Raw genomic sequence first — 57671 nt, 5'->3', positions numbered from 1 at the left:
AAGCTGCGTCTGCAATCCCTGACCGAAGAGGTGGAGACCCTCAAGGCCCAGCTGCAGGATCAGACGGCGCTGCAAAAAGAGATTGCCGAGCTCAAGGCGCAACCGGTCCCGCCGGTGGCAGCCGAGCCTGAGCCTGAGAAAAACTGGTTGATGGATCTGCTCTCCTCACCGCTCAACCTCGCCATGATCATCCTGCTGCCGGTGCTGCTGGTATTGGCGCTGGTGACCCTGTGGCTGCGTGCCCGGGCCCGCCGCGAACTGGAAGAGCAGGAGAAGAGCCTCTCCGAATCCACCGCCATGATGATGGATCAGGAGCAGAGCGAGTTTGATGATCTGCTGAGCGTCGATGTGACCGACAACGAGCCGGTGCGCCCTGTGCCGGATCTCAACACCCCGGATGGCTTTATGCCGATGGAGCCTGACGAGCCGGCCGCCAAGCCGGATGTCGATCTGGTGTTCAGCGACGAGGGCGAGATGGAGCTACAGGGCTTTGAGCCCGAGCGGATGGCGGCCCAGCCAGCCAGTCGTGACCCGGATCTGGTGCCGGATCTCGATCTCTCGCTGGATGAGCCCATTGCGCTGGCCAACGAGCCCGCCATGGATCTGGCCAGCGAGTTCAATCCCAAGCCCAAGGCCGCTGACGAGATCATGAGCGAAGAGGAGCTGCAGGCAGCCCTGTTTGCCGAGCTGGATGCGGATCTCTCCGCCGACCTCGAGCCCGATTTGAGCTCCATCGACAAAGTCGGTGCCGCTGACGACGATCTGGCCAGCTTCGATCTCGGCGATTTCGACAATGCCCTCGACGAGCCTGCTGCTGGCAAAGATGATAACGCTATTGATCTCAGTGCCGCAGAGGACGCTGACGAGAGTGCGGATGCCATGCTGGCCGAGCTCGGTCTTGAGCCTGTCAAGGCGAAGGAAGCCGAGCTGGATCTGGAATGGGATCCCAACGAGCTGGCGCTCTCTGATTTTGAAGATGCGTTCGCCGAGGTGGAATCACATCCGGCAGATGTTCAACCCCGTGAGCAGGCACAGGAGAGCGGCTACGTCGAGATCGACAAGCTGCTGGCCGAAGCGGATGCCACCGCGCCGGAGCAGGAGCCGTATCAGGGCTTCTCGCTGGATGTGGGGCTCGATGGCTTCCCCGAGGTGCTGCCGGAATCCACCGGGTTTGATGTGGATGCCGACGACGGCGGTGTGGGTGCCAAGCTGGATCTGGCCCGTGCCTACCTCGAGATTGACGACAAGGATAGCGCCCGCGAGCTGCTGCAAGAGGCAGCGGAGCAGGGCAGCGATCACCAGCGTGCCGAAGCCGAGAAGTTACTCAAGCGGTTGGGCTAAAGCATCTCCCATCACGGGATCAGCAAAACGGGGGCAGCCAGCAGGCTGCCCTCTTCTTTTGGCGATTTGCGATGGGGGATCATGGCCGCGCAGGCTGACCATCCAGGCCAATTGCGCGCGTGGTGGGACTTTTCGGGCTGAGCGCGTATAATCCGCCCCGTTTCTTTCACTGCGTTTTCACAACAAGACAAGTTTATCCATGCGAATTGCCCTAGGTATTGAATATGACGGCAGCCGGTATTTCGGCTGGCAGCGTCAGCGTGAAGTGATCAGCGTGCAGGCTGAACTGGAGACGGCGCTGAGCCGGATTGCCAACCACCCTGTCTCCATCCAGTGTGCCGGGCGCACCGATGCCGGTGTCCATGCGACCGGTCAGGTGATCCACTTCGATACCGAGGCGAACCGTGCCGAAGGGGCCTGGACCCTGGGGCTCAATTCCAACCTGCCGCCGGATATCGCCGTGCGCTGGGTCAAACAGGTGGACGAGAGCTTCCACGCCCGCTTCAGCGCCACCGCCCGTCGCTACCGCTATGTCATCTACAACCACAACTACCGGCCGGCGATCCTCGGCAGTGGCGTCAGCCACTACCACGAGACCATCGATGCCGAGTTGATGCACCAGGCGGGCCAGAGCCTGCTGGGGGAGCACGACTTCAGCACCTTCCGTGCCGTCGCCTGCCAATCCAACACCCCGTGGCGCAATGTGACCCATCTGTGTGTCAGCCGCTCCGGCCCCTACATCGTGCTCGACATCAAGGCCAACGCCTTCCTGCACCATATGGTGCGCAACATCACCGGCTCCCTGCTGCTGGTGGGGCAGGGGCTCAAACCGGTGGAGTGGATTGCCGAGGTGCTGGCTGCCAAGGATCGCAATCTGGCCGGGCCGACCGCTAAGGCCGGTGGCCTTTATTTGGTCGACGTGGATTACCCGGCCGAGTTTGCTCTACCGCAGTTGCCGCTCGGCCCGCTGTGGCTGCCGGACTCGGCACCGGGTACGACCAGTTTTTAGTAACTGCGCCCGAAAAATTGTGGTTTAATGACCCGTCATTTGTTGCCATCGAGCTATTAAGTCATTGAACAATCTAGGCTCGATGCGTTTTGTCAGGCACAAAAGCATTAAGGAATTCCATGAGCTGGCTTGAGAAGATTCTTCCCAAGAGCAAGATCACTGCGCCTCGTCGTCACAACATTCCGGAAGGGGTGTGGACCAAGTGCAGTGCTTGTGAACAGGTGCTCTACCGGGCAGAGTTGGAGCGCAACCTCGAAGTGTGCCCCAAGTGTGATCATCATATGCGCATCAGCGCCCGCGCCCGTCTCGAGAGCTTCCTCGACGAGCAGGGTCGTACCGAGATCGGTGCCGAGCTGGAGCCGCAGGATGTACTGAAATTCAAGGATTCCAAGCGCTACAAGGATCGTTTGTCTGCCGCTCAGAAAGAGACGGCGGAGAAAGATGCGCTGGTGGTGATGAAAGGGACCCTCAAAGGGGTACCGGTTGTCGCCTGTTCGTTCGAATTCTCCTTCATGGGTGGCTCCATGGCCTCCGTGGTCGGTGCCCGCTTTGTGCGCGCCGTCGAGGAGTGCATCAAGGAAGGCCGTGGTCTGGTTTGCTTCTCCGCCTCTGGTGGTGCCCGCATGCAGGAAGCCCTCTTCTCCCTGATGCAGATGGCCAAGACCAGTGCAGCGCTGGACCGACTCACCAAGGCGGGCCTGCCCTATATCTCCGTGCTGACCGACCCCACCATGGGTGGCGTCTCTGCCAGTCTGGCGATGCTGGGTGACATCAACGTGGGCGAGCCCAAGGCGCTGATCGGCTTTGCCGGCCCGCGCGTTATCGAGCAGACCGTGCGCGAGAAACTGCCGGAAGGCTTCCAGCGCTCCGAGTTCCTGCTGGAAAAGGGTGCCATCGATATCATCATCGATCGCCGTGAAATGCGTAACCGTCTGGCCAGCCTGCTCGCCAAAATGCTGAATACTCACGTCATCGAAGAGTGAAGATGAGTTCAAACATGCAACAATCCCAAAGCCGGTCGCTTGTCGACTGGCTTTCTTATTTGGAGCAGATCCATCCGGTCAATATCGACATGGGGCTGGATCGGGTCGGTGCTGTCGCCCGGCGTATGGGGCTTACCCAGCTGCCGTTCAAGGTGATCACGGTGGCGGGCACCAACGGCAAGGGCTCCAGCTGTGCCATGGCGGCCAGCATTCTGATGGCCGCAGGCTACAAGGTCGGCGTCTACTCCTCGCCCCATCTGTTGCGCTTTACCGAGCGGGTGCGGGTCAACGGGCAAGAGCTGGCCGACAGCGATCACTGCGCCGCCTTTGCCGAGGTGGAAGCCGCTCGCGGCGAGATTGCCCTTACCTTCTTCGAGTTCGCCACTCTGGCTGGTTTGTGGCTCTTCTGCCGCGCCGCCCCCGATGTGCTGCTGCTGGAAGTGGGGCTGGGCGGTCGACTCGACGCCACCAACGTGGTGGAGTCCGATGTGGCCATGATCACCTCCATTGCCCTCGATCACTGCGACTGGCTGGGTGATACCCGCGAAGCAGTGGCGGTGGAGAAGGCGGGGGTCTATCGCGCTGGCAAGTCCGCCATCAGCGGTGAGCCCAATCCGCCTGCGACTATCGCGAGCGAAGCACAGCGTCTTGGTGCCAACCTGCGTCAGGTCGGTATCGATTTTCGTGGCGATGAGCACGAGAGCGGTTGGGATTATCACGGCCTCAACCAGTGGCGGGATCTGCCAAAACCGGCGCTGCCGCTGATGAACGCGGTGACCGTGCTGGCGGCGCTGGAATCCCTCGGCTTGCCGCTGCCAGAGTCCGCCATTCGTGACGGGCTTGCCAATGCCCGGCTGGCTGGCCGGATGCAGCAGTTGCAAAGTGCGCCGCTGGTGATCGTCGATGTGGCACACAATCCTCATTCGGCGGCCTATCTGGCCGCGCAATTGCGCAAGATGCCCTGCACGGGTGTGCGCCGCGCCGTGGTCGGCATGCTCAAAGACAAGGACATGGCGGGATCCCTTGCCGAACTCGATGGTCTGATCGGCGAGTGGTATCTGGCCAGCCTCACCGGCCCGCGCGCCGCCACCGCTGCGCAGCTGGCTGCGGCGCTGGGGGAGGGCAAGGGCCCTGCCAGGGAGTTTGATGATGTCAGCGCCGCTTATCAGGCAGCGTTGGCCGCATCGAGTCCGGACGATATGGTCATTGTGTTTGGTTCGTTTTACACTGTCGCCGACATTCTGGCGGGTGTCGCCGTCTAGGCCACACCCCGGCTCCCTGGCCCTCGGGCGGGGAGCCAAATCGCATATTGAGTTACGTAAAGGTAGGATTCAACTTGGCCTCGAAGTTTCAAAACCGTCTGGTGGGCACCGTCATCCTGGTGGCCCTGGTTGTTATTTTCCTGCCGGACTTGCTGGATGGTCACAAGCTGGCACAAAAGGAGGAGGCCTTTGCCAAGATCCCGCTGCGCCCTGAGCTGGAGCCTGCCAAGCCTGCGCTGCAGGTCTCGGCAGCCAGCAGCCTGCCAGCCGATCATCTGGCCAGCCAGCAACAGGCCTCTGCGGCCCAGCAGTGGCAAGTGGAAGAGGTGGCTGACCCCATGACCCTCGCCAGTCAGGGCAACGGGGCGCAGCCGGCGACAACCCCTGCCGCACCGGCACCGGTTCAGCCGCAACAGAATGCTCAACCCAAGCCACAGCCCAAGCCGGAAGTGGTGGCCAAAAAACCGGTCGAACCGCCAAAGCCAGCACCCAAGCCGATGCCAGCCAAACCGGTTGAAGTTGCCAAGGCACCCACACCGACCAAGCCGCAGGCGGGTCAGATCAAGTCCCTCGACGATCTGATTGAAAGCAAGATGACCCAGCCGACCACTCCCGCGCCTGCTGCGGCACCGGCGCAGGGCAGCTGGATCCTTCAGCTTGGCGCCTTCAAGAACGTCGACAGCGTCAACGCGCTGGTGAGCAAGCTGCGGGCGGCGGGCTACTCTGCCCACACCTCGCCGCGCACACCGGTTCAGGGTCAGCTCAACCGGGTCTTTATCGGACCGGATGTATCCAAGGCCAAACTGCAGGGCATGCAGGGGCGGATCTCCCAGATGACCGGCCTCAGTGGCTCGGTGGTCTCTTACAATCCGTGACGGCTTGCCGTTGGCAATGGCCTTTTGAAACAAACACCGCGCCCCGTGCGCGGTGTTTTTTTATCTGGCTGTCGTGATTTTTAAGGTCGACGTCGTACAGGCCACCACCCGGTTGGGATTTTCGGGCAGTTGGGGTAGTCTGAGCCCTTCTGCTACTCACAGGAGTTCAAGATGATCCTCTCGACGACCCCCACGCTGGAAGGCAAAACCATTCGTGAATACCGCGGCATCGTGGTTGGCGAAGCCATTCTCGGCGCCAACATTTTCAAGGATCTCTTCGCCGGGATCCGCGACATCATCGGCGGCCGCTCTGGCGCCTATGAAAAAGAGCTGGCCCGTGCCCGCGAGATCGCCTTCGATGAGCTCAAAGAGCGTGCCGCCGCCCTTGGCGCCAATGCGGTGGTCGGAATCGATATCGACTACGAGGTGGTGGGGCAAAATGGCAGCATGCTGATGGTCAGCATCAGTGGCACCGCCGTGGTGGTCTGATCGGGCCTCCGCCTCTGCATGGGCAATGAGCCGATAACCGGGTTATCGGCTTTTTTATTGCCTGTCTGATACGTGGCGGCTGGCAGGGTTATCACTCAACCCATTGATTTTAAATATTTATATTTATTAATAATTCCCCTATCCGGTTTTATTTTTTTTAACTGGGTAGCCCGAGAGGGTCAAGCTAGAGTGCCGCCATCATGAACAACACCGCTCACGGACGAGGTTCTCTTCTCTTGAAGGCGTATCACTATGAATCAAAAACCTGCTCTGCTGACCCTTGTCATGTTGGCCATGACCGCCCATGCCGGCAGTGCCCTCGCGGCGCTGCCCAATTTCAGCGCCACTTGTCCCACCGATATCCGGGTCAAGTCGCAAGGGGGCAACGTCTTTATCAATGGCAAGAAGGCGACCCTGAAAACGCTGGCGCCCGCCGCCTATTCGGCCACAAACGGCAAGGTGGTCATCGGTATCACCTTCGATCTGCCCGCCAGCGAACCCACCCTGGATTACGTCATCAAGCATGATCGCCGGGCCCACGGCTTTTGCACCGTGCACGCCTGGTCGGCGGGCAAGGCAGCCGCACTGCCGATGGCCAAGGGGGACTCGCCCTATCAGGGCAAGTGGATCGCCAAGAACCGCGAGACAGGCGCCACGGTGGCCAATATTCAGGTGGATGGCAAGGAGCAGGTGTGGGTCAACGGAGTCAAGGTGAAGGCGAAACGGGCCGATGGTGCGCTGCAGTTTCGTCAGGGCACCATCCTCTACACCTTGCAGGGGGATCCGCGCATTCGCGATGAGAGCGACTGGAATGACAGCGATGTTCAGAATACCGGCCCCATCACTCTGGAGTAACAGACGCGCCGTGCCACGGCTTGGTCATTGATGCAAAAAACAGAGAGCGGCATGGCCGCTCTCTGTTTTGTTGTCTCTATTGGTTGATCGCCGTGGCGGGGTTAGATGCCGTGGATGGCGTTGGCTTCCCCATACCAGTCCAGCTTGTCGGCCAGAGTGACCACCGAGCCGATGATGATGAGACTCGGGCTCTTCACCTGACGGGCCAGTTCGGCCAACTGCCGCAGCTCGCCGCGCACCACCCGCTGACTGAGCTGGGTGCCTTGCTCCACCAGCGCCACCGGGGTGTGGCCGGGCATGCCGTGGGTTTGCAGCGCATCCTGAATGCGGGCGGCGTGGGCCAGCCCCATGTAGAAGACCAGGGTCTGGCGTGGGGCGACCAGCGCCGACCACTCCTGGGCGATATTGCCCTCCTTGTCGTGGCCGGTGATGAACTGCACCCGCTGGGCATGATCGCGGTGGGTAAGGGGAATGCCGCTGTAGGCGGCGCAGCCTGAGGCTGCCGTAATGCCCGGTACTACCGAGAAGGGGATGCCCGCCTCGGCCAGGGTCTCCAGCTCCTCACCGCCACGGCCAAAGATAAAGGGATCGCCTCCTTTGAGCCGCACCACCTGTTTGCCGAGGCGGGCCTGCTCAAGCAACAGCTGGTTGATCGCCTGCTGGGGCACGCAGTGGCGGCCCGCCTCCTTGCCGACAAAGATCCGCTCGGCATCCCGGCGCACAAGTGCCAGCACCTCCTGCGAGACCAGCCGGTCATAGACCACCACATCCGCCTGTTGCAGCTGTTGCAGACCGCTCAGGGTGAGCAGCCCCGCATCGCCGGGGCCGGCGCCCACCAGGGTGACGCTTCCCTTGCTCTGCGGTTGCTCATCGAGCAGCTCGTTGATGCTCTGTTCGGCAGCCTGTTGTTGGCCGCGGGCCAGCTGGCATGCCAGTCGCTCATGGCTAAAGAGCCGCTCCCAGAAACGGCGGCGAGCCAGCTTGTCCGGTATGGCCTTGACCCGCTTGCGCAGCTTGCCCGCCAGCACCGCGAGCTGGCCGAGGTGCTGCGGCAACATGCCTTCGAGCTTTTCCCGCAGCTGGCGGCTCAGCACCGGCGCCGAACCTGCGCTGGAGATGGCCACCATCAGCGGCGAGCGGTCGATGATGGCGGGCATGATGGCGCTGCAGTGGGCCGGAGAGTCCACCACGTTGCAGAAGATCTGGCGCCGATTCGCTTCGTTGAATACCTGCTGGTTGACCTCGGGCTGGTTGGTGGCGGCGATCACCAGCCATTTGCCATCGAGCAGCTCGGGGTGAAAGTCGGCAGCGCAGACGGTCAGCAGTCCCTGCTCGGCCCAGCTCATCAGCTGGGGTTCGAGATGGGGGGCATTGATGGTCACCCGGGCTTTGGCATCGAGCAGCAGGCGCGCCTTGCGCACCGCGACTTCGCCACCACCGACGATAAGCACCGGCTTGTGTTGCAGCTGACAGAAGAGAGGGAGAAAGTCCATAACGGGCTCCGGATGCGGGTCCGGCAGCAGCGGGCTGCGCAGGACGAAAAGAGGAGAAGGCGTTGTAACGCAGTGAGAGGAAAAAGGGGGAAGCGTGATCCACGCCCGGGCCAACGACAGATCCCCACCGGTGTCGGCCACTTGATCACGCTTCCCCAAACGAGGTTTTTCCTATTGCACCGCTTTGACGTGCATGTTGGCGACGTACTGATCTTCGGCCCAGAAGATGCGGTCAGCGACCATGGCTTCCGGGTTGAGGGTGACGCCGCGCAGCACCCGCTCCTTGAACTTGTGATAACCGGCCCGGTCGATGAGATGGCCCATGTGCAGGTAGATGGGCTTGCCATCCAGCATCTCGGCTTCGAACTCGAACAGGTTCTTGATCACCGCATGCAGCACCTCTTCGGTCACCCAGTTGAGGAACAGCTTGCCGGTACGAGGAGTCTTCTTGCTGGTGCGCCCCCCCAGCTTGACCATGTAGAGCTGCTTGGGATCCCGCTGCCAGGCCAGGGTCGGGCAGGCCAGCACGCACTCGCCACAGCCGATGCACTTGCTCTCCTCTTTGACCGCCTTGCCATGCTTGATGGCGAGGCAATCCACCGCGTGGTGGCTACATGCCTTGACGCAGGCGCCGCAGCCGATGCAGCGCTCGGCATTGAAGTGGATTTTGGCGATGCCGAGGATGCCGAAGTCGGCCATGTTGGCCTTGGCGCAGTCGTTTGGACAGCCGGCGATCACCATCTTGAGGTGATAGGGGTTGGGGTAGAGGTGCTTCTCCATCCGCTGGGCCAGCCTGGTGCAGTCGATATTGCCCTTCTGGCAGATGGTGTTGCCCTGACAGGCGACGATGTTGCGCCCGCCGATGGTCTGGTAACCGGCTGTGGTGTCCTCTACCTCGATGCCGCAGGTCTCCACCTCGATCTCCTTGATAAAGGGTTCGAGGGCGGCGTTGACCTTGTCCATGTCCTGATACTTGATGCCAGGCATCGCCAGCTTCTGGCGGGTGGTGAGGTGGATCAGGCCGTTGCCGTACTGTTCGGCGATCTGCTGGGCCACCGCCAGCAGGTGGGCGGGCATGATCCCGCCGGGAATGCGTACGCTGATCATCGCTTCGCCGCGCACCTTGGAGAGGCGGTATTCGTTCTTGGCGCGGGCCTTGATGATGTCGATATCGAGACTCATGGTGTTCTCCCTCAGTCGATCAGATGCTGGGCCTGGTCAAAACGAAAGACCGGTCCATCCACGCAGATATAGGTGTCGCCCATCCGGCAGTGGCCACACTTGCCCACGGCGCAGGCCATGCGGCGTTCGTAGTCGACCCAGATGCGATCCTTGGGGATGCCCCGTTCTAGGAAGGCGAGCACCACGAAGCGGATCATGATGGGGGGGCCGACCACGATCACCTGGATATCCTCCTTGTCAGCGAGATCCAGCTGGTCGATGTAGTCGGTGACCCGCCCGATGCGAAACTGCTCGCTCTCCTTGCCCTCATCCAGGGTGACGATAAGGTTCTGCTGCTCGGCCCAGAGCGGCATCTCGTGGCGATAGAGCACCGCCTGCTCGTTCTTGAAGCCGAGGATCATGTCGAGTGACTTCACCTCTTCCGGATGTTTGCTGAAGCGGCGCAGCAGCCCCTTGACCGGCGCGACGCCGGTACCGCCCGCCACCACGATGAGGTGCTGGTTGCGGTAGGTTTCCAGCGGGTAGCCATTGCCGTGGACGCCGCGCATCCACACCTTGTCGCCCACATCGAGGGCAAACAGCGCATCGGTCACCTTGCCGACCTTGCGGATCAACAGATCCACATAGCCATCGCCATAGTCGGAGACCGAGATGGGCGCTTCGCCGACGGTGGGCAGGGAGATCTCCACAAACTGGCCGTAGTGGACATCAAAGTCGCGGGAGACCCGAAAGTTCCACTCCAGCTCGGTGTGACGCTCGATGGCCAGAATGGTGTAGGCCTTGGGCAGCAGGCGGTTTTCGACTGCTTCCTGCTGCGGTTCTGCTGTTGCGGTTTGCTGGCACTGGCACATATCAGTTCGCCCCCTGCGCGTTGTCGGCTGCGATGGTCTGTTCGACCACATCGGTCATCTTGTTGATGATGTTGCTAAAGGAGATGTAGTGAGGGCAGCGATCGTCGCAGCGGCCGCAGCCGACGCACATGTGCTCCTCTCCCTGACGGGCCTTGTAGTCGTTGACCTTGTGCAGGGCGCGATAACGCAGGCGCTCGCCATGTTTGGCGCGAAAACCGTGGCCACCGGCCATGTCGCTGAAGCCATCCACCATGCAGCTGGCCCATTGGCGACGGCGCTCACCCTGCTGGGGATTCTCCGCATAGGTGAGGTCGTGCACGCTATAGCAGCTGCAGGTCGGGCAGGAGGTGGTACAGCGGCCGCAACCGATGCAGCGGCTGTCGTACTCGGCCCAGACCGGATGGGCGGTGAGGATCTGGCGGATCCGCTGGGGGTCGTCACAGACGCTGTCCGGGGTGCGTACCTTGACCGGGTTGCTCTGGACAAATTCCGGGGTGAAGTCGTCGGATTCACCCAGTTCGGCAAAGTAGCCGAGCAGCTCGGGATCCTTCACCTCAATACGGGCACCCTCATCGCTCAGACGAATGGCGGCGGCGTAGTCCTGGGTCTCGTTGCTGCCCATGGAGACGCAGAAGCAGTTCTCGAAGCTCTCGCGGCACTCCAGCAGCACCAGCTTGAGCTTGCTGCGCAGTCTGGCGTAGTAGACGTCGCTGTTCTGGCCATTTTTCAGGTAGACCTGATCCAGCCTGCGCAGGGCGTGGATATCGCAGCTGCGCAAGAACAGCAGGGTGGGCTTGGCCTCCACCTTTGATTCACGCAGCTCCAGATTGTCGAAGTGGAACAGGGTCTGGGTGATGGGGAGCACCACCTCTTTCGGGGAGAAGTGGGACTTCTCCTGCCACACCAGATCGGCCGGATGGCGGATGCTGTGGTAGGTGACGTTGTCGGTGTCGGAGAAGCGGCCGCCCCGATATTCGGCCGCGGGCGCCATGATCCGGTAATCGGGCAGCAGCCGCTCGAACAGCTGCGCCAGCGCGGGCTGGGTGAGAAGAAACGACATAAATAAACACCTTGTATGAGGGTGAGATGCCCTGGCATAGGGATGAGGAGCGGGCCGGTCAGGATGTCTGGCATCGGTTCTGGCCGCGCTTGCCTCGCCACGGTCTGTTTTTATGACTCATGTTGCTCAACTGACCCGATTGTTATTGTGTTGGCGGCGCGTGCGTCGCGGCAGGTCGGGTCATGCCTGTAAAATCCTTATCAATTGAGCAGGGCGGCCTGATAGCCTGCGCACTTGCCCATCACGTATCCCATCTCCAGCTTGTTGATATCGCGGGTGAAACGGGAGACGGGGAAGTAGTCGGCCGGGGCGATCACCTCGATCTGGCAGTCCTCCGGCGGATTGGCGATAAAATCGAGCGCCTCGTTGTAGCTGCGATCCCGCTGCTCCAGCGCCTGTGCCAGCGCGGGGCGGGTCTTGAGCAGGGTGCGGATCATCCAGGGGAAGGGCATCGGCTTGAGCCGATAGCCAAGGGGCTCGGAGAGGATCACCGTCAGGTGACGGGCACCGCGGCGGTAGGCCTCGATCACCGGGATGGAGTCGGCCACCCCGCCATCTGTCATCGGTACCCCGTGCACCTCCGGGTATTCGTGGGAGGCGAGGGGAATGGCGCAGCTGGCGGGCAGCACCTCGTTCATGTTCTCCGGCTTGACCCGGATGTACTCCGCCTTGCCGGTCAGGGTATTGGTCACCACCGCATAGAAGGGGATACCGGTCTCCCGGTAGGCGTGAATGTCGAGGGGATACTTGCGGCAGCTGGTGTTCCACAGCCAGTGGATATCCACCAGATTGCCCCCCTTGGCAAAGCGCAGGGGATCCATAAATTGCTGGCTGCACGCCAGTTTGGTCAGGATCTCGTGGCTGCGGCCATGCTGGCTGGCGAGATAAGCCAGCAAGTTGGTGGCCCCCGCCGAGACGCCGATGGCGAAGTCAAAGGGGCGATAGTCATGCTCGATAAACGCATCCAGCACGCCGCTGGCAAATATGCCGCGCATGGCGCCGCCTTCTACAACCAATGCAGTGGGGGATGCGGTTTTGTTCATGACAGGCACCTCATCGATAAGTCGGAGAGAACACGTTCGGGCTGTCAGGCCGACCGTTCTGATTGCCAACCGGGGCTGGCCATCGCAATGAGGTCATTCTAAGAAGGTCGTGTCGTTTAGAATATCCGTTAATAATGAATTAAGCGTTTCGTATTTCTAAACAAAAGAGGTGAAACTCGTTGTACTAACAGGGGTTTTGTAGGAGTCTCAAAGGTTCTGTGATGGCTGGATATTGGCAAGGATGAGCAATTTATGACGTTACTGGTTCCCCCGCTGCTTAAACGTGGCGATACCATCGCTTTTTTCTCCCCCTCCAGTGCAGCGACCGCCTGGGCCCCCAACCGTTTTGCCCGTGCCAGGGCGTTTCTTGAAGGGCAGGGTTTCAAACTCAAGGCCGGTAGCCTGACCGGCCAGCAGGATCACTGGCGTTCCGGCTCGATTGCTGCTCGGGCCGAAGAGCTCAACGCCCTTATTCGCGACCCCGAAGTGCGCTGCATCATGTCGGTGATTGGCGGCAGCAACTCCAACTCCCTGCTGCCCTACCTCGACTTTGAGGCGCTGAGGCGCGATCCCAAGATCATCGTTGGCTACTCCGATGTGACGGCGCTGCTGCTCGGCATCCATGCCCAAATTGGCCTGGTTACCTTTTATGGCCCGGCGCTGGTGGCCTCCTTTGGCGAGTTGCCGCCGCTGGTGGATGAGACGCTGGCCAGTTTTTTACAGATTGTGCTGGCCGACGAAGCTGGCGTCCCCTGCACGTTGCCCACCCCGGCAAAGTGGAGCGATGAACGGCTGGACTGGGAGAACCAGACCCGGGCCAAGCAGTGCCAGCCCAATCGGCTGATCTCGGTCGGCTCAGGCCGGGTTGAGGGACGGCTGATTGGCGGCAACCTCAACACCATGGCGGGGATCTGGGGCTCCCCCTATATGCCCGTCATCGAGCGTGGTGACATTTTGCTGCTGGAGGACAGCCTGAAATCTGCCGAGACGGTGGAGCGCTCCTTTGCCCACCTCAAGCTGTGCGGGGTGTTTGATCGGATCGGCGCGCTTATCCTCGGCAAGCATGAGCTGTTCAACGCTCAGGGGAGCGGCAAGCGCCCACTCGATATCCTGCTGGAGGTGGTGGGGGAGCCGAGCTTCCCCATTCTGGCGGAGTTTGACTGCGCCCATACCCACCCCATGCTGACGTTGCCGCTGGGCATCGAGGTGGCACTCGATCTCGACCGCCAGCAGCTCACCTTGCTGGAGCCCTGGTGGCGAGCAGAATGAGGGCGAAATGAATGTCCAACAACAAGGCCGCGGATGCGGCCTTGTCTGTTTTTGTGGGGAGGGATCAGGGCAGGGCATCGGGCCGGAAGCTGGCGCGGATCTGCGGCACCAGGCTTGATGGGTCGAACCCTTTTTCCTCGCCCAACACCGGATGAAGCAGGGGTTTTTCTTCGATGGGGGTGATATCCCCCGCCAGCAGCTGGCGGGTGGCCTGACCCATCTGGTAGAGCTGGCGCACCGGCGCAAACTGGGTCGCCAGATTGAGGGGATCATCTGCGCGGGTGAAGGCCATCATGGGGATCTGGTAGGTGGCATCGCGGGCCGGCTTGTCACCGTGAATGCCCTTGCCGGCAGACATCAAAAACGGCTGGTGATCGCCAAAGGCCACCACCAGATAGCGCTTGCCCGACTGGTCTAGGGTCTTGAGCAGCCGCTCCAGCGAGGCCATGGCATCCACCACCCCGGTGTAATAGGTGTTGAGCAGCTGGGTGTCACTCTCGCTCTGGTTCGGGCAGGCGCCGCTGCGCTCCTGCCCCTGATAGCGGGGGCCATCGAAGGGGCCGTGCCCCTGCATGGTGACCGCATAGGCAAACAGCGGTTTGTCATCCTGTTCGCTGCGCTTGAGCAGGTGGTCGATGAGCGCATCATCGGAGATATAGAGCCCCTTGTGCTCAAGGGTGGTGAAGCGGGTGTCGAACCAGCGCTCCTCATAGCCGAGCGCCGGGATTGCCTTGGCGCGGCCCCAGAATTTTTCCACATAGGGGTGGGCGAACAGGGTCTGGTAGCCGCTCTGTCTGGCGCTCTGGGCCAACCCCGGCACCTGCTGCGAGAGGTAGTAGTAGGGCACCACCCCCTGCTTGAGCAAGCCCACCGGCAGGCCGGTGTTCATCTCGAACTCCGCCAGCACCGTCATGCCGCCGGTGGTGGGGGAGTGGATGGTCTTTTGCCACTGCTGCACGCTGGCGGGCAGGGAGAGGGTGGGAGCCGGGGCGCAGATCCGCCCCTTCCAGTCGAGCCAGAGCGACTCATATTGCAGCACGATCACCAGATCCCAGCGCGGCGCTATGCCCTGGGGCGGATAGCTCAGCTGCGGGGTCAGCTCGTTGATCTGCAAGGGGTAGCGAAACACGCTGCCGCTTTGCAGCATCTCGTCCACCAGATTGAACAGATAGAGGCCGGGGCCGGAGCGGATGATGTCCCTGTGGTAGTTGACCGCCCGATCCACGTAGCGAATGTTGGCCCCCAGCAGCTTGTTGCCGGTCTGGGTGGCAAAGACGCACAGGGCAAAGAAGGCGACGGTGGCAGCGGCTGTGCGCAGCACCCAGCGTGACAGGGCAAAGCGCCAGCAGAGAAACAGTGCCAGCAACACGGTGAAGATGGGCAGGATGGGGTGCTGGTCGAGCAGGATCCGCAGCAGCGCCAGCAGGTTGCCAAAATCGTCCCCGCCGAGCGGCACGCCGTAGATGGCGATCTTCATAAAGTTGGCCAGCAGACCTATGCCAGACAGCGCGGTAAAGACCAGCCCCATATAGAGGTTGAAGCCCGCCAGCGCGCAGAGGCTCCAGCCCAGCACCATGCTGCCCCAGGCCAGATAGTAGTGCTCCGGCCGAAAGCCTGACCAGAGCAGAAACTCCCCCAGCTTGAACACCACGAAGCCGTGCAGCAGCACGAAGGTGAGGTTGCCCAGCAGCAGGCTGCCGATGATCCGCCAGCGCAGGCTGCGGCGCAGCTTTGGCAGCACCGTCTTGAGCACGGCGGCGCTCAGGGCCAGTACCAGCGTCAGGCTCACCACCAGATAGGTGAGGTTGAAGCCCTGCTCCGGCAGGGTTTGCAGGATCTGGCTGAAATCGCCGCTCTCGGGGCGATCCTTGAGCAGCAGACCGATGCGCAGCTGATAACGGCTGGCCAGCGCATCGTCCGGGGCGCGCAGGGTGCTGTTGAGATCCAGAGTACAGCGGTGATTGCGGCACACCTGACGCTTATCCACCGCTTGACTGAGCTGGTCGATCCGCTCCCCCTTGTCGTTGAGCAGCTCTACCCGCACCTTGTCCCCCGCTTGCAGCGGCCCCCGCAACTGCCACTGACTGCGCACCACCAGATAGAGGCCGCGGCTGTCGCTTTTATAGAGCAGGGCGTGGCGGGTGAGGGTGGCCAGCGGATTGTCGGCGGGGCCCAACACCAGAGGTTGGGCACGGCCCAGCCAACTGCCGGGATTGATCAGCGGCAACAACAGGGTCAGCAGCAGCAATCCACCCAGCAGGGCAAGCAGCAGAGAGGGCAGACTCAGGACGCGGGGGCGGCCTGAGGAGGGGCGATTCATATAAGCTCATCCTTTGAGCGAGTGAGGGAGAGATCGTTCATCCGCATAGAGTTTGACCCGATGGTGCGGGCCTTGTTTCAGCTTGTCAATTTAATGACCACTTAATGAATATTTGGTTACAGCTCAACCTTGCAAATTGTGATCCCGATCGAGGGGTTGTTCGGAATATGTGATGAAAGCGTCATCATGGGGTTTTGCCACTGGCTTGGGAGGGATCTGCTGTTTAGTCTCTCGATAGCGACTGGAGGTACATGTATGAATCCCAAAGTGATGGCACGTCAGGCCAGATTGCTGCGCATGCTGGAGAGCAAGGAAGAGATCCGGATCGGACGCGAGCGCGACTGCCCGCTGCCGCTGGCCCAACTGGTCAAGCTGAAGGATAGCCATCCGGCTGTGGTCAAGGTATACCGCCACGGTCTCACCGCCGAGGTGTTTCACCTCAAGGTGGAGGGGCATCACTGGTGCCTCAAGCGGCGCCGTCAGGATTCGCTGGTGGCCAACCTCGATGGCAAGACCGCCTTTCTGACCGAGCTGGAGCGGCGGCGCGAAATCGAGGCGCTGCGCGAGCTGCACCCTACCGTCCTCTCCCACGTGGTCTGCACCAGCTTCGGCTCGGCGCGGGCCGGGGTACTGGTCTCCCCCTGGTTGCGGGGTGTGCCGGTCCATCAGCTCAACGAACGCAATCTGGCCCAAATGCTGGAGGTGCAGGGGGAGCTGGCCCGCTGGGGCTGGTTTGACTGGGACCCGAGCCCGGGCAACCTGCTCGATGACGGCGAGCAGATCTGCGTGTTCGACTTTGGCTATATGTGGACCTTCGATCCCCGCTTTGAATACAACTCCAATGGTCTGGTCGACCCGCAGTTCCATGTGCCGGAGCGACTGGAGACCCGCACTCTCTCGGGGCTTTGGCTCGATGAGGCCGATCCTCTGCCGCAATTTCGCTACTGGCGTGAACTCTGCCTCAAGTGGGTCAAACGGGAGATCCACCACCTGATCCGCGAAGGGGCCAGCGCGCCCGTGCTGGCCCGTCTGCACGCCCTGCAAGGGGAGTGGAGCGCCGCGCTGGCGAGCGACGAGGCGCTGGTCGCCAACTGGTGGCGGGACATGTATCGCAGCCACCGGCTCGATGTGGCCGATGATCTGAGCGGCCAGAGCTGCGGCCCGCTCACCCTGCGTCGCCTCGACTGGTTGATGCAGGCGGTGACGGATCACTATCCGCTGCTGGTGGACAATCTCTCGCCTCAGGAGACGGAGCTCGGCCAGACCGGGCTGCTGGCCCGCTTGCAGCAGCTGCGCCGCGAAGCCGTGGCCTGCCAGCTGCCTGCCACCAGCCTTGCCTGAGCCAACACATCTGCGGAATAAAAATGAACAGGGCGCCTTGCTGGCGCCCTGTTGCATGGTCTGGTTTACCTCGCGGTGAGGGTCAGTCCAGCAGCTCCTGATGGAGGCGGTTGACGATATTGCCCGCCTCGCTTTCCTTGACCAGGAAGCAGAGGTTGTGGGCGCTGGCGCCGTAGCAGATCATCCGGATGTTGTGCTCGCGCAGGGCGTCAAAGACCTGACTGCCCACCCCGTTCACTTCGCTCATCCGGTTGCCGATGAGCGCCACCAGTGCCAGACCGGTTTCCACCTCCACCTTGCAAAGCTGGCCCAGCTCGGCCAGTACCTTGTCGCTCAGGATCGGTTCGCCGTTGCTCTGGCTGCCGGTGTGATCCAGCGTCAGTGACACGCTCACTTCCGAGGTAGTGATGAGATCGACCGAGATGCGGTGACGGGCCAGAATGCCGAACACTTCGGCCAGAAAGCCGTAGGCGTGGAACATGTTGAGGCTGTGCAGGGTCACCAGCACCTGCTGGCGGCGCAGGGCGACGGCGCGAAACAGCGGGCTTGAATCTGTGCTGGCGCGGATCCAGGTACCACCGGCGGCGGGGTCCTTGGCGGAGCCGACAAACACCGGAATATTCTGGCGCACCGCCGGTTGCAGGGTGGCGGGGTGCAGCACCTTGGCGCCGAAGGTGGCCATCTCGGCCGCTTCGACAAAGCTGATTTCCGGGATCGGGCGGGCGCGGGTGACGAGGCGCGGATCCGTGGTGTAGATGCCGGGCACATCGGTCCAGATCTCGATACTGGCGGCATCGAGTGCTTCGGCGAGCAGGGCCGCGCTGTAGTCAGAGCCGCCGCGCCCCAGCGTGGTGGTGCGCCCATCGCCATCGGCACCGATAAAGCCCTGGGTGATGATGAGGCTGTCGCCAAGCTGCGGGCCCAGCGTCTGCTGGCAGAGGGTTCGGGTGGTGGCCAGATCGACGGTGGCCTTGCCAAAGCGGCTGTCGGTGCGCATCAGCTGGCGCACATCCTGCCAGTGGGCCTTGACGCCGCGCTGGCGCAGCAGCTCGGTAAAGAGGCGGGTAGACATCAGCTCGCCGCAGGCGATGAGGCGATCGGCCAGCTCCGCATCGGTATGTTGGTGGGCTTGCTGGGCCATGAGGCGAATTTCGTCCAGCTGGCCATGAATGAGGGCGCTCACATCAACGGGGTTGCCGAGATCGGCCAGAATGGCCTGCTGGATCCCGGCCAGTTTGGCCAGCTGCTCGTCGCGGCCCGCCTCGTCCAGCTCCCCTTGTGCCAGGGCGACCAGCAGGTTGGTGACACCGGCGCTGGCACTCAGTACCACCACCCGGGTGGCGGGATTGTCCAGCACGATGTCGGCGCAGTGATTCATGGCCGGGAAGTTGGCGACACTGGTTCCGCCAAACTTGGCGACATTGATCGGGCTCATTGCTTACTCCTGTCTTATTTTAAGATTCCGGTTCCATCGGGCAAAAAAGAGAGGAGGAGGCTGAAAATGGCAGGAATGAACGAAGCTATCCCGGCCAGAAGCACTCCACCTGCAGAGCCCATCCCGTACCGCCCCTGACAGGGCGCGGTGGGGGATGATCACTACCGATGACAACCCGGGGGATTCAGCCCCCGCAGCCGACGTTGAGGTCACCAGTCTCCTCACTCGTCTCGGCGCTGCTCCCCCTGACCCAAGTTCACCGGACGCTGGCGTCCTCCCTTGGGCTGCCTGGGCAGCGCTCCTCTTCTGGCTCCACCAGGGCGGTGGAGTGCATTTAGAAATACCCTGCGTTGGATTGCACTGTCAATCGAGTTTGTGAAAAAGTTCAAATTGTCGGCTAACTCAACGCAGAATCAATGGCTTAGGCAATGGTCTTTGACAAAACCTTGGAACGACGCTGCCAGTTGTAGAGACGCTGGCGCGCCACCGGCAGATCTTCCACTTCCAGCGGATCGAAGCCACGCTCCCGGAACCAGTGGATGGAGCGGGTGGTGAGCACGAACAGGCGACGGATCCCGAGCCGTTTGGCCCGCTCGGCCACCTTGGCCACCAGCTGATCCCCCCGGTTGGAGTTGCGATAGTCGGGGTGGATGGCGACGCAGGCCATCTCCGCCATCGCCTCTTCCATAAAGCAGTAGAGGGCCGCGCAACCGATGATGAGACCATCGCGCTCGATGATGGTGAACTTGTCGATCTCCATCTCCAGCTGCTCGCGGGAGCGGCGCACCAGAATGCCTTCCTCCTCCAGCGGGCGAATGAGATCCAGAATGCCGCCGATATCCTCGATGGTAGCGGCGCGGGCCTGCTCGGCACTTTCCCGCACGATCTGGGTGCCGAGGCCGTCGCGACTGAACAGCTCCTGCAGCATGGCGCCATCATCCTGATAGCTCACCAGATGGGAGCGGGGCACCCCGCCACGGCAGGAGGCAATGGCCGCACGCAGATAGCGGGCGGTGCCGGACATCTCTTCTCCCGCCTGCTCCAGCTCCACCAGCAGCTCTTCGGCCTGCTCGGGGAAGAGCTCGGAGATGGCTTCGCCGCGTCTGTCCATTACCCCCTGGGTGCTGCTAAAGCAGATGAGCTTGTCCGCCTTGAGATCGACCGCCACCCGGCGAGCCACCTCTTCGGAGCTCAGGTTAAAGCTCTCGCCGGTGACCGAACAGCCGATGGGGGAGATGAGCACCAGACTCTTCTGATCGAGCTGGCGGGTGATCCCCTCCACGTCGATGCGGCGCACCCGGCCGCTATGGCAAAAGTCGATGCCATCATCCACCCCCAGCGGCTGGGCGGTGACGAAGTTGCCGCTCACCACGCTGATCCGCGCCCCCTGCATTGGGGTGTTGGCGAGCCCCATGGAGAGCTGGGCGGTGATGTCGTATTGCAGGCCGCCACACACTTGCTTGATGATGGTAAAACTCTCGTCATCGGTGACCCGGATCCGCTTGTGATACTGGGCCTCGATACCGGCGCGGGCCAGCGCTTCATCGTTTTGCGGACGTGAACCAAACACCAGCACCAGGCGTATGCCCAGTGTCTGCAGCAGGGCGATATCGCTGACGATATTGGCGAAGTTGGGGTGGCAGATGGCTTCTCCCCCCATCATCAGCACAAAGGTGGCACCCCGATGCACATTGACATAGGGGGTGGATTGCCGGAAGGCATTGACCAGACTGGGTTCGCGTTCACGCACTTGATATTTCTTCCATAAAAAAACAGCGATTGGCTCAATATATGAAAATTAATTCACAAATCAAGACTAAATATTGATTTTGGCCGTTTCTGGTCTACGAGGGGCGGCTTGGCCGTGCGGATTGTGAAAGGGTGACAGACGGTGCAGACGGCCGCCGGGGCGAGCGGGGAGGGGCCCGCCGGTTGATCCGGCGCGATAAACTGCTATCTTCGATGCTCCTTTTCGTCAGCTGTGTGATTTCACAGGGTTTTATACAAGGACAGAATTCATGGAACAGATTATTTCACCGGCAGATGCCCTGCCGGGACGACGCGAAGCGATGGTGATTGGTCAGCAGCATGCGGTGAATGGCAACCCGACCCAGGGGCCTTGGCCGGAAGGGATGGCGGTGGCCTGGTTTGGTATGGGCTGTTTCTGGGGCGTGGAGCGCCTGTTCTGGCAGCAGCCGGGCGTTTACTCCACCGCGGCAGGTTATCAGGGCGGCGTGACCCAGAATCCCACCTACAAAGAGGTGTGCAGTGGCCTGACCGGCCATGCCGAAACGGTGCAGGTGGTGTTTGATCCGGCGGTGATCAGCTACGGCGACCTGCTCAGACTGTTCTGGGAGCAGCACGATCCGGCGCAGGGGATGCGTCAGGGCGGGGACATTGGCACCCAGTATCGCTCGGTGATCTTCTATGGCGACGAGAGCCAGCAGGTCATTGCCCAGCAGAGCATGGCGGCCTACCAGCAGGCGATGGCGGCAAGCGGTGACAGTCGTGCCATTACCACCCGCATTTTGCCGCTGGCGCCCTTCTACTACGCCGAGGATTACCATCAGCAATATCTGGAGAAAAATCCGGATGGTTACTGCGGATTGGGTGGCATTGGAGTCTGTTTGCCGCCCAGCCTGAACCGCTGAACAGGTTTGTAGTCGATTTCTTAATAAAAGTGAAAATAAATGGTCGGAGGAGGGAACTTATTGCGACCAGTCGGGACTAACTAGGTAGCGTCCAGGGATCGGATGCAAAGTCCAGACACATTTCTTGCCTTGATAACCGCCTGATGAATGAACGCACTGGCGGGTTGAAAATGATAGCAAGCAGGGCTGCCCACCAAGGCGGCCCTTTTCCTTTTATGCGTGTTTTGAAATCTTGCGTTGGGCGGGAGAACCGGACGGCAGATCAGCCGATGGCGCTGTCGAACAGGTTCTTGATGAGATCGATAAACTCGATGAGGAAGGTTTTCTGTTCCGGGGTCGGGGCGCGCAGCCAGACGGCAGAGAGCACCTCTTCCAGATCGGCGACCACGGCGTCGGCCTCCTGCATGATGGCGAAACGCACCTTGGGATCGAGCTGGGGGTTTTGCTCGCAAATGGCCATCAGGTTGCTGGCAACACGGCCACTGACCAGATCTTCGATGGTCTCTTCACCATCGTTCTGCTGTTGGGATTCAAACAATCCCAAACTCTCCACCAGATACTCGATCAGCGAGATATAGCCTTCACTTTCTACCACCATGGTTGCTGCCTCAATACAGTAACAATACGAAAATTAAGCGTATTTTAGTGGCTTGCCCTAGCTTGGCAAGCCGCAGTGCAGGCGATGGCGCGTAAAACTGACTCCGCCCCGCTCCACGCACTCCAGCCCGGTCAACGTAAAGCCATGTCGTAAAAATAGCTCATAACTGAAGGCGCTGGCCTCAGTGGTGATGAGGGTCATACCGAGCCCTCGGGCCCCCGCGAGCGCCGTGGTGAGCAGCAGATTGCCCAGTCCCTGGCGCTGATGGTCGGCGCTGACATAGAGCAGGCTGAGGTGGCCATCGGGGCTCAGAGTGACAAAACCGAGGGGCACATTTGCCTGCTCCGCCACCCAGCCGTGGTGTTCACGCAGCTGGCTGACAAAGCCCGGATGTTGTGAACCGAGGGCCCACTGCTCCACCTGCTCGGCGCTGTAGTGCTCGGGGCCGCTGCGTCGCACCGCCTGCTCAAACAGGGTCACGAGAGCGGGGATATGTGCCTCGCCAAGGGGGACAATGCAAAGTGCTGGACTAAGTGCTGGCGTCATAAGGTTGGGCCGTCAGTGGGGGAGAGGGGGCACGGCGCCTGTGGCCGTTTGGCTTTGGGCAGACCCGCGACAACCCGCTCATAGGAGTGGTGCACCCAGCCCTGCCAGAGATCATCTGGCAAGGTGCTGTTCAGGGTCACTGTGTTCCAGTGTTGCTTGTTCATATGCCAGCCCAGTTTGACCTCGGGGTGGATCTCGCGCAGCAGCAACGCCAGCTCGGGCTCGCATTTGAGGTTGATGGTAAGCGGCTCGGCCTGCCAATCCACCAGCGCGAACATCTTGCCCGCGATGCGGTAGACCAGGATCTCCGGGCCAAACGGGGTATCTTCGGTGGCGCCCGGCAGGGTCAGCAGAAAGTGGCGCAAACGGGTCAAATCCATGGAAAGTTCTCGCGCAAGGGGTGATCCGGGTCATGTCAGGCGCATATCTATCGGCGGGCCTGTTCTGTTAATATGCGCGCAGCCGAGTATACCCCCCATCACCAAGGGAGCCTATTGGATGTTGTATCACAAGACTTTCGAACTGGGTCCCGAGCGGGATTGGGTGGTGTTTGTCCACGGCGCCGGTGGCAGCTCCTCCATCTGGTTCAAGCAGCTGCGCGCCTATCGCGAACACTTCAACGTGCTGCTGCTGGACTTGCGCGGCCACGGCCAGTCCCACCAGTTGCAACAGGTGGTCAAGGGCCACTACAGCTTTCGGGAAGTGACCGAAGATATCGTTCGGCTGCTCGATCATCTCGATATCCGCCGCGCCCACTTTGTCGGCATCTCCCTTGGCACCATTCTTATTCGCCATCTGGCCGAGCTCTGCCCGGAGCGGGTGAAAAGCATGGTGCTGGGAGGCGCCATTTTGCGGCTCGATATCCGCTCGCGGGTACTGGTGCAGCTGGGCCGACTCGGCCAGCACTTCCTGCCCTATATGTGGCTCTACCGGCTGTTTGCCTTCATCATCATGCCGCGCCAGCACCATCAGGAGTCGCGCAACCTCTTTGTGCGCGAAGCCCGCAAGCTCTGCCAGAAAGAGTTCAAACGCTGGTTCCGCCTCGCCACCGAGGTTAACCCGCTGATGCGCTATTTCCGCGAACGCTCCCTGCCCATTCCCACCCTTTATGTGATGGGGGAGGAGGATCATATGTTTCTGGCACCGGTGCGGGAACAGGTGGCCCGCGATGCCAGCTCCTCGCTGGCCGTGATCGAACAGTGCGGCCATGTCTGCAATGTGGAGCAGCCGGAGCAATTTAATCGCCGTACGCTGGCATTTATTCAATCGTTGGGAGGGGGGAGGAAATAATTACATGCAAAAATTTAGGAATGTTATTTAATTAACGCTTTTATATAGCCTCTATTTGGCGGTAATGCTAAGGAAGGTGCGAATAAGTCACCAAACATAAAAATGCGCCCTTGTAAGCATTTGAATTTAATAAACTAAATTTTTCAGTTTCGTTGTGGAGGGTGCTTATTCGCACCCTCCCTAAAGGTATTTCAAGCTCATCAATATTTTTAAATCGTTCAATTTTGATGCTATTAATCACTTCATCATCCCGAAACATGTTGAAATAAAAAAGTATAGGGTTGTCGTATCCTACGTATTGTTTTAACTGGATTGCTAGGAATAAGTCACAGACTTATTCATCTATTTTTGAGGCTTTGAGGTCCAGATGAGCATGGTATCAAACACTGATTTGCTGTAGTGAGTGAAAAGTTAGTTAACATTTGAATTTTGGAAGGATTTTTGACGAGGATCAGACTTGAGCCAAGTTGGCTGCGGGTTGAGTGGGTAAGGGGGTTCAATAAATAGACAGACAAGGCATCCTCGACGACTGGCGCCAAGTGACAGAAATGGCTGGGCAATATCACGGTTGTGCCCTGTTATCAGGGCGATTTGTTTTTAGGTCATCGAGCAGACCGGCCACGTTTGTCGAGGGTGTTCAGTAGCCGGTCATCTCCAGATAGCCGACCCCCTTGGCATCCCCCGAGACAGAGACCGCTCCCTCCCAGTAGTCAAAGCGACCTGTCATGGCCTGATTGGGCTGACGGGCTTGGATGGTGAGGCTCATTCCGGCGGCGTTTAGCTGCCACTCGACGGGGTACGCTTGCCCCTTGGGGCCGCGCCAGGTGTTGCCCGGGGTGAGGCGAATCGCGTCGGGGGCGAGCACCCGGCTGCTGCCATCCCGCTCAATCAAAATACCGTAACGGTTTTCTGGCTCAGTGCGTCCCGGTTTGGTGCGTAGGCGAAACAGCATCAGCTCGCGGCCATCGGCCAGTTGCAGGGAAAACCAGTCCCAACCCGATTGCCACTCGGCCAATACCGAGCTGCTCCACTCGTGATCAAACCACCCTTGTCCGCTGACGGTGCGGGTTTCGCCATCGCGAGTCAGGGTGCCGCTCAAATGCAGGCGCGGGTAGGAGTAGTAAAAGGAGGCGTTGCCCGGGCTCTTCTCGCTGTAACCGGCCTTGCCTTGCAGCACCAGCGGCTTGGCGGCAGTGACGGTGAGGTTCAGCTCGCCAATTTTGCTCTGCACCTTGAGGATGGCGGGGAACAGCGCCGCCCCTTGCGAAGCAAGCCGCCACTCCCTGAGCCAATATTGGCCGCCGCTGGCCCCCGCCAGCCCCGGCCCCTGCCGACTGGCCCGTTCATCTTGCTGGTGGCTGCCACGGTCGAGATCCGTGATGGCAAATTGGGCCAGCCAGAGCTGGGGAGTGAGCCAGGGGTTGCTGGTGCGGAGTTCTTGCTCGATCCCTTGGCGAAACAGGGTCCACTGCATGCCATATTCGCGCCCCTGTTCATCCTTGAGGTTGCCGGTGAGATACCACCACTCGGAGCGGTAATCGGGGTGGGCGGCGTGATCCTCCGGCAACTGGATGGTTTGCCCCGGCTGCACCTTTTTAAAGCTGTCGCTGCCGCCGCCGAGCAGGGTGCCCAGATCGCTGGCCTGCGCGCTGCCAATCATGGCAATCAGCGGGAGCAAGAGGGTGGCGAGCCACAGGGGCCGTAAGGAGGACAAGATCCCCCTCACCCTGGCCCTCTCCCGAAGGGAGAGGGGATGGTTCAATGCCGCACTCTGCTCTTCTCTGCGCTGAAGAAGGGGCGGAGAGAGGGAAGTGGTCAATGGGGTCGTCAAGCCATGGCTGAGCCAGTGCGGTAGCCGATATTTCATACCACTCTCCTTGCCGCATACCAGGAGGCCAATGCGCCACAGACCGGTGCCAGCAACAGGGCGGTGACCGCATGAAGGGGGGCGGCCTCAAAGGCGAGGCGCCAGCCAAAGGCGCGGGGATTGACCACCTCGATCAGCACCCAGGCAAGGCCATACCCTACCGGCAGGGCCAGCAGGGCGGTAAGCAGCCCCAATCCAGCCCCTTGCCACACCAGCAGCTGGCGGCAATGGCGGGGGCTCAAGCCCAGACTCTGCAAGGTCTGCAACTCGCCACGGCGCGCCAGCCCCAGCACCATAAAGGCCGAGCCAATGCCGACAAAGGCGATGCCCAAGATCAGCAGTTTCAATAGCTCGGTCACCACAAAGGTCTGGTCAAACACCTTGAGCGCCGCGCTGTGGATGGCGGGGGCGGAGAGCAGATTGAGCTGCGTGCCAAAGCGCTCGCGCAGGTGGTCGGCCAGCTGCTCGGGGTCGTTGCTAAAGAGGGCGAGGGATTGCACCGCGCCGGCCTCGAAGGCGTGCAGGATCTGTCCCTTGTCGCTGCCGTAATCCTGATAGACGCCGGTGACGGTGAACTGCCTTGGCCCCTGCTCGCCGCTGATCGCCAATATCTGGCCCACCTTGACCCCGAGGCGCACCGTCAGGGGTTCGCTCGCCAGCACTTCGTCGGGGCGGGTGGGCCAGCGTCCGGCCAGCAGCGGATAGGCCGCTTTAAGCTGGGGAATAAAGTCCATCTGCGCCCACTCGATGGGCTGCCCCTGCCAGCGGGCGGGGTGCACCGAGCGGCGCGAGGCGGTGCTCACCAGCGGATTGGCGAGCAGGGTCTCGAGGGTGGCTTCGTTCAAGGTGCCCTTGTTGCCCGCCACCCCCTTGGGGGCGGTGACATAGAGATCGGCGGCCAGACGCTGGCCGAGCCAGATCTCCACGCTGGAGCGAAAACTCGACACCATGACCCCGATGCCGATGGCCGCCGCGATGGCCAGCTGCAACGCCATCACCGCGATAGCGGTGCGATCGAGGTGATAGAGGGTCTCGGCCACCCCGAGCCGGGCGGTGAGGGGGCCGCCCGCGCGCCGTCGCTGCCAGCCAAGCAGGCCGCGCAGGGCATCGGGCAGCCAGAGCGCCATGGCCAGCAGCCAGCCGCCGGCGATAAAGAGGGCGCCAGTGAGACCGGTTTGCGGCAACCACAGGCACAGAGCGCACAGCAGCAGGATGGCGATGGCCAGCACGCGCCGTCGCCACGGATGCACGGGAGTGCGGCTGCTCCCGGCACGCAGTTCGAGGGGGGATTGGCGCAGCAGTTGCCACCAGCCGGGCAGGTTGGCGGCCAGCGTGCCGAGCAGCCCGATCAACAGCGCCTTGAGCAGGCTCACGGGGGAGAGGCGCAACAGATCGATGGGGTTGGGCCCATAGAGATCGGCCAGCGCCTGGGTCAGTTGCCCCATCAGTGCCAGCGCCAACAGGCTGCCGAGCAGCACCCCGAGCAGGGTGCCGAGGGTGGCGAGAATAAGTAGCTCCAGAATGAGCCAGCGGAGTACCCGGCTCGGCCCCATTCCCAGAATGATCAACTGGGCCAGCTGGGGGCGACGCACGCTCTGGACAAATCGCTGGGCGTTGAACACCAGAAACAATCCCACCGCCATGGCGAGCAATGAGAGCGCCGTCAGGTTAAGGGCCAGCGCATCGCCAAGCTGGCTGGCATCGAGCGCCGGGCTGATGGGCTCAAGCCACAAGGGCTGGTTCGGGTAATCGGTTTGCAGGGTGGCCTGCAGGGTGCGAGCTTCTGATTCGCTTAGCTTGAAGACGATGCGATCGAGCCGACCCGCTTTGCCCAGCAGCGGTTGGGCGAGGCCGATGTCGGTTATCAGCAGTCGCTCCATGGGCACGGCGCCCGGTTCAAACGTGCCCGCCAGCGTCAGTGTCAGGGGTTTGGCGCTGGCGCCATCGCTGCCGCCCAGCACAAAGTGGCGGCTCTGGCCTGCTTGCCAGCCAAGGCGCTCCGCTTCGGGGGCCGCCAGCCAGATGCTGTCGGCACGGTTTAGGGAAAAGGCGGGCTCGCTTGCGGGTCGGGCGCCAAACAGCTGGCGCAGGGGGCCGGGGTTGAAGAGATCCATCCCCAGCAGCTGAAAACTGCGGCCCTGATCATCTTTGAGCCAGCCATGGAGCTGGGGCATGGCATCCAAGGCGGGCTGGCTGGTCACCAGCTGCACGTAGAGCTGCTCATCCAGCCCGCCAGCGGGGGCCAGCCGGTAGTTGGCTTCCCCTGCCAGCTGGCTGCGGGCAGCGACAAAATTGGTGCGGGCACTGTGATTGAGCAGCTCGATGGCCACCACCAGCGACACCCCCAATACCAGCCCGGCCAGACTCATCAGCAGCAACCAGGGGTGGCTGCGATAGAGGCGCAGCAGCGCTTTGAGTGGCAGCATCAGCGTGCCTCCTGCTGGCACAGTTGCCGCTTAGTCATGACGGGGTCCCTTGAGCTCGATAAGTTGACCCCCTTCAAGGCGCAGCACCCTGTCTGCCAGCGCAGCATAGGCGGGGTTGTGGCTCACCAGCAGCAAGCCTGCGCCAGTATCCCGCACCGCCGCCACCATCAACGCCATTACCTGCTCGGCATTGTGCTCATCGAGGCTGCCGGTGGGCTCGTCGGCGAGCAGCCACTGGGGTTGATGGATCAGGGCGCGGGCCAGCGCCACCCGCTGTCGCTGGCCGCCGGAGAGATGCTCCGGCCAGGCATGGCGCTTGTGGCTCATATCGAGCCGCTGCAGCAACTGGTCAATCCTTGTCTCATCCGGTGGCATACCGTTGATGGCCAGCGGCAGGGTCAGATTCTCGGCCACGTTCAGGGTCGGCAGCAGGTTGAAATCCTGATAGACGATACCGAAATGGCGGCCCCGCAGGCGCGCCCGCTCGTCGGGGGAGCGGGTGTCGATCCGGGTATCCCCCAGCCAGATCTCCCCTTCATCCGGTGCAATCAGCCCGGCGATCAGATTGAGCAGGGTGGACTTGCCACAGCCGCTTTGGCCCAGCAGCAGGGTGATCTCACCAGCGGGGAGGGCGAGATCGAGATGGTGGAACAGCGGCAGTCGTTCACTGCCGTTATCGAAGCTCTTGCAGAGGTTGCGCAGGGTCAGCATGGGATAACCGTTTGATGGTCAATGGCTTTCATCATGCTTGGTACGCTAGCACGGCCAGCATTGATCAACACCCCTTACGGTTGATCAAGAGTGCCAGTTAGTGATCAAGGCGGCAAAAGAGCAGTGGATCCTCGCTGGATCCCGCTTGCCCGAGGTGGTTAGAATAGGGGCTTCCATGGGTCACAGGATGAGCAAGGATGTTACACAAGCAAGTCAGTTTTATCATCGATAGCAAGGGCAACAAGCAGGCTGCCGTCGTCCCCATCGAGATCTACAACGAGCTGATGACCCTGCAAAAGGCACTCTCCGACAACCGGCCGGGGGAGCGCGAGCTCTACCACTTCAACGGCAAAGGGGCCGAGGCCCACGGTTATCCGGTGGGCAAGCGGCAAAATCCGGGCTTTATGGTGCTGGCCGGTTCCACCGCCAATGGCGAGGATGCCGCCTCCCTGCGTGAAGCGGTGATCGAGCTGCGTCACGAGCTGCTGGAGAAGGGGGTCATAGTGCCCCGCAGTCAGGGCGGCTTTGTCTTTACCGCCGATCAGCTGTTCAACAGCCCGAGTCTGGCCGCCAGTCTGGTGGCGGGCAATAACCGCAGCGGTCTGGATGCCTGGCAAAACAGCGCAGGCTATACCCTCAAGCAGTCGGGTTTCGGCAAGAAATAATCCCGCGTTTCGACAGCAAACCAATTAAGCGTTAATTGACCTGGATGAATTTTTCTTTTCATCCAGGTGCTAGCATCATTGCCAGATGGTTCTAAAAGGAAGAGACCATGTCTGCGCTCACCCCTGTTATTTTGCTGCTGTCCCTGTTTATCCCTCCTGCCCATGCCAGTAGTGGCCCTGTTCTGTTGACATCTTCCTCAATCGGGCTTTTTTGTGTCGGATTGTTTGTGTTGGCCTACGCCCTGGTGATGGCTGAAGAGTATCTGCAACTGCGCAAGTCCAAACCCGTGCTGGTGGCCGCCGGGGTGATCTGGATCCTGATCGGTATCGCCTATGCACAGCAGGGGATGAGCCCTGTCGCCGAGCAGGCATTTCGCCATACCCTGCTGGAATATGCCGAGCTGATGCTGTTCCTGCTGGTGGCGATGACCTATATCAACGCCATGGAGGATCGCAGGCTGTTCGATGCCCTGCGCGCCTGGCTGGTGCGATCCGGCTTTCACTTGCGCACCCTGTTCTGGTTGACTGGCGGGTTGGCATTTTGTATTTCGCCGGTGGCAGACAACCTGACCACTGCGCTATTGATGTGCGCTGTGGTGTTGAAGGTGGCCAACGGTGATCGGCGTTTTGTCAATCTTGCCTGCATCAACATAGTGATCGCCGCCAACGCCGGAGGGGCGTTCAGTCCCTTTGGCGATATCACCACTCTGATGGTGTGGCAGGCGGGCAAGGTGCAATTTGGTCAGTTCTTCACTCTGCTTATTCCCTCTCTGCTCAATTTTCTGGTCCCGGCCATCCTGATGAGCCTGATGGTGCCGCGCCATGTGCCGGAGGCTGATAACGAGGTGGTCGATCTCAAGCGGGGGGCCCGCCGTATCGTCGCGCTGTTCTTGCTGACCATCATCACGGCGGTGCTATGCCACAGTTTCCTCCATCTGCCACCCGTACTGGGCATGATGCTGGGGCTCGGTTATCTGCAGTTTTTCGGCTTCTATTTGCGCAAATCGCTGCCGCGATCCCTTGCCCGCAAGCGTGCGCTCTATGAACGCAATGGCGATGAGGTGCGGTTGCGCAGTCTGGGTTCTGTGGTGCCATTTGATGTGTTCAACAAGGTGGCCAAGGCGGAGTGGGATACCCTGCTCTTCTTCTACGGGGTGGTGATGTGTGTCGGTGGGCTGGGCTTTATGGGGTATCTGGAGCTGGTGTCACACTGGCTGTATGCCGGTGGGGAGCCCACCATGGCCAACATCTTCATCGGGGGCTTGTCGGCCATCGTGGATAACATTCCCGTGATGTTTGCCGTACTGTCGATGAACCCGGATATGGCGCTGGGGCAGTGGCTGCTGGTGACCCTGACCGCCGGAGTGGGTGGCAGCCTGCTCTCCATCGGCTCTGCGGCCGGTGTTGCCCTGATGGGACAGGCCCACGGCATGTATACCTTTTTTGGCCACCTGAAGTGGCTGCCTGCCATCTTGCTCGGTTATCTGGTGAGCATAGGGGCGCACCTCTGGCTCAACAGTGCCCAGTTCTGAACGTCTTGGCGCGAGTACGAGCCAGTACGAAAAGAGGCTTCCGTTGATGGAAGCCTCTTTCGTTTTCCTGACAGGGGGGAGGGGGGATCAATCGCCTCGTTTGCCGGTCAGCAGCCAGTAACTCAGGGTGGAGCCTACGCCGCAGCAGGCGATGGCGATGGCCATGGGCAGTGGCGAGTGGGGCGGATTGAGGTTGACCAGAATACCGACCAGGGCGCCGATGCCAAAGCGCAGGGTGCCCGCCAGTGCCGATGCGGTGCCCGCAGATTGGGGGAAGTGGCCCATCAGGCCGGTCATGGCGTTGGCGCCCACCAGACTGATATGGCCGACAAACAGCACCACCGGAATGACGATGCCCCACAGGCCGCCGGTCTGGCTCCAGGCGTTATAGACCAGCAGGGCGCCCGCGCAGGGCAGCACCAGCAGACCGTATTGCAGCATCCGCTCGGCGCCCACCCCTTTCACCAGTCGGCTGTTGACGAAGGTGACCACCATCATCAGCAGGATATTGAGGCCAAACAGCCAGCCGTAGTGCTCGGTCGGCACCTTGAAGTATTCGATATAGACGTAAGGGGAGCCGCTCAGGAAAGCGAACATGCCGGAGCTGGAGAGGGAGCCGCACAGCACGTAACCCATGGCGCCGCGATGGGAGAGCACCCCCCAGTAGTTCTTGAGGATCTGGCCCAGATTAAGGGGTTGGCGATGTTCCGGTTTCAGGGTCTCCTGAATTTTCCACTGCATCACCAGACAGATCAGCAGGCTGATCCCCACCAGCAGCCAGAAGATCACCCGCCAGTCGGCGTGGGCACTGATATAGCCGCCCACTACAGGCGCCACCAGCGGCGCCAGGGTCATCACCAGAATGACGAACGACATGGCGCGAGAAAACGCATCCTTCTCGAACAGATCGCGCAGCAGGGCATTGACCACCACAGAGCCCGCCGCACCGCCCGCTGCCTGCAACATCCGATAGGCCAGCAATTCAGGCAGGGAGTCCGCCATGGCGCAGCCCACCGAGGCGATGGCAAACATGATGAGCCCCGCCAGGATCACCGGCTTGCGGCCATAGCTGTCGGCCAGCGGGCCGTAGAAGAGCTGACCGATGGCAAAGCCGCCCAAAAAGGCGCTGATGGTGAGCTGGGCGCCGTCGATGCTGGTGGCCAGATCCCGGGCGATGGCCGGAATAGCGGGCAGATACATATCCACCGCCAGCGGGGTCAGACCCGCCAGAGCACCGAGCAGGATAAACAGGAAACGGGGGGAGAGGGCGGCAGCCTGAGCTGTTGGCGATTGGGGCATAGGGTATCCGCTGGTGAACCTTGGTTGAAAAAGGGAGAAGGGCGAGTCTATCAGGTTTGCCCCCGCTCGGCATGACGTTCCTGCCCCCTCAAAAGGGGGAGGTGCTCGGCCGCTCAGCCACCTTGGGAATCACGCTTGCGGTCATGCGGGCGCGCTGCGCGGATCACTCCCCCCAGCCAGAGCAGCCAGGCCAGCGACGAGATGGCGTACCCGAGCCGCTCCGGCCAGCGGGCGGTGAGGGTAAAGGTGAGGCTGTGTTGTCCGGCGGGCACCCAGACCTGCACCAGCCCGTTGCGGGTACTGCTGACGCTCAGCGGCAGGCGCTGGTCGAGCCTTGCCTGCCAACCCGGGTAATCAAACTGGTGCAGGATCAGTTTGGCGGGCGCCGGGGCATCCACCGTCAATTCGATATGACGAGGCTGCCAGCGCTGGATCTGCCAATTCACCCCCTGATGGTCGCTGGTGATGGCGGGCTGGAATTCCTCTTTCCAGGCCAGCAGGGTGGGGGCAAACATGCCGCGCGGCACCTGCTTTGGCCGATATTCGCGAGCGCTGCGCTTGCTGTCGAACTCCCCGTCAAGCTGACTCTTTACGGGAGCCTGGGTGAGCGGTGCCTCGCGTACATAGATTCCCTGCGAGAGCAGGGTGAGGGCAAGCAGTAGCCACCAGACCCACTGCCACGGGCGATAGGTGGGGGTACCCAGCGCCACCACGGCGACGGTAGCGATGACCAGCAGCAGATTGAGGCGCCAGGGAAATTGCACCAGTTGCAACGGAGTGAGCAGGCGCCACAGGGGCTCGCTTGGTGGCAGCATCATCAGAAAGCTCAGGGTGCCAATGACCCCCCAGAGCAGCAACTCGGGATGGCGTGGCTCGCGGGCAGCCGCCCAAGCTACCAGCAGCAGAGCCAGGGTGAGCAGCGTCAGCCAGGCGAGATGGCCGCGAAAGCGCCAGTCATCACGGCTTTGGGGCAAACGATCCAGAAAGTTGCGCTGAAATTCGAACATGCCAGTGCGCATCTGCTCCATGGAGATCCCCCCCTGATCCAGCAGGGCGGGCAGCAGCAACAGGCTGGCCATCGCCAACCCCCAGAGCTGGCCCAGCAGGGTGTCAATGAGCGGGGAGGCGGTGACAGGGACACTGACAAGCGTTGTGCTCCCCTTGTAGCGCCAGACCAGCAGCAGGCTGCGCAGGGTGAGCAAGCCCAGAATGAGCAGGGTGCTTGGTAGATGGGAAAGCGTCAGCATGGAGACGGCCAGTGCGAGCAGCAGTAGCGCAAAGGGGGCGCCGCGGCAGAGGCGATCCTGCGCCAGCAGTGCCAGCGGTGCCCAGACGAAGGCCCAGCTCTCCGCCAAGGCAAAGCGGGCGTAGATATCGATGGCCAGATGATAGGGCAGCGCCATATAGAGCAGACTGGCCGACAGCGCCCGCCCGTGGCCGGCAAAGGGGCGCAACCAGAGATAGGCAAACAGGCCGGAGAGCCAGAGTGCCACGCTGCTGCTCCAGAGCAGCGGCGTCATCGCCTCGTGGGCCAGTGGGGTGGGGCCGGCGAACAGGGCGCTCACATAGTAGGGCAAGGGGGGATAGAAGAAAAAGACCGGGCTGCCAAAGGCGCCGTTCATCTCCATCAACCAGCGCGGATAGAGCTCACCTTGCCACAGTTGCACGGCAAAGAAGTGACCGGAGAGCAGGTGGTGAAACAGATCATGGCCCTGACTGCCGCCGCGCAGCCAGAATGGCAGCAACAGGAGGGAACAGGCCACGCTCAGCACCGACAAAACCCACAGCCACTCTCTGGTTACACGCATAAGGAGACTCGTCTGTTATGGATGCGCAGTGAGTGTACCCGAGTTGTTCCCCTCTTTTTTAGTTGTCTTGGTGGTTTTTTGTGTTCTTTCTGTGTTTCTTGTCACTTTCCCCATGGGGTGTCTGCAGTGAGGGAATGGCGAGCCAGAGGCCGGGCTCGGCGGCAAAGCGCGGGGCAAACCAGTGCTGGCGCACCGCAGTGGGCATTTCGCTCGCGGCGATGGGGCGGCGACTTAGGCGGCAGGCTCCCTGAGAGAGCGCCAGTGCCGCATCCCCCTTGTACCAGCCATCGGTGACGGCCAAGGCTGTGGTTTCCCGCAGCTGCCGCACGCCCCACTGGGTCACCAGCGCCGGGCATGCTGTTTCTGCCAGCCTTGCTGCCTGAACCATGGCGGGCGGACGGGGCTGGGTGAAGGTCGCGCCGAGCAGCAGCAATCCGGCGACTGCGACAACCCACTCGCCACGGCGCGGCAGCCAAGCTGCCAGCAGCACAATACCGAGCAGGGTGATGGGGGCCAGATGGCGGGGATTGTCAGGGTTCTGGCCAAACAGGGTCCAGAGCAGCAGGGCGAGCCAGTAGAGTGTCCAGAGCGGGGAGAGGGCGGCAGGGTGGTTTTTTGATCTTTGCCAAAGCGGCAGTACCAGCAGCGCCCCAACAGCCAAGGGCCAAAGCGGGGTGAGCTGATCGTTGAAGGTGCACGCCCAGCTCAGCAGTCGATCGCCATGGGCCGCCGCCGTGTTGCCCCACAGGGTAAAGTGGCCGTCGGTAAAGCGCCGCCCTTCGCTGAAATAGGCCCAGCCATCGGCCTGCCAGACAAACAGCAGGCTGATAAGCCCAACCAGTGCGATGGGGAGCACAAATCTGATGCGCGTTTCCTTCTGCGCCATCCCCAGCCACAGGGGCAGCAGCGCCAGCACAAAAAAGGAGGGACGCAGCGCCAGCATAAGGCCGAGTAACAGACCCGCCAGTGCAATTCTGCGCTGCTGTAAGGCCAAGAGCGCCCCGAGCCAGGTGGCGAGTGCCGGCCCGTCCGAAAGGCCGGAGAGCGCCAGCGTCGGGGTGAGCGGCAGGGCCAATACCAGCAGCCAGACGGGTGCCAGCAGGCTTGGCCGTTGCCACAGCTTCACCGCCAGCAAGGCGACGAGGGGCGCCAGCAAACTGCTCCCGAGCAGACTTGCCCACTGCACCGCCCGGGCCGGGTCGTCCACCAGCAGATTGATCAGCCGTGCCAGCCAGATAAAGGCGGGGTAGCCCGGAAAGTGGGGGGAGAACTCCAGCACGCTAAAGCGCATCACCCCGTGGGCAAAATTGAGGGCATCGTCGGAATCGAGGGCCACCGGGAAGGCCAGCAACCAGCCAAGCCAGGCCAGTTGCAGCAGAATGAGCAGCCAAATGGTGGTGGAGCAGGGGGAAGGCCAACGCCGGGCCATTACCTTCCCCCTCATCCCCAGCCCTTCTCCCGCAAGGGGAGAAGGGGGAGAAGGGGGCGAACCGGCGTTCGGGTGCATTTATCGGCAGGCCGTGCGTAGGGTGGGTAGAGCGCAGCGAAACCCACCGTGTGTCACAGCGAGGTGGCGCAATGATTGGCAGGTTGCCATCAAAGCGGCGCCAGCACGGCCATCAGCGCTTTTTCTGCATCGCTAAAGGCGGCGGCGTCGGCGGGCTTGGCGCCCACCCCGAATACCCCCGGGTTGCCGATGGCATCCAGCACCTTGGCCAGCGCCTGTTCGGCCGCCTTGCGATCCCCTTCATTGAGGGAGGGGAGGATCAAGTCGAGGAAGCGCTTGCTCTTGACCACCAGCACCTTGGCGGTCTGGTAGTCGCCAAGATTCTGGCTGGCCCCTTCGAGGCGGCGTTCGATCTCCGCCTTGTAGGCGCGATTGAGCAGGGCGGCGGTTGCTGCGGCGTCTTTGGCCTTGATGGCTGCGGCCAGTGGCGCTTGCAGCTCCACCTTGTGGTGCTGTTCCAGATAGGTCAGCTCCTCGGCAATTTCGCTCAAGGTGGCGCTGGCATCCTTGCCGTCAGTGGCGGCGCCCAGCAGCGCTTCGCGTGCATCGATCAGTGGCTCCTTGCCGGCGGCGGCGTAGGAGTAAGCCTGCGCCTGCCCGCAGAGGGCCAGCAGCAGGGTGAGGGCGAGTAAACCCGGGCGGATAGTCATCCTGTTCTCCTTACTTATGCCAATGGCGCGGCCATCAGGCCACGCTCTGGGTTTCGATCACGGTATTTTCGTTGCGATGGTTAAAGATGGCGTGGCGTCGGTCCACCCCGTCGATCACCATGTCGGCAGCCATCATCCCCATCTCCATGGCGGTGTCGGTGAAGATATAGCGAAATGTCCCCTGACGGCCGGTCATGATGAGGTTGGTGATGGGCATCAGCGCCTTGATGGCTTCGTTGCGGCGCGCTTGATAGCCGAGATCCATCAGCGGATAGGCGTATTCGCTGCGCGCTTCGAAGGTCTCATCGCCAAGCTTGGCGGTATCGACGCCGAGGCTGGCGAGATCGGCGGTGACCCGACCGCGCAGATCAGAGAGCGGAGCCTGCCAGGTGGCATCCCCCGGATTGCAGGGGATCTCCAGCATTACCGAGGTCTGGCCTTGGGGCGCCATAAAGGGGCTGCGGCGGCGCGGCTCCTGCAAGCGGGTCGCCAGAATATGGGGGTCGGAGAGGTACTGCCAGGTGTTGTCCGACAGGTTCTCCTGTTTGAGCGGCATATTGACGAAGCGAAGCGACCGGTAGTGCAGATCGCACGGCAAGCCCAGATGCTGGCAGGTGAGCGGGAGCGGCAGGGTGGAGATCACCTGATCAAAGCGCTCGCTCAGCTCAACGTTATCTTGTTTCCAATAAACCCGTTCGATGCGGCCATCGGCCTGCTCAAGGCGGGTGATGGTCGCGCCGGTTTTGAGTTCAACTCCCTCGGCCACCAGCCGCTCCCCCAGGGTGGTGAAGATCTGGCCGAAGCCATATTTCGGGTAGCGGTATTTGCGGGCATAGGTGCGCACCGAGATACTGCCGTTGCGTCTTGGCAGCAGGCGACGCGCCACGTCTTTGAGATCGATGAGGCTGATACGCTGGCCGGCCCAGTCAGCGGAGAGCTTGTCCGGATTGATGCCCCACAGCTTGCCGGTGTAACCCTCGAAGAACTGGCGATAGAGGGTGCGACCGAAGTGACTCTGGATCCACTCGGCAAAGCTCGCCTTGGCGAAATCATCCGGCTTCTTGCTAAAGGGCAACAGCAGCAAATCTTTCACCGCTCCGGCCATCAGGGCCAGTGGCGCCGTCTTGAGCAGGTTGGGCAGGTTCAAAGGGTAGTCATAGGTGCGCCCGCCAAAGCGGATGACGCTCTTGCGCTCGGCGTGGAGCAGATCGTCCCCCATCAGCTCGTCAATAAAGGCGAGCAGCTCGGGGTTTTTAGTTATAAAGCGGTGGCCGCCGTAGTCAAAGCGATACTCCCCATCGCGCCCCTTGAAGGTCTGGGTGGCGCACATGCCGCCGACGACCGGCTCCTGCTCGAACAGGGTGACTGCAAAACCGGCGCGGCGCAGGCGCCAGGCGGCCATCAAACCGGCGGGGCCGGCACCCAGCACCGCAATGTGCTTCTTGTTGTTCTCGCTCATGACCTATTCCGAAACTGCTTGATAGATAAAGGAACCGCGCCAGGGCGCGGCTCCCGAATAGTGTTGTTACCCCGTGGCCTTGTTGCCACAGGGCGTGTTGGCTCAGCCCTTGCCAGTCGCGGCACTCACCTGTGGACGATAGCTGCGCTGCCAGAGGGTAACGAAAATCGCCAGATAGAGGGCCCAGGTCAGCAGCTGCAAGCCAGCGGGTGAGGCATTGTAGCCAAACAGGGCTCGCAGGAAGGTACCAAATACCCCCTGATCGTCGAGAATGTGGCTGATGTCGAACACCGGCGTGGTCCAGAAGGTGATGATGTCTGCCGCTTGCAACATGTTGACGGCGGACGAGAGCAAGCCTGCGGCGATGATGATGATAAGCAGGCCCGTCCAGCGGAAGAAGGGGGCCAGCGCCACCTTGCGGGTGGAGCGCAGCAGCCCCCACACCAGCGCGATGGAGACCAGCAGCCCAGCCAGCGCGCCCATCAGGCCGGATTGCAGATCTACCCCTTGCCCCGAATAGAGCAGGGCGGAGAAGAAGAGCACGGTTTCAAACCCTTCGCGCATCACCGCCAGAAAGGCGAGCAGCACCAGACCAAACAGGTTGCCGCCATCGATGGCGGCATCGATGCGCGCTGTCATGGCCCCCACCTGGGATTTGGCCTGCTTTTGCATCCAGATCGCCATATAGGTGAGCACCAGAGTGGCGAAGATGAGGATCCCCGCCATCAAGAGGTGGTTGTAGCGCTCGCTCTCGAACTGGCTCACCACCACCTGGAACAGGAAGGCGACGATCAGGGACGCGATAAGGCCAAGCCCCACCCCCAGATAGATGAACTTGTTGTAGCGGCTCGCCCCCAGCTTGGCGAGGTAGGAGAGGCAGATGCCGACCAGCAGGAAGGCTTCCAGCCCCTCGCGCAGGGTAATCAGAAAACTTGCAAACATCAGGATTGAGGCTCCGTAGCGGGCGTGATGGAGAGAGGCTGCAAGGTAAGTTGCAACCGATTTAGCTGCACTATGGGTGGCTCCGGCAAGCTCGGCTCGGCGGCGCGCACCGCATCATTGACCCACTTGGGGTAGGTGCGGAAATTGAGTTTGATATCGGCCTTGAAGGGCCCTTGGGCTTCTGCGGGCAGCGGCCAGGCTTCATCGCGCCAGCCATCGGCCGGAATGCGGGTATCTTCCAAGAGTTTGGCGTAGCGCCAGAACTTGAGCCCCACCGGCTTGCCCTCTGCATCGCCGAACACTTTTCTGAACAGTCGCGCATCTTCGGGGACTGCGCCATCCACCGGCTGGCCGCTGGCAAGCACCAGCTTGCCACTGGCGTCGGTGACGGTCAGCTCCAGCCAGAGTTCACGGAAATCGGCCACCCCGGTGGGCAGGGCATGGCCTGCGCCGGTATTGGCGACCCGCACCACCAGTTGCTGGTTCTTATCTGCAGCCTGTTCGATAAGGGCGGAGAGGGTAGCGCTGGAGCGCAAGAGCGCCAGACTCTCCTGCTCAAGGTCGGGATTTCGCAGCCCCACCAGCTGGTGCTGGGCGCCGGTAAAGTTGTGGCGATAGAGCCGCGCCTTCATGGTGCCGTTTTCGGTGGACTGGCCCGTCACCGGCGCGCCGCCATTGCCCGGCTCCGGGTTCATATGGCAGTCGATGCAGGTGCGCCGTTTGGCGGGATCCTCGGCCTTGGCGAAGCTGGACTTTTCCCACTCGTCCCAGGTGTTGACGATATTGGCGCCGGTGCCCGGGGCAAACTCGTTGTGGCACGACTTGCACAGGGCCGCGTCGCGGTAGAAATCCTTTTGATAGGAGGCTTTGTGGGCCGCCGGACGGGCGTTGATCTGCCGCTCGGCCAGCCAGTGCTGGAGGCTGCCGCCCGGGGCATCCTCGAACACATAGCTCTCGCGGTCTTTCAAATTCACGGTAAAGGCGCTGTTGCCGCCCGCGTCTTCTACCTTGGTGATGCGATGACAGAGCACACAGCCGGTCCCTTCCTCAACCACAGGTTCGCCCGCCTTGTGGGCGGCAATCAGCGAGGTGCCGCCCTGCTCGAACATGTGGGAGCCCTTGGGCAGATCCAGCTGGCCTGTCATCACCTGCTGGGGCATATGGCAGCCTTGGCACCACTGACCGAACGCTTCCCCTTCGGTTTCGCGGGCCAATGCCTGCACCACCTTGTAGTAGGGGTGGGAGTTGCCCATCAGCCGGTGGTTGCTCTCGCTCCAATCCTTGAAGGCCTGTTGGTGGCAGTTCTGGCAGGAGGCGGAGTTGAGCCACGCCTTCGGATGAGTGGTTGGCGCCTTGGCGGGATCCGTGCGCGGAGCATCGAGTCGCAGCCAGTTGGCGAGATAGGGGAGGTTGTCATCGGCGGTGACGAAAGCGTGCAAGTCCTCCATCATCGCTTTCACTTCCGGTTGGGGCATCGCGGGGTCAACTGCCTCGGCCCCATCGCGGGTGTCATGGCCCATGCCGCCCTGGGTCTGCTGGGTCATGCGCAGGTATTCGCCGACAAAATCCCCCGCCACCATGTTGGTGAGGTTGGCGTGGCCGTTGATGGTGTTGTCGCCGCTCTTCTGGCGATGGGCCGCCATCAGATAGCGGTTGGTGAAATTGAACCCGTCCAGATGGCAGGAGTTGCAGCTCATCCAGTTGTCTCCCGCCATGGGGAAGCGTGAGTTGGACGCTGTGTTACCAAGGTTGAATAGCCGCTCGCCACGCTGAAGCGGCGCGGGGCGCGGATCCGTCTCTACCAGCTTGGCGAAGTGGGGCACATCGACCGTGACTCGGGCAAACGGGCCGCTGCCGCCACTATTGAGGCGGGTAAGATCCTGCCCCATGGCGTTGTGCACCAGAATATGGTCACCGTCGATCAGCAAGTCCCGCGGATTCTGGCCCGGCAGGTGGCGCAAGAGCTGGGTCGCCTTGGCGCCCCCCTGAAACTTCTTGCGGCGGTGGCGGTTGTTGTTGGATTTGCCGCTGCGGGAGAGATCAAACACCAGCAGATCTTCCGAGCCCGCAAGGGTCAGATAGACCCGCTTGCCGTCGGCGGCGAAGCGCGCAGCAAACGGGTTGGAGACGATCTGGCTGCGGTTACCGACGCTTGGCAAATTGATCTGCAAAAAGAGCTGCTTTCTTTCATCGACCCGCTCTTTCTCCTCATCGAGAGCGATGATGGAGACGGCCGGAAAGACGGTGCTTTGAAACTGGAAGGGGTGGCTGAAGCTCCACAGCACATGGGGCAGCCAGGCCTCGCTGCCATCGGGGGAGAGGGCGATGCCATCGAGCAGGCGCGGCAATCCCTGGGAGTCGCTCGGCGTGTCGCTATGGGTCTCGGCCAGGGTGATGAGTTTGGGCTTGGGAAGCGAAGATCCCTTGGCGCCGTGGCCAAGCTTGGCGAGATCATAGATGGCGAGCTGTCCGGTCATGGCGTGGGTCAGCAGCAGGCGATCGTCGTCGGTCAGGGCCAGTCCACGGGGAGTCTCGGCGGTTTCTGCATCCAGCTTGAGGTTGCCTGTGGTGTCATAGGCTTGCAGGCGAGCGGATTCGAACAGCGTGATCCAGAACCACTGCCGCTTGGCATCGAAGGTGACCCCGTAGGGGCGATGGCCGGTGGGGATCGCCTTTTCCAGATCGAGATCATCATCCAGCAGCAACAGGCGATCACCGCTGTAGTCTGTGACCAGCAGGGTGCCGTCATCGGCGCGGGCAAGCTGGCGCAGATCGCCCCCCAGCTGCACCTCTTTGAGCCGCTTGCCGCTATCGCGCTCAAGCAGGGTGACGGAACCTGCGCTCAGGTTGGCGGTGACGAGGCGCGGGGCGCTTCCCTCCTCATAGGAAAGCATCCCTGAACCCATCTGCTGGGCCAACGCAAAGGGGCTGGTCAGCAGCAGGAGGAGGGCCAGCAGGGGTGACAAATATGCAGAGAACGATGACTTCAACATGAGATCAGGAGCGCCATTTCAAGATGGTCCAGCGCCAGGCGTGGCGCAGCACCAGAGGAGTTAACGCCAACGCGCTCAGCCAGTGGGCCCAGCTGGCGAGGTTGCCCATGGCATCGCCCGGAGTGCCGTGCAGCACCAGCAGCAGGCCGCTGGCCAGACAGATCAGCAGCAGGGCTTCAATAATTCGCCCCGTGGTGCGCAAAAAGGGTTTGTTGCTGCGGTTCAACAAGCTGCGATGGGAGAGCCAGAAGGCGCCAAACAGCAGCGGGAACAGGGTGAGCGAGAGCATCACATGGAAAAACAGATTCCAGCGTGCCAGCGACCAGAGCGGGGTCAGCGGCTCCCACAGCAGCAGACCGGAGAAGAACATCAGATAGAGGGTGCCCTCGGCAGCCTGATGGTGGTAGGCCAGCCACAGCCAGAATTGTCGGGGTGAGATAGAAAGGCTTGTCATAAAGGCTCCAGCACCCGGGCGGGGCAGCCCGGGGGGAGCAAGTTTATAACGCAGTAAGAGTAATGAAAAGTGTTATCAATTGTATTGCTGGTGAATCAAGGCTGAACAAGCACAGTGATCAAACTCGACTATTTATGCTCCGCCATCCGCTCCGTCACCGCATAGATGAGTGCGGCCAGCGAGAAGGCGAGAAACACCACCACGGACCACTTCATATCGACTTCGTTGATGATGTCATCTTCGAGAAACGCCTTGAGCACCTCCACTCCGGCAATAGTCACCAGCGAGTTGATGACGATGAGCTTGAGGGAGGCAAAGTTGATCTTGCTAAGCCAGTTGCTGCTAAGGGAGGCGCGCTGTTCTTCCGTCTGGATAAATTGCACATAGCCACAGATAGCAACCAGGATCAGCATCTGGGCCACCAGTATAAAGTCCACCAGGGTCAGCACGCCGGTAATGAGATCCAGATAGGGGATCTCGAAAATGTTTACAGAAAGCTGATAGAGCTGCATGGCAAATTTCACCATCAGCAATACCACGCAGATGAGGATGCCAATGTAGAAGGGGAACATCATCAATCTGCTGCCATTGAGCATGAAATTGAATCGACGCATAAAAACTCCAAGGTAAGGGAAGCTGGGTGATTATGACCTGAATTGAGGCTATTGGCAGCGACGTGTCGTCAAGTCAACAAGCTTTCACTATCACCTATTGCAGTACCGGCACAGCTGGTGCTGCAAGTCGTGAAGGTCTATCCCGGTAGTATGGGGGCTACCAGTTTGGTTCATAACTCCAGCTCGATTATGGGGATCTCCCAACGTTCGCTGCGCATCTTGGGTTGATACTCATCCTTTTCCTGCTCTTTACGCCGCTCTACCAAGGCGATCACTCTGGCTTCGCGGATTGTATTCACATCGAATTTCCAGGTTTCTTCTCCCTGTAGGGAGAGGCGAGCGATCTTGTGACTGCGGTGATAGACATGGAGCCTGTCCTGTTTGTCGGGGGCAATGCGTACGGCATCGCCTACTTTCAACGCTCTCAGTTTGTTGTGAATAGTCTGGCCTTCATCACTGTGACCTGCATATCCCAACACCAGTTGCGACATACCCATCATGGCGAAACGACGTTGTCTGTCCGGTCGGGTTGCGTTAGGTCTCTGCACGTAGCAGTGGGAGGCGATCAGTGGAATATGGGGATTACGTTGATCGTGGCGAGCCATGAGAACCAGCCTTTCGATAGCACGTGTCATCCCCACATAGAAGAGGCGCCGCTCTTCTTCCAGGTTACTGGCCGATAGCTCCGCCGCGCGTTGCCAGCCGCCGTCGAGAAGTATCACATGGCGATACTCCTCCCCCTTAACCCCATGCACCGTACTTAACAACACTCCTTTACCGAAGCGGATCTGGCGCTTTTGCTCGCTCAAATACTCGTAGAGGAACATCAGGAAGTGGTGGGCAGAAAGAGCGTGCTCTCCCTGGCTGGCTTGCCACTGAGCAATCAGATCGTGCAGTAGCTCCTCCCAACGGTTGGCCAGTGAGAGTGGAGGGAGAGGGGCTGCAAGTTGCTCCGCTGTCAGCAGGGCATGACCTTGCTGTTGTAGCCAATTCTGATAGCGCAAGATTTCACGGCAGCGATGCACAGGAAAACCGTTCTCTTTATCCAGAGTAAAACGACAGGGAATATCAGCATCTGCCAGTGCCGAGCGTACCCAGGCCAGTTCCTCCTTCTCCAGCCCATTACGGGCCAGCACGGCGATAGATTCCAGCGGGCAAGTGGGAGTCTTCTCACGGATAAGCGCGATATGTCTCACAACCTCGGCTGCCTGTTGGGCTGCATCCTGGCACTGCTGGATGATGACGCGACCCTGTGCTGTCTCCATCCCCTCCCAGTGCCCCCCAGCCACTTCCATCTTGCGCCTGTCGTCGATCTCGATGGGATGTGTACGCTTCATGCGATCCTGATTGTGCTCAATCAGGCGGTTGGAGGTCTCGATGATGTGGGCGGTGGAACGATAGTTCCAGGTCAGGAAGTGAGTCTGGGCGTTGTAGTCTTGCTCAAAGCGGCGAATAAAGCTGACGTTCGCGTCGCGAAAGGCGTAGATAGACTGGTCGTCATCGCCCACTGCCATCAGGTGCAGTCGCGCTTCTTCATCTTCTTCGCTTTTTCCAACCAGTGCAGCGATCAGTTGGTACTGCTGTTCGTCAATATCCTGGTACTCGTCGACGAGCAGGAATTGCAGACCCCCCAACAGCTTTTCCCGCTGCTCTTCCAACTCTAGACCGAGCTGGCTTTGCTCTCCCCGGAGCAGCTTGATAGCGTCATCAATGATGGTGGTAAAGTCGATATCGTCGGATGTCCGGTTTTGCACCGCATTGCCTGTCAGGCTCATCGCGAGACCGTGAAAGGTGAATACCGAGACCCGTGCTCCGTCACGCCCCAGCAACTCGGTCAGGCGTCGGCGCAGGGACATCGCCGCATTATGGTTGTAACAGAGCAACATGATCCGCGATGGGGAGATTTGCTTGACCCGCATCAGGTAGGCGCAGCGGTGGATAATCACCTTGCTCTTGCCTGAACCCGGGCCTGCCAGTACCAGCAAGTTTTGCTCGGGCGGTGCCTGAACGATCTGCTCCTGGGCACGGTTGTGAAGATCTTCGACAATGCGCTTCCAGGAGTGTTCGCTGGTCGCCAGCTCCAGGATTTTGTTGCGCCCTTTGAAGTAGTGACCGAGGAACTTGTCAGCTTCCATGGAGAAGTAGTCTGTCACCAGCTTTTTGGCTTTCTTGAAGTGTTCCAGGCTGATGCGGGCGTATTCATTCATCACATGGATCTGAATCACCTTCTGGCGATAGTGATGCTCAAGCGGCTGATAGTCTGCCTTGTTGTATTGTTGCTGCCGCTCAGCCGTCAGAGTGAGGGTCATGGCGCTTCGGAACACGGCAAGACCATTTTGCAGCACGATGGCGTGTTGCTCATGCAGGTAGAGCAGTGCCCGCTCTGCCCCTTTGAGCAACCACTCCTGCTGGCTGCTTGCCTCCCGCTTGTTCATGAGCTGAGCCACATCCATGTCTTCTCGCAGGTATTTGACCAGTTGCTCCAGGGCAAATGACAGCATCACCTGGCGCTGGACACTCTCTTCGCTGCTTGCCAACAGGGTGTAGAGAAAATCGAGGGTGGCGCCAGTGACACGATGGCGTTGATCAATTGTCTGCTCAATCTGGGACCAGGTTCGGTTGAAGGTGAGTTGGTAAAGATCCCGAGAGAGATATTTGACATCAATGGAGCCTTTCTCGCCCCCCGAGCGACCATCCTGGGCCCAGCTGGTCAGCAAATTGCGCAGCAAGCCAGGGTTACACCGTTCATGCCCCAGATCTTTGATGGCCTGATTGACCAGTCGAATGTTAAAGATCAGCCCTTGCCCTGTATCAGGTTCGGGCTCTTGTTCACGCAAGGTGTCCAGCATCGCCTTTTCAATACTGTGTACTTGTCCGCAGAGCACCCTGGCATTGTCTCTTCCTTTGGGGCGAAGCCAGGTAGTCAGTAACATCCCCTGAGAGAGCAGACCGACATCCGCCATCTGGGTGAGTACCCGCATCACTTCACTGGCCTGAACACCACTTCCCTTGTCTGCCATGTATTGGCCTGCCTCTTCGGCAATGGCATCGGCACTGAGACCATCATCATCGGCAGCACTCATCAGCGCCTGGATAACCGCTTGCCAGATGGCTTTGGCCTTGGGAGCCAGTTTCAGACTGTCTACCCTTTTCATTGCCTCTTCTGTGGAAGCAAACAGAGGGCGCCCCTGAAAAACCTGAGTGATGTTGTCGCTACGTTCCAGATAGCCCGCTCGTTCGAGCCAGGCAATAGCTGTCTTGACCTTGGTATCCGCATTGCTGTCATCGGCAGCGAAGCTGGTTTCCACCTCTGGCTGGTTGATAAGCTCTGCACTGGTGGCGACCAGTGGCGAGTTGTTATCCTGCTTGCCTCCTTTGCTGGCCCTGAGTCTTATTCCGCGCAGGATCTGTTTGATATCGCGCAGGCTGACTTCACTCATGGCCTCGAGCTGGAACTGTTTCTCGATATCCTGTTCATCAAACAGCAGTACGCAGTGAGCTTGTGCTGTATCGCGGCCAGCTCGTCCCGCTTCCTGTAGATAGTTTTCGAGGGAGCCGGGGATATCGGCATGGATCACCAAACGCACATCATCCTTGTCGATCCCCATCCCGAAGGCATTGGTCGCGCAGATGACCCGGATCTCGCCATTGATAAATTGTTCGAGGGTGGTTTTCTTCTGGGCACTGTCCATGCGGGCGTAAAAGCGTGAGACAGGGAGGGATTGTTGCTGACCGAGGAAATCGGCCAGCTCGTCCACGCTGCGCTTGGTTGCGCAGTAGATAACGCAGGAACCGGGCTTTTCCTCACCGAAGAACTGCTCGAGCAGGTTAAGGATATGGCCCTGTTTATTGAGACCGGGACACTCAACGACGGCATATTCGAGGTTGGTACGTTCAACCCCTCCTTCCAGTCTGAGAAGAGGTCGGGGCTGTTTGTCGAGAAACTGGGCGCAAATATCCTCAATCACATCCGGTTTGGCGGTCGCGGTATAGCAGAAGACAGGAGGCATGGGGACCTGCTGTTCCTTGGCAATTGTGGCGATGGCCTTGGCGCAGTAGAGATAGTCAGGGCGAAAATCATGTCCCCATTTCGACAAGCAGTGCGCTTCGTCAAATACCCAGCCACCGATTTGACGTTGTCGTATTGCTTGTTTGACTGTGCGGTTGCGCAATTGCTCGGGGGAGATATAGAGCAAGGCGATATCCCCCATGCGGATCTGTTCAAGAATCGCGCCTCGCTCTGGTAGCGTCAGCAGCCCCGAGATAGCGGCAACCCCTTCAATACCGGCCTTGTGTTTAAGGTTGTCCACTTGATCTTTCATCAGTGCCTGCAGGGGGGATATCACGACCGTGAGAGCACCGCTTCGCTGGTTACGCACCAGTGCCGGGAGCTGGTAGCAGAGCGACTTGCCACCGCTGGTTGGGAGTATGCCGAGCAGTGCGACGCCAGCCATGGCTTCCTCGATCAAGGTCTTCTGCAATGGTGTCCCATCAGGCAGGTTGCGAAAGTTGTCGAGCTCGAAGATTCGCTGCAGATGGCGGCGTGCGTCGTGGTTCTCCTGACAATAGCTGCAGTCAGCATGACCGCAGTGACGTTCACGAATTGTGTGAATGATTTCTGCGGTCTGGGGAAAGCGGCGCCAAATCCAGGGGGGCAACACGGAGTTCCCGCCGGACACGGGCAACCAGGCGCAGGCATAAGCCAATGGTAACAACAGCATGGGTTGACGCAGGGCATCACCAATCACTCGGTTGAGCTGATTGGGACACGCTTTCTCATGGGCAATGCTCTTGATGAGAGTGGGTAGCTCCGAGACCCGCACTGGCGGGCGGCCTGTCAGTCTGGCAAACACCAGTGACAGACCCTGAGTGTTAAATTGCGCCATGACTCCCTGGTCGAACAGATATTGATAAAGCTGCAATTGGGACAGGGGTAAGGCTTGTAGTGCTATCAGCTGTTCCGAGAAGATCTGCAATGCGAGCCTTGCATCCGCGACCGGATCATTGAGGGTATCCCGAACCAGTTTGTAATCCTTGACCAAGCGGTGATAGGGGTTTTTGGGAAAGGCAAGGGGAGATAGATAGAGGGTATCTATTACCGGCTTTTCGAGAAGTAACTGAGGGCGTACAGCCTGTTTGGCCAACCAGGGGAGATCAAAATCGAGAATATTGTGACCAAGGATCACATCCGCCTCTTGTGCCAGCGCATTTAGCTCCTTGAGTGCGAGATCCTGCGGGCCCTTGAGATTGAGTTCACGACCAGCCAGGAGCGCCCCCAGATGACGGAGTTTTTCGTCCCGGGTCAGTTCAAGGTCAAAGGAAAGAATTTTGTCATCCCCAAACAGGGTCACGACATCAGTCGAGTTCATTAATAGCCATCTCCATCTGGCGTTGAACTCTCATGGCGATAATAAGTGCCAAGAGATCAGTGAGTTGGCCGAATATTACCCGAAATGTTGAGTGGTGGCATCATTCAGAGCCCTCTGGTCTCAGTTCTTTTGGCTGGCATCCCGTTTTGGTAAATGTCCCTGCATCCTTAATGGCTCATGTTTGGAAAGTGTCGTCCTTGTCATGGTCAACCCACTGATCTTGTGAGACTATTTCCCTTCCTTCTCCAATCGGAACGCATTGTGTCCCTCGATTACTACCAGCGCCACGCCACCGAATTGGCGACTCGTTACCAGCAGGTATCTGCTCGCGCTGTTCACGGCGACTGGCTCACTCTGCTGGAACCTTGGTTTTTGGCTGCGCCGCGCAGGTTGCTCGATGTGGGGGCTGGCAGTGGTCGTGATGCCGCGTTTTTAGCCGGGCTCCATCGGGGCCACTGTGTGGTCGCTGTCGAGCCCTGTCAGGCACTCGCTCTACAGGGGCAATGTCATACCCGTGAGGCTGCGGTGACGTGGGTCAATGACGCTATGCCTGCTCTCTCTCGCGTGACGGGCACTTTTGATCTGATTTTGCTCAGTGCTGTCTGGATGCATCTACCCCCGAAGTCTCGTCCCTTGGCGCTGGCACGTCTTCATGAGCTGCTCTCACCAGATGGTTATCTGGTACTGAGTCTGCGCCTGGTTATCTCGGAGCAGGAGATGCGGGAGCGAGCCATGTATCCGGTAGCTGTCGATGAAGTGGAGCGGCTTGCATTGGAGGGGGGGATGACACTGCTCCATGTGTCAGAACCACAGGGGGATGCCTTGGCGCGTACCGGGTTGAGTTGGCAGAGTCTGATCCTTGGGGGTGAACATGCACGCCTCCCCTGAGCAACAACTCGCTTTTATTGCCTATCTGCAACGCATCTTTACCGAAGGCGATTTTGTGGCCACTTACAAGTGCGCCTTGCTCCACGGGATTGCAGATATCGCGATTGAGCGCAGTACCGAGACCCATGATCTGACCGCGGCGCGCACTATTACGCTGGACGAACTGGCCACCAAGTTTGTGGAGCTTTATTGGCAGCACAGTCTGCCCTACTCGGCGACGGGAGAAACGGCTACCTTGCTCAAACAGAGCAGCGGTCGTCAGGCCATCATGCTGACGGAGTTGTCCCGGCTGCGTGCAGAGGGGGTCCGCTCGGTAACTACACTGCGTCGGCACGACGCCTGGCGGCCTCTTCTTGCCCGAGTTCGGCGCATCCTTGTTGAGGGGCCCTTGTGGCGTCTGCAGATCCTGGGTGGGCGAGAGGAGTGCCACCTCTATCCTCATCAAAGGGGCGCGGATCATATCTGCCTGAACCCCGGAATTCTCTACTGTCTCCACCGCTTTTACGATCTGGTGGTCTCCCTCTCCCGACAGCATTGGTTGCAGCTTATCTGCGACATCAAGGGGAATCAGCCACTGATTGGCCCAAGTGTAGGGCTGGAGAATTTTCTATTTGGTTCAAGCCGTCAGGCGCTGGGACGGGTGGGGGAGGTTTTGAGGGACTTGCAGGGGGGAACCTGTTTTTACTGTAACAAGGCGATACACGGGAGTGGTGAGGTAGACCATTTCATCCCCTGGCGTCGTTATCCAATCGATTTGGGCCACAACTTCGTACTGGCACACGCCAACTGTAACCGGAGCAAACGGGATTTTCTTGCCGCTCCCGAGCACAGGGATGCCTGGTACGAGCAGAATATCCTGACCCATGGGGCGTACCTCACTGACGAGCTGTCCCCTCTGGTGAGCATCGACGCCGAGCGTTCTACCGCAATCGCCACTTGGGCCTATCAGCAAGCACTCCGTGAGCATGCTCGGTTGTGGCGTGGTATTGACCTGTTTGTGGACGTGACAGCCCCCAGTGTGGGGATGAGTAATCTAGGCTTCTCTAGACTCTTCTGAGGCAGATACGAAAAAGCCCAGCCAAAAGGCTGGGCTTTAGAATTTGGCTCCCTCGACAGGACTTGAACCTGTGACATACGGATTAACAGTCCGCCGTTCTACCGACTGAACTACGAGGGAAAAAGTGGCTCCTCCTACTGGACTTGAACCAGTGACATACGGATTAACAGTCCGCCGTTCTACCGACTGAACTAAGGAGGAATTGCCTGTCTCGTCAAGACGGGGCGAATATTAATGACCAGGGCGGCGGGTGTCAACCCGCGAATTTCCCGAAAACCGGATTTTCGGACTGTTTGCCCAAAAGTTGCGCTTTGCGGTTTATTTTCAGCACAATCAGTCCCTTGCCATCGCCTTGGCCAACTGATGCAGGGAGCATTGGTTAGGTTCGTATCAACCTGATGATGCCAGCATGATATTGCGAACGTGCTGGCAAGCCAATAAGACTCAAGTGGTGAACTTTGCAGCTAAATGGGGCAGCGCAATCATCAACATCGGCGATTTGGTAGCAAATAGGCCAAATAACGGGTGAGCGCGCGTTTCATTGATCCTGCCCATCGAAAAAATGGCCCGTCTGGAGTAAGGTTACGCAGGATACCATCGCCGCGTCGACAGCCCTGCCGGCCCTTGATGATGATCGGGCGCCGGATCTCTCCGGCCTTTATCTCCCTCTTCTGGTATTACGATATACATGCACAAGCAAGCCTCTTTAAATAGCGTGAAGCTCGCCATAGCCTTACGCCAGTCCTGTATTGATGAACCCTACAGCATGGCCCGCTTCGGCCGTGATCTTATCGCCGGTGTGACGGTGGGCATCATCGCCATCCCGCTCGCCATGGCGCTGGCCATCGCCAGCGGTGTACCGCCACAACACGGTCTCTATACCGCCATCATCGCCGGTATCGTGATCGCCGTGACCGGTGGCTCCCGTTACTCCATCTCCGGCCCAACCGCTGCCTTTGTAGTGATCCTCTACCCGGTCGCCCAGCAGTTCGGGGTTGGCGGTCTGTTGATGGCGACGCTCATCTCAGGCCTTTTTCTGGTGGCGATGGGGATGGCCCGTCTTGGCCGCCTTATCGAGTACATTCCCCCGTCAGTGACGCTGGGCTTTACCGGTGGTATCGCCATCGTGATCGCCACCTTGCAGATCAAGGACTTCTTTGGCCTGAGCGTGCCCGAGATGCCGGAAACCTATCTGGGCAAGGTCGAGGCGCTGACCGCCGCCCTGCCAAGTTGGCAGTGGGGCGATACTCTGGTGGGGGTCGCAACGCTGGCCGTGCTGCTGCTCTGGCCACGCCTGCGTCTGCCGGTGCCGGGCCACCTGCCCGCGGTACTGGTCGGGGTGGGCCTGGGTTTTGGCCTCCATTACTTTGGGGTGGATGTGGCCACCATCGGCAGCAAGTTCAGCTATACCCTGGCCGATGGCAGCCAGGGGATGGGGATCCCGCCCATCGCGCCGACACTGGTGATGCCCTGGGCCTTGCCCGGACCGGATGGCTTGCCGGTTGAATGGAACTTAGCGGCTGTTGAGCGGCTGCTGCCTGCCGCCTTCTCCATGGCGATGCTGGGGGCGATCGAGTCGCTGCTCTGCGCCGTGGTGCTCGATGGCATGACCGGTCGCAAACACAGCTCCAACGCCGAGCTGGTGGGGCAGGGGCTTGGCAACATCTTCGCCCCCTTCTTTGGCGGCATTACCGCTACCGCCGCCATCGCTCGCTCTGCCGCCAACGTGCGTGCAGGCGCTACGTCCCCCGTCTCGGGGATCGTCCATGCGCTGGTGGTGCTGGCCGCCATTCTGGTGCTGGCCCCCTGGCTTTCCTGGTTGCCGCTCTCGGCCATGGCTGCCTTGCTGCTCATCGTGGCCTGGAACATGAGTGAAGCGCACAAGGTGGTGGAGCTGATCCGTCGCGCGCCCAAATCCGATGTGCTGGTGCTGCTGGTCTGCCTGTCGCTCACCGTCATTTTCGACATGGTCATCGCCATCACTTTCGGGGTGATCCTGGCGTCCCTGCTCTTTATGCGCGAAATCGCCAAGATGACCAAACTGCACGATTTGGCCGAGCACAAGCGCTATGCCCATGAGGTGCCGAACAATGGCCTGCTCTACAAGATCAACGGCCCGCTCTTCTTCGCAGCGGCCGAACGGGTCTTTGCCGAGCTGGAATCACAAGTGAAAGGGCACAAGGTGCTGGTGTTGCAGATGGAGGCGGTTTCCATCCTCGATGCGGGCGGCCTGTCTGCCTTCCTCCACTTTGGCAAGCAGATGGCTAAAGCCGGTGTCGAGTTGCGGGTGGCCGAGTTGCAGTTCCAACCGCTCAAGACCCTGGCCCGTGCCAAGGTGCGGCCGCAGCCCGGCAAGCTGGAATTTTACGGCTCGCTGGAAGAGGCGCTCAAAGGTGAACATTTGCACGAAGCGGCAGTAAATTGATTGAAAGGGATACGAAACGGCATATTTTTAGTCACTTGGTTCGGATATTGAGCAAACGAACGCAAAAAGTAAAAAAATGCATTGACCAAAAGCCATCGTATCCCTTACATTACGCCCCGTCGCCGCGGCATGGTCCGCCAGCGAATGTGCAGCTCAAGCACATAAAGCAGTGAGCAAAAATTTGGTGAGGTGTCCGAGTGGCTGAAGGAGCACGCCTGGAAAGTGTGTATACGGCAACGTATCGAGGGTTCGAATCCCTCCCTCACCGCCAAATCGATTGCGAATCAACCCTATGAATTTCATAGGGTTTTTTCGTATCTGGAGCCTGCGAATCGACTGGTGTCACATGAAGGTGTCACACTATGCCGACCTATCTGCTCAAAAATCGCCACGGGAACTACTACACCCGTATCACCTTTCCCCATACCTTAAGACAAGCAGGCTGCCCCGCTGAGGCCCGCGTTTCCTTGCGTACCAAGGATTACGCAGTAGCGGGCATGCGCAATCTGCTAGTAGCCCACGGCCTCAAATCGATGACCTGCCGACTGGCACAGCAGATGGGTCAATCGCTCCCCACTACGATCCGCGCCATGCTAGATACCGAGCTGCTTGCCCTGCGTCGGCAGCTGGAACAATCGGAGCTGGTTGCGCACACCCTGACCGCCGCTCCTGCTGAGCTCATCCACCTTGAGCGTGAGAGGCCGATACCCGCAGCGGCACCCTATGCTGATATTGCGCTGCCTGCTCCCGTCACCAGCCTAAGCGCCCTGCAAACCGCCTTTATCGAACGTAAACAGCAAGACGGCATCTCGCGCCGCTCCCTCGACCAATTGCAGCAACGCACACTCGCCCTGGTGGAGCTGATGAGCGCCGACTTCGCAGTCGCTTTGCTGAAATACCGCCACATCGACGCGTTTATGCTGCATTTGACCCAGAAAGGGCTCAAAGAGAAGACCCTGCGCGAGTACAAAGCCGCCTGCTCCCAGATGTTGGGGTTTGCCGTGAAGATGGAATACATCGGCCAGAATCCCTTCAACGACATCAAAGTCAAACGCAGCCAGCCCACTCCACGGCCACGCTGGGAGCGGCCCCAGCTCAAGCGGTTGTTTGGCTCGCCCACCTTTACCCTGCACGCCTACCACAACAGCGATGACTTCTGGCTGCCCTTGGTGTTGCTCTACACAGGGGCCAGACCGGCGGAGATATGCCAGCTACAAGTCGGGGATGTGGTGACCGACGATACGATTCCCAGTTTTGACATTACCGACGAGGGGGAATCCCAATCAGTCAAAACTGACCACAGCAAACGGCGGGTGCCGATTCACAGCAAATTGATTGCGCTGGGCTTTCTGCACTATGTGGAACAACGGCGCAGACAGGGCCATACCCAGCTGTTCCACTGCAAGGCTGTGGGGGAATTTGGCGAGTGGACGAAAGGGTTTGAAGGCCGCTTCTCTCGTTCCTTGAATAAGTTGGGATTTGCGGCAGGTCAGCGACCCACGGCTTACGGCTTTCGCCATGCTGTCATCGATGAGTTGCAACGATTAGATACCCCCGAGCATGTGGTCGCCGACTTGGTGGGCCACAGCAAACAGGGCTTCACCTATCGCCACTACGGTAAGCAGACGCCAGTGCAGCGGTTACAGCAGGTGATTGAGCTGCTGGACTTTAGCGATGAACTGGCATTGGTAGCGGGGTATGGCTCGGTGAACTAGGCCCCGAAGGCTTCCCTTGGCAAGGGGTTCTCCACCCCACTCCGTTCGCAGGCTCACTACGGGGGTTCCGGGTGCGTTACACTCACCACCCCCCCATACTTACGTGCGTAAGTATGGTTTTTGGGGCCGTTCTTACGATGTGCTTTCTAAGCATACTTACGTGCAAAAATGGATGTCTCCACCACCTGGCTACCAGAGAATGGGCAAATGGCAAGTTGAGGGGAGGTTGCAATGACAGATACCAGGCGATGCCAGGTTGCCAAATGAAAATCTTCCGATATACGGCAAGAGGCAGGCGTCTTATCAAAGAAATCCTAGGCTGGTTATGGTTATCTCGATGGTACACAGCAGGGCGGAGGCATATACCCGGTCACCAAAACGCTCCACAATCAACTGGTGTCGATGCAGCAGCAGGCTGCAATAGCATGAGAGAGCAACGGAATATGTACGGTGTAAAAACGCGCTACATCATGCCGCCAATGATGCGATTTTGTTCCAACGATAGATAACGAAATAAGGCAAGAGCAAGGTCACTCCTGCACCGTACATTTTTGCTGCGCAAATGTACGGTGTTCTGCTGCGCAGACCGGAGCCTTGTCAGGGTTGCCACCCTGAACCCGCCTGGGCTGCCGCCCAGACCCGTAAGGTATAAGGGCTGACAAGCAGTCAGAGGGTACTTATTCTCACTGCTCCCTAGCGGCCCCGGTCGTGCATTGAACCATCATTACTTAACCAAACGCCATCGCTGAGATAAACATCGCCCTCGTTATCATCAATGGCTAGGGCATCGTAGAGTTCGCGCATGTCATCTGTTCCTTTCATTTCGGCGGATTGGTAGCTATCGTATAGTTCGAAGAATCGAGATAGCAGGGCGTCTATTTCGTTTCTATCTGCGTCGACATCAGTGGAGTTTTTCGTATCTATTACGCAAATGCTTACGTACTCCCTATCTTTCCAATCAGACTTAACTACCGGTCTTGTATTTATTTCAACCCCTAATCGCCATGCAGCTTGAACTAAACGTGGCCTGTTGTTGCAAACTTTAATTAGACCATCATCTTCACTTGCTGTTGCTGTCATAAGCTCCCACTGTGGATTTTCACCCAAAATCCGAAGGAAAATCACTTTATTGCATATGACGATGTAGCTCTCTCTGCTGTGCAGACCGCTTTTTCTTGATGAAATTATCTCGAAGGAAGTCATCTGTCCTGTCCTTTATAAGTATTACCCAAATAGCATCAATTTGGGAAACAGCCCATTATTACGTCTATTTCCCGTCTGGCCAGACGAACTTAGGTATTATCAGCGGCCTAACCTCCCCAAAAAATGCGTACTACTACCTAGCGTACATAGTTTCAATGCCTGGATGATGGTTTTTTCTCTTTTGATCATTAAGAACTGCATGACATTCGTAAATTTCCATTTCTACCTGTTCTGGAGTGCTTATGGGATAGATACGGCTATCTTTACTTGGAAGTTTATTTTCAACATCATCTAGAAAATCACGCAATGCAATAATGCATTGTTTAGAGTCTGAGTTGTAATTAGGATCGGAAAGTGCCTCACCATTACCAAAGTTAATTTCAAAATGAATCTTATTTGTAGTTTCGCAACCCACGCCCTCTTCATTCGCTATTGTAAAGCAACCCACAACAACGGTGATCACAGAGAATCCTGTAGTAGTTGACTGTTTTGAACTGATTATTTTTTTAAAAATACACTCAGCAAAATATCCAGCACTTTTACGCCTCCAAATTGAACTGAACGCAATCTGAATGCCATTTAAATAAATGGAAATACCAAAAATATTTTCAACCTTTATTACATCACCATAATGATACCTATCCTTTAAATAAAACCCATTTTTATTAAGTTCATTGCTCCAGTCGCTATCATAAAGATAATGAAATTCGTGTTCTTTTATCAGCGAACCACTCTGCCAGAGGTTAACTTGTTCTTTGTAATTATACACAACCTCAATTAATTCATGATGTTCAGCATCTGGTCTAACATACGCCAAAAATGGTGAGTAATAATCTGCAAACTCCCCCTGATGAATATGATTCACAGTTCTATTGAGAATAATGAAACCTGTATATATATTATTCATAAGAACAATGGAGTTTGGATATTTGAACTTCAAATACGCCCTTGCTTTTTCTCTAAATGAATCTAGTTGCGCTCTTCTTTTTCGAGAGCACAATTCGTAATCTGCCCTTGTGAAAATCAAAGCTCTTTTATTTTTATTAAATAAATCAAACAACCCCATATATGCATCCTTTAATGTTATTAAATTTCAGGGGAGTGCGATCACGTGGGCCGCACCTTCACCATTACTATCATGCCCAGGGCGCGAGCGTGAACAAATTGTTAGATTTTGGCCACTGTCGCCAACCCTGCCGCTGACACCTGTTCGAGGTAGCCACTCCCTCATCCATCCCCTCATATGAGCGAGGCGGGGCGCTGATTTCAGGGTATTATAGTCAATATCCGACTACGACCGTGCCGGGGATTGACTTTGTTGAGTGGGTGATTCATTCATGTGAGTCAAAGCGCCTTCGATAAGAAATTTAAAACGAGCAACTGTAGGAACGTGCACTCACGCCAAAAAGCTAATTTATTATTCATTAGATGAAATGCTGTTTGTTTCTGGTTGAACTGGCCCTAGATGAGGGAAACGCAGCTCAAACTACCCAGAGTCATCAGGGTGCTTATTGCTGATGAGCTCGAAACAAGATTCCAGTGGAACCACTATACAGTTAAACAATGAACCCTGAATAGATGTATAAATTCACATGTCACATTTTCAGGCAGAAGTTGGCTTAACCTCCCGTTTTTACCACCTCCCCCTTGATGTTGATCACCAACATTCGATAATCGAGACGGCCAGACAACCCACATAGGCCTCGTTTGAGGTTAACATGGTTACATGCTTGACGGTGTCACAGTTTTCTGTCATTTTTACCGTGTTTTATAACCATAATCGGTTGATTCATAACGCTTTAGTGAGTGATTTCGAGGGTTCGAATCCCTCCCTCACCGCCAAATATAACCCGTTGAATTTCAACGGGTTTTTTCATTTCTAGACTTACGTGATTTTTTTCCTGGATCAACTGGGTGGAACAATCATGTATCTGAGCAAAAATGCCTCCGGCACCTACTACACTCGTCTCCCGCTGCCTAAGTCATTACGTGACCGTGGCTTGCCCTTCGCTATCCGTACTTCCCTTTGCACCAAAGATAGGCAGCTCGCTGTAGACCGAAACCTGGCTGTGGCAGCTCGTACTCGCGCACTTATCGCAGCTACCCCTGCTGATACTTCCCCTCGCAGTTTCTATCGCTGGATCCGCGCCGATCTTGACGCTTTCAAGGCTGCGGGGTTCATCCCTCCTCAAAC

The 57671-nt window shown here is 59.4% G+C and carries 43 protein-coding genes, 3 tRNA genes, 1 pseudogene and 1 riboswitch (1 of these 48 running past the window's edge); of the genes and pseudogenes, 19 read left to right on the top strand and 28 right to left on the bottom strand.

Features of this window, described 5'->3' with window-relative positions; translation table 11 throughout:
• The 7 genes from AB5Y90_RS03820 to AB5Y90_RS03790 all read left to right on the top strand — a co-directional run.
• A protein-coding gene (locus tag AB5Y90_RS03820; RefSeq protein WP_307895079.1) for a FimV/HubP family polar landmark protein crosses the window boundary here: on the top strand, positions 1–1341 show its 3' portion. 864 nt of this gene lie to the left of the window's left edge; the window shows 1341 of its 2205 coding nt (coding positions 865–2205); its start codon lies beyond the left edge, outside the window; the stop codon is at positions 1339–1341.
• Positions 1342–1540: 199 nt separating this feature from the next.
• Positions 1541–2350: a tRNA pseudouridine(38-40) synthase TruA gene (truA, locus tag AB5Y90_RS03815; protein ID WP_040066446.1), complete on the top strand. Its 810-nt coding sequence runs from the start codon at positions 1541–1543 to the stop codon at positions 2348–2350.
• A gap of 119 nt (positions 2351–2469) precedes the next feature.
• On the top strand, positions 2470–3333 hold the full coding sequence (gene accD, locus AB5Y90_RS03810) for an acetyl-CoA carboxylase, carboxyltransferase subunit beta (RefSeq protein ID WP_005333765.1): 864 nt from the start codon (positions 2470–2472) through the stop codon (positions 3331–3333).
• A 2-nt stretch (positions 3334–3335) separates the two neighbouring features.
• Positions 3336–4595, top strand: a complete 1260-nt coding sequence (gene folC, locus AB5Y90_RS03805; RefSeq protein ID WP_307895077.1) for a bifunctional tetrahydrofolate synthase/dihydrofolate synthase — start codon at positions 3336–3338, stop codon at positions 4593–4595.
• Between the two features lie 74 nt (positions 4596–4669).
• Complete coding sequence (gene dedD, locus AB5Y90_RS03800; protein WP_307895076.1) at positions 4670–5470, top strand: cell division protein DedD; 801 nt, start codon at positions 4670–4672, stop codon at positions 5468–5470.
• A gap of 171 nt (positions 5471–5641) precedes the next feature.
• A complete protein-coding gene (locus AB5Y90_RS03795; protein ID WP_005333757.1) occupies positions 5642–5959 on the top strand; it encodes a heavy metal-binding domain-containing protein in 318 nt (105 codons plus the stop codon).
• A 252-nt stretch (positions 5960–6211) separates the two neighbouring features.
• Positions 6212–6814: a hypothetical protein gene (locus AB5Y90_RS03790; protein ID WP_139401049.1), complete on the top strand. Its 603-nt coding sequence runs from the start codon at positions 6212–6214 to the stop codon at positions 6812–6814.
• 101 nt (positions 6815–6915) lie between these two features.
• Here the strand turns inward: AB5Y90_RS03790 and cysG are convergent, their stop codons facing one another.
• The 5 genes from cysG to AB5Y90_RS03765 form a co-directional block, all read right to left on the bottom strand.
• Positions 6916–8307 (bottom strand): siroheme synthase CysG, encoded by a 1392-nt coding sequence (gene cysG / locus AB5Y90_RS03785; protein WP_368166597.1) that lies wholly within the window; start codon positions 8305–8307, stop codon positions 6916–6918.
• A 171-nt stretch (positions 8308–8478) separates the two neighbouring features.
• Complete coding sequence (asrC, locus tag AB5Y90_RS03780) at positions 8479–9489, bottom strand: sulfite reductase subunit C (RefSeq protein WP_368166596.1); 1011 nt, start codon at positions 9487–9489, stop codon at positions 8479–8481.
• Between the two features lie 11 nt (positions 9490–9500).
• Positions 9501–10340 carry an anaerobic sulfite reductase subunit AsrB gene (asrB, locus tag AB5Y90_RS03775; protein WP_098969634.1) on the bottom strand — a complete coding sequence of 280 codons (840 nt, stop codon included), beginning with the start codon at positions 10338–10340 and terminating at the stop codon, positions 9501–9503.
• Position 10341: 1 nt separating this feature from the next.
• Complete coding sequence (asrA, locus tag AB5Y90_RS03770; RefSeq protein WP_368166595.1) at positions 10342–11400, bottom strand: anaerobic sulfite reductase subunit AsrA; 1059 nt, start codon at positions 11398–11400, stop codon at positions 10342–10344.
• 200 nt (positions 11401–11600) lie between these two features.
• Positions 11601–12443 carry a patatin family protein gene (locus tag AB5Y90_RS03765; RefSeq protein WP_368166594.1) on the bottom strand — a complete coding sequence of 281 codons (843 nt, stop codon included), beginning with the start codon at positions 12441–12443 and terminating at the stop codon, positions 11601–11603.
• A 252-nt stretch (positions 12444–12695) separates the two neighbouring features.
• Here AB5Y90_RS03765 and AB5Y90_RS03760 point away from each other — a divergent pair, with 252 nt between their 5' ends.
• Positions 12696–13712, top strand: coding sequence for a S66 peptidase family protein (locus tag AB5Y90_RS03760; RefSeq protein ID WP_368166593.1), 1017 nt, complete (start codon positions 12696–12698; stop codon positions 13710–13712).
• A 64-nt stretch (positions 13713–13776) separates the two neighbouring features.
• Here the strand turns inward: AB5Y90_RS03760 and AB5Y90_RS03755 are convergent, their stop codons facing one another.
• A complete protein-coding gene (locus tag AB5Y90_RS03755; protein WP_368166592.1) occupies positions 13777–16032 on the bottom strand; it encodes an LTA synthase family protein in 2256 nt (751 codons plus the stop codon).
• 255 nt (positions 16033–16287) lie between these two features.
• On the opposite strand from AB5Y90_RS03755, the gene AB5Y90_RS03750 reads away from it, so the two are divergent.
• Complete coding sequence (locus AB5Y90_RS03750) at positions 16288–17373, top strand: hypothetical protein (RefSeq protein ID WP_005333743.1); 1086 nt, start codon at positions 16288–16290, stop codon at positions 17371–17373.
• A gap of 82 nt (positions 17374–17455) precedes the next feature.
• Here AB5Y90_RS03750 and lysC read toward each other — a convergent pair whose 3' ends face one another.
• A complete protein-coding gene (gene lysC / locus AB5Y90_RS03745; RefSeq protein WP_123173266.1) occupies positions 17456–18808 on the bottom strand; it encodes a lysine-sensitive aspartokinase 3 in 1353 nt (450 codons plus the stop codon).
• 90 nt (positions 18809–18898) lie between these two features.
• A riboswitch (Lysine riboswitch) is annotated at positions 18899–19122 on the bottom strand.
• 107 nt (positions 19123–19229) lie between these two features.
• Positions 19230–20558, bottom strand: a complete 1329-nt coding sequence (argA, locus tag AB5Y90_RS03740; protein ID WP_005345063.1) for an amino-acid N-acetyltransferase — start codon at positions 20556–20558, stop codon at positions 19230–19232.
• A 268-nt stretch (positions 20559–20826) separates the two neighbouring features.
• Between argA and msrA the strand changes: the two genes are divergently transcribed.
• Positions 20827–21459: a peptide-methionine (S)-S-oxide reductase MsrA gene (gene msrA, locus AB5Y90_RS03735; protein ID WP_368166591.1), complete on the top strand. Its 633-nt coding sequence runs from the start codon at positions 20827–20829 to the stop codon at positions 21457–21459.
• Positions 21460–21721: 262 nt separating this feature from the next.
• Here msrA and AB5Y90_RS03730 read toward each other — a convergent pair whose 3' ends face one another.
• From AB5Y90_RS03730 to AB5Y90_RS03720, 3 genes are read right to left on the bottom strand one after another with little or no spacing between them, the layout of a single operon-like run.
• A complete protein-coding gene (locus AB5Y90_RS03730) occupies positions 21722–22057 on the bottom strand; it encodes a DUF3802 family protein (RefSeq protein WP_005333735.1) in 336 nt (111 codons plus the stop codon).
• A 57-nt stretch (positions 22058–22114) separates the two neighbouring features.
• Positions 22115–22603: a GNAT family N-acetyltransferase gene (locus AB5Y90_RS03725; protein ID WP_368166590.1), complete on the bottom strand. Its 489-nt coding sequence runs from the start codon at positions 22601–22603 to the stop codon at positions 22115–22117.
• Complete coding sequence (locus tag AB5Y90_RS03720) at positions 22600–22983, bottom strand: MmcQ/YjbR family DNA-binding protein (protein WP_368166589.1); 384 nt, start codon at positions 22981–22983, stop codon at positions 22600–22602. Before AB5Y90_RS03720 ends, AB5Y90_RS03725 begins: the two co-directional genes overlap by 4 nt.
• 118 nt (positions 22984–23101) lie before the next feature.
• Between AB5Y90_RS03720 and AB5Y90_RS03715 the strand changes: the two genes are divergently transcribed.
• A complete protein-coding gene (locus tag AB5Y90_RS03715; RefSeq protein WP_005333728.1) occupies positions 23102–23893 on the top strand; it encodes an alpha/beta fold hydrolase in 792 nt (263 codons plus the stop codon).
• Between the two features lie 637 nt (positions 23894–24530).
• Here the strand turns inward: AB5Y90_RS03715 and AB5Y90_RS03710 are convergent.
• The 3 genes from AB5Y90_RS03710 to AB5Y90_RS03700 form a co-directional block, all read right to left on the bottom strand.
• Positions 24531–25571, bottom strand: a complete 1041-nt coding sequence (locus AB5Y90_RS03710) for a lipocalin-like domain-containing protein (protein WP_368166598.1) — start codon at positions 25569–25571, stop codon at positions 24531–24533.
• 185 nt (positions 25572–25756) lie between these two features.
• Entirely contained in the window at positions 25757–28186 is a 2430-nt protein-coding gene (locus AB5Y90_RS03705; protein ID WP_368166588.1) for an FtsX-like permease family protein, read from the bottom strand.
• A gap of 30 nt (positions 28187–28216) precedes the next feature.
• Complete coding sequence (locus tag AB5Y90_RS03700) at positions 28217–28897, bottom strand: ABC transporter ATP-binding protein (RefSeq protein ID WP_100645631.1); 681 nt, start codon at positions 28895–28897, stop codon at positions 28217–28219.
• Between the two features lie 197 nt (positions 28898–29094).
• Here AB5Y90_RS03700 and AB5Y90_RS03695 point away from each other — a divergent pair, with 197 nt between their 5' ends.
• The gene (locus AB5Y90_RS03695) at positions 29095–29562 is read left to right on the top strand and encodes a DUF4357 domain-containing protein (RefSeq protein WP_005333716.1); all 468 of its coding nucleotides are present in this window, start codon (positions 29095–29097) and stop codon (positions 29560–29562) included.
• A 107-nt stretch (positions 29563–29669) separates the two neighbouring features.
• Positions 29670–31094 (top strand): sodium:proton antiporter NhaD, encoded by a 1425-nt coding sequence (gene nhaD / locus AB5Y90_RS03690; RefSeq protein WP_368166587.1) that lies wholly within the window; start codon positions 29670–29672, stop codon positions 31092–31094.
• Between the two features lie 87 nt (positions 31095–31181).
• Here nhaD and AB5Y90_RS03685 read toward each other — a convergent pair whose 3' ends face one another.
• The 10 genes from AB5Y90_RS03685 to AB5Y90_RS03640 all read right to left on the bottom strand — a co-directional run bounded on the left by AB5Y90_RS03685 (position 31182) and on the right by AB5Y90_RS03640 (position 48189).
• Positions 31182–32393 (bottom strand): Bcr/CflA family multidrug efflux MFS transporter, encoded by a 1212-nt coding sequence (locus AB5Y90_RS03685; protein ID WP_005352704.1) that lies wholly within the window; start codon positions 32391–32393, stop codon positions 31182–31184.
• A gap of 113 nt (positions 32394–32506) precedes the next feature.
• Positions 32507–34201 (bottom strand): hypothetical protein, encoded by a 1695-nt coding sequence (locus AB5Y90_RS03680; RefSeq protein ID WP_216977852.1) that lies wholly within the window; start codon positions 34199–34201, stop codon positions 32507–32509.
• A 58-nt stretch (positions 34202–34259) separates the two neighbouring features.
• The gene (locus AB5Y90_RS03675) at positions 34260–35630 is read right to left on the bottom strand and encodes a hypothetical protein (RefSeq protein WP_368166586.1); all 1371 of its coding nucleotides are present in this window, start codon (positions 35628–35630) and stop codon (positions 34260–34262) included.
• Between the two features lie 167 nt (positions 35631–35797).
• A complete protein-coding gene (locus tag AB5Y90_RS03670; RefSeq protein WP_109113231.1) occupies positions 35798–36358 on the bottom strand; it encodes a hypothetical protein in 561 nt (186 codons plus the stop codon).
• 34 nt (positions 36359–36392) lie between these two features.
• Complete coding sequence (locus AB5Y90_RS03665; protein WP_368166585.1) at positions 36393–37817, bottom strand: NAD(P)/FAD-dependent oxidoreductase; 1425 nt, start codon at positions 37815–37817, stop codon at positions 36393–36395.
• A 102-nt stretch (positions 37818–37919) separates the two neighbouring features.
• Entirely contained in the window at positions 37920–38759 is an 840-nt protein-coding gene (locus AB5Y90_RS03660) for an FTR1 family protein (RefSeq protein WP_106842947.1), read from the bottom strand.
• Positions 38759–41752, bottom strand: a complete 2994-nt coding sequence (locus AB5Y90_RS03655) for a YncE family protein (protein ID WP_368166584.1) — start codon at positions 41750–41752, stop codon at positions 38759–38761. The genes AB5Y90_RS03660 and AB5Y90_RS03655 overlap by 1 nt, the downstream gene beginning before the upstream one ends.
• Before the next feature lie 4 nt (positions 41753–41756).
• On the bottom strand, positions 41757–42206 hold the full coding sequence (locus AB5Y90_RS03650; RefSeq protein ID WP_368166583.1) for a hypothetical protein: 450 nt from the start codon (positions 42204–42206) through the stop codon (positions 41757–41759).
• A 128-nt stretch (positions 42207–42334) separates the two neighbouring features.
• The gene (locus AB5Y90_RS03645; protein ID WP_368166582.1) at positions 42335–42820 is read right to left on the bottom strand and encodes a YqhA family protein; all 486 of its coding nucleotides are present in this window, start codon (positions 42818–42820) and stop codon (positions 42335–42337) included.
• 170 nt (positions 42821–42990) lie between these two features.
• Entirely contained in the window at positions 42991–48189 is a 5199-nt protein-coding gene (locus tag AB5Y90_RS03640) for a RecQ family ATP-dependent DNA helicase (protein ID WP_368166581.1), read from the bottom strand.
• Positions 48190–48450: 261 nt separating this feature from the next.
• Between AB5Y90_RS03640 and AB5Y90_RS03635 the strand changes: the two genes are divergently transcribed.
• Positions 48451–49077, top strand: coding sequence for a class I SAM-dependent methyltransferase (locus AB5Y90_RS03635; RefSeq protein ID WP_368166580.1), 627 nt, complete (start codon positions 48451–48453; stop codon positions 49075–49077).
• Positions 49061–50134, top strand: a complete 1074-nt coding sequence (locus AB5Y90_RS03630; protein WP_368166579.1) for an HNH endonuclease — start codon at positions 49061–49063, stop codon at positions 50132–50134. Before AB5Y90_RS03635 ends, AB5Y90_RS03630 begins: the two co-directional genes overlap by 17 nt.
• 44 nt (positions 50135–50178) lie before the next feature.
• Here AB5Y90_RS03630 and AB5Y90_RS03625 read toward each other — a convergent pair.
• Positions 50179–50254 (bottom strand) — tRNA-Asn (locus tag AB5Y90_RS03625).
• 5 nt (positions 50255–50259) lie between these two features.
• A tRNA-Asn gene (locus tag AB5Y90_RS03620) sits at positions 50260–50335 on the bottom strand.
• A 487-nt stretch (positions 50336–50822) separates the two neighbouring features.
• Between AB5Y90_RS03620 and dauA the strand changes: the two genes are divergently transcribed.
• From dauA to AB5Y90_RS03605, 3 genes are all read left to right on the top strand, one after another.
• Positions 50823–52559, top strand: coding sequence for a C4-dicarboxylic acid transporter DauA (gene dauA / locus AB5Y90_RS03615; protein ID WP_158112243.1), 1737 nt, complete (start codon positions 50823–50825; stop codon positions 52557–52559).
• Between the two features lie 183 nt (positions 52560–52742).
• A tRNA-Ser gene (locus AB5Y90_RS03610) sits at positions 52743–52830 on the top strand.
• A 91-nt stretch (positions 52831–52921) separates the two neighbouring features.
• Positions 52922–54274, top strand: a complete 1353-nt coding sequence (locus tag AB5Y90_RS03605; RefSeq protein WP_368166578.1) for a site-specific integrase — start codon at positions 52922–52924, stop codon at positions 54272–54274.
• Between the two features lie 693 nt (positions 54275–54967).
• Here the strand turns inward: AB5Y90_RS03605 and AB5Y90_RS03600 are convergent.
• Positions 54968–55477: a hypothetical protein gene (locus AB5Y90_RS03600; protein WP_368166577.1), complete on the bottom strand. Its 510-nt coding sequence runs from the start codon at positions 55475–55477 to the stop codon at positions 54968–54970.
• A gap of 133 nt (positions 55478–55610) precedes the next feature.
• On the bottom strand, positions 55611–56543 hold the full coding sequence (locus tag AB5Y90_RS03595; protein WP_368166576.1) for a hypothetical protein: 933 nt from the start codon (positions 56541–56543) through the stop codon (positions 55611–55613).
• An 859-nt stretch (positions 56544–57402) separates the two neighbouring features.
• Here AB5Y90_RS03595 and AB5Y90_RS03590 point away from each other — a divergent pair.
• A pseudogene (locus tag AB5Y90_RS03590) lies at positions 57403–57671 on the top strand (hypothetical protein); the annotation flags it as partial.

The sequence above is a fragment of the Aeromonas sp. R4-1 genome (assembly GCF_040908325.1).
GTDB classification, from domain to species: domain Bacteria; phylum Pseudomonadota; class Gammaproteobacteria; order Enterobacterales; family Aeromonadaceae; genus Aeromonas; species Aeromonas veronii.
Note: the sequence above shows the minus strand (reverse complement) of the source record. Positions and strands in the feature narration are given on the sequence as shown.

Coding starts and splice junctions, on each gene's coding strand:
- truA (WP_040066446.1), top strand. CDS start 1,541: ATGCGAATTGCCCTAGGTATTGAATATGACGGCAGCCGGTATTTCGGC.
- accD (WP_005333765.1), top strand. CDS start 2,470: ATGAGCTGGCTTGAGAAGATTCTTCCCAAGAGCAAGATCACTGCGCCT.
- folC (WP_307895077.1), top strand. CDS start 3,336: ATGAGTTCAAACATGCAACAATCCCAAAGCCGGTCGCTTGTCGACTGG.
- AB5Y90_RS03795 (WP_005333757.1), top strand. CDS start 5,642: ATGATCCTCTCGACGACCCCCACGCTGGAAGGCAAAACCATTCGTGAA.
- AB5Y90_RS03790 (WP_139401049.1), top strand. CDS start 6,212: ATGAATCAAAAACCTGCTCTGCTGACCCTTGTCATGTTGGCCATGACC.
- cysG (WP_368166597.1), bottom strand. CDS start 8,307: ATGGACTTTCTCCCTCTCTTCTGTCAGCTGCAACACAAGCCGGTGCTT.
- asrC (WP_368166596.1), bottom strand. CDS start 9,489: ATGAGTCTCGATATCGACATCATCAAGGCCCGCGCCAAGAACGAATAC.
- asrB (WP_098969634.1), bottom strand. CDS start 10,340: ATGTGCCAGTGCCAGCAAACCGCAACAGCAGAACCGCAGCAGGAAGCA.
- asrA (WP_368166595.1), bottom strand. CDS start 11,400: ATGTCGTTTCTTCTCACCCAGCCCGCGCTGGCGCAGCTGTTCGAGCGG.
- AB5Y90_RS03765 (WP_368166594.1), bottom strand. CDS start 12,443: ATGAACAAAACCGCATCCCCCACTGCATTGGTTGTAGAAGGCGGCGCC.
- AB5Y90_RS03760 (WP_368166593.1), top strand. CDS start 12,696: ATGACGTTACTGGTTCCCCCGCTGCTTAAACGTGGCGATACCATCGCT.
- AB5Y90_RS03755 (WP_368166592.1), bottom strand. CDS start 16,032: ATGAATCGCCCCTCCTCAGGCCGCCCCCGCGTCCTGAGTCTGCCCTCT.
- AB5Y90_RS03750 (WP_005333743.1), top strand. CDS start 16,288: ATGAATCCCAAAGTGATGGCACGTCAGGCCAGATTGCTGCGCATGCTG.
- lysC (WP_123173266.1), bottom strand. CDS start 18,808: ATGAGCCCGATCAATGTCGCCAAGTTTGGCGGAACCAGTGTCGCCAAC.
- msrA (WP_368166591.1), top strand. CDS start 20,827: ATGGAACAGATTATTTCACCGGCAGATGCCCTGCCGGGACGACGCGAA.
- AB5Y90_RS03730 (WP_005333735.1), bottom strand. CDS start 22,057: ATGGTGGTAGAAAGTGAAGGCTATATCTCGCTGATCGAGTATCTGGTG.
- AB5Y90_RS03725 (WP_368166590.1), bottom strand. CDS start 22,603: ATGACGCCAGCACTTAGTCCAGCACTTTGCATTGTCCCCCTTGGCGAG.
- AB5Y90_RS03720 (WP_368166589.1), bottom strand. CDS start 22,983: ATGGATTTGACCCGTTTGCGCCACTTTCTGCTGACCCTGCCGGGCGCC.
- AB5Y90_RS03715 (WP_005333728.1), top strand. CDS start 23,102: ATGTTGTATCACAAGACTTTCGAACTGGGTCCCGAGCGGGATTGGGTG.
- AB5Y90_RS03705 (WP_368166588.1), bottom strand. CDS start 28,186: ATGCTGCCACTCAAAGCGCTGCTGCGCCTCTATCGCAGCCACCCCTGG.
- AB5Y90_RS03700 (WP_100645631.1), bottom strand. CDS start 28,897: ATGCTGACCCTGCGCAACCTCTGCAAGAGCTTCGATAACGGCAGTGAA.
- AB5Y90_RS03695 (WP_005333716.1), top strand. CDS start 29,095: ATGTTACACAAGCAAGTCAGTTTTATCATCGATAGCAAGGGCAACAAG.
- nhaD (WP_368166587.1), top strand. CDS start 29,670: ATGTCTGCGCTCACCCCTGTTATTTTGCTGCTGTCCCTGTTTATCCCT.
- AB5Y90_RS03685 (WP_005352704.1), bottom strand. CDS start 32,393: ATGCCCCAATCGCCAACAGCTCAGGCTGCCGCCCTCTCCCCCCGTTTC.
- AB5Y90_RS03680 (WP_216977852.1), bottom strand. CDS start 34,201: ATGCGTGTAACCAGAGAGTGGCTGTGGGTTTTGTCGGTGCTGAGCGTG.
- AB5Y90_RS03675 (WP_368166586.1), bottom strand. CDS start 35,630: ATGGCCCGGCGTTGGCCTTCCCCCTGCTCCACCACCATTTGGCTGCTC.
- AB5Y90_RS03670 (WP_109113231.1), bottom strand. CDS start 36,358: ATGACTATCCGCCCGGGTTTACTCGCCCTCACCCTGCTGCTGGCCCTC.
- AB5Y90_RS03665 (WP_368166585.1), bottom strand. CDS start 37,817: ATGAGCGAGAACAACAAGAAGCACATTGCGGTGCTGGGTGCCGGCCCC.
- AB5Y90_RS03660 (WP_106842947.1), bottom strand. CDS start 38,759: ATGTTTGCAAGTTTTCTGATTACCCTGCGCGAGGGGCTGGAAGCCTTC.
- AB5Y90_RS03655 (WP_368166584.1), bottom strand. CDS start 41,752: ATGTTGAAGTCATCGTTCTCTGCATATTTGTCACCCCTGCTGGCCCTC.
- AB5Y90_RS03650 (WP_368166583.1), bottom strand. CDS start 42,206: ATGACAAGCCTTTCTATCTCACCCCGACAATTCTGGCTGTGGCTGGCC.
- AB5Y90_RS03645 (WP_368166582.1), bottom strand. CDS start 42,820: ATGCGTCGATTCAATTTCATGCTCAATGGCAGCAGATTGATGATGTTC.
- AB5Y90_RS03640 (WP_368166581.1), bottom strand. CDS start 48,189: ATGAACTCGACTGATGTCGTGACCCTGTTTGGGGATGACAAAATTCTT.
- AB5Y90_RS03630 (WP_368166579.1), top strand. CDS start 49,061: ATGCACGCCTCCCCTGAGCAACAACTCGCTTTTATTGCCTATCTGCAA.
- dauA (WP_158112243.1), top strand. CDS start 50,823: ATGCACAAGCAAGCCTCTTTAAATAGCGTGAAGCTCGCCATAGCCTTA.
- AB5Y90_RS03605 (WP_368166578.1), top strand. CDS start 52,922: ATGCCGACCTATCTGCTCAAAAATCGCCACGGGAACTACTACACCCGT.
- AB5Y90_RS03600 (WP_368166577.1), bottom strand. CDS start 55,477: ATGACTTCCTTCGAGATAATTTCATCAAGAAAAAGCGGTCTGCACAGC.
- AB5Y90_RS03595 (WP_368166576.1), bottom strand. CDS start 56,543: ATGGGGTTGTTTGATTTATTTAATAAAAATAAAAGAGCTTTGATTTTC.